Source organism: Luteimonas galliterrae, assembly GCF_023374055.1.
GTDB classification, from domain to species: domain Bacteria; phylum Pseudomonadota; class Gammaproteobacteria; order Xanthomonadales; family Xanthomonadaceae; genus Luteimonas_C; species Luteimonas_C galliterrae.
This window is the reverse complement of record NZ_JAMBEP010000001.1, coordinates 974875-1031975: the sequence shown is the minus strand read 5'-3', so window position 1 is coordinate 1031975 and position 57101 is coordinate 974875. Positions and strand designations below refer to the sequence as shown.

General features: G+C 66.7%; 51 protein-coding genes and 1 tRNA gene (1 of these 52 running past the window's edge). 32 read left to right on the top strand and 20 right to left on the bottom strand.

Translation table 11 applies throughout. The features are described from left to right. The 3 genes from M2650_RS04670 to M2650_RS04660 form a co-directional block, all read left to right on the top strand. Window positions 1-1336, top strand: partial view of an SUMF1/EgtB/PvdO family nonheme iron enzyme gene (locus M2650_RS04670; protein ID WP_249471840.1) — the 3' portion only. The gene continues 578 nt to the left of window position 1, outside the view; only the last 1336 of its 1914 coding nucleotides appear in the window; its start codon lies beyond the left edge, outside the window; the stop codon is at window positions 1334-1336. Between the two features lie 64 nt (window positions 1337-1400). Continuing rightward, window positions 1401-2288, top strand: coding sequence for a M48 family metallopeptidase (locus tag M2650_RS04665; protein WP_249471835.1), 888 nt, complete (start codon window positions 1401-1403; stop codon window positions 2286-2288). Window positions 2289-2307: 19 nt separating this feature from the next. Then, window positions 2308-2778: a nuclear transport factor 2 family protein gene (locus tag M2650_RS04660; RefSeq protein WP_249471833.1), complete on the top strand. Its 471-nt coding sequence runs from the start codon at window positions 2308-2310 to the stop codon at window positions 2776-2778. 68 nt (window positions 2779-2846) lie between these two features. Here the strand turns inward: M2650_RS04660 and phbB (M2650_RS04655) are convergent, their stop codons facing one another. The 4 genes from phbB (M2650_RS04655) to gluQRS form a co-directional block, all read right to left on the bottom strand. Next, window positions 2847-3587 carry an acetoacetyl-CoA reductase gene (phbB, locus tag M2650_RS04655; RefSeq protein ID WP_249471831.1) on the bottom strand — a complete coding sequence of 247 codons (741 nt, stop codon included), beginning with the start codon at window positions 3585-3587 and terminating at the stop codon, window positions 2847-2849. A 232-nt stretch (window positions 3588-3819) separates the two neighbouring features. Beyond that, window positions 3820-4302: a polyhydroxyalkanoate synthesis repressor PhaR gene (phaR, locus tag M2650_RS04650; protein WP_345779835.1), complete on the bottom strand. Its 483-nt coding sequence runs from the start codon at window positions 4300-4302 to the stop codon at window positions 3820-3822. A gap of 118 nt (window positions 4303-4420) precedes the next feature. Continuing rightward, window positions 4421-5161 carry a beta-ketoacyl-ACP reductase gene (phbB, locus tag M2650_RS04645; RefSeq protein ID WP_249471829.1) on the bottom strand — a complete coding sequence of 247 codons (741 nt, stop codon included), beginning with the start codon at window positions 5159-5161 and terminating at the stop codon, window positions 4421-4423. Window positions 5162-5203: 42 nt separating this feature from the next. Continuing rightward, window positions 5204-6115, bottom strand: coding sequence for a tRNA glutamyl-Q(34) synthetase GluQRS (gene gluQRS / locus M2650_RS04640; protein ID WP_249471826.1), 912 nt, complete (start codon window positions 6113-6115; stop codon window positions 5204-5206). Between the two features lie 93 nt (window positions 6116-6208). Between gluQRS and htpX the strand changes: the two genes are divergently transcribed. Next, window positions 6209-7105, top strand: coding sequence for a protease HtpX (gene htpX, locus M2650_RS04635; protein WP_249471823.1), 897 nt, complete (start codon window positions 6209-6211; stop codon window positions 7103-7105). Between the two features lie 149 nt (window positions 7106-7254). On the opposite strand, the gene M2650_RS04630 is transcribed toward htpX, so the two are convergent. Continuing rightward, window positions 7255-9333, bottom strand: a complete 2079-nt coding sequence (locus M2650_RS04630; protein WP_249471821.1) for an EAL domain-containing response regulator — start codon at window positions 9331-9333, stop codon at window positions 7255-7257. Between the two features lie 87 nt (window positions 9334-9420). Next, on the bottom strand, window positions 9421-10425 hold the full coding sequence (epmB, locus tag M2650_RS04625) for an EF-P beta-lysylation protein EpmB (RefSeq protein ID WP_249471819.1): 1005 nt from the start codon (window positions 10423-10425) through the stop codon (window positions 9421-9423). A gap of 114 nt (window positions 10426-10539) precedes the next feature. Between epmB and efp the strand changes: the two genes are divergently transcribed. The 6 genes from efp to folE2 all read left to right on the top strand — a co-directional run bounded on the left by efp (window position 10540) and on the right by folE2 (window position 15996). Further along, window positions 10540-11106, top strand: coding sequence for an elongation factor P (efp, locus tag M2650_RS04620; RefSeq protein ID WP_249471817.1), 567 nt, complete (start codon window positions 10540-10542; stop codon window positions 11104-11106). 136 nt (window positions 11107-11242) lie between these two features. Next, window positions 11243-12583: a TRZ/ATZ family hydrolase gene (locus M2650_RS04615; protein WP_249471810.1), complete on the top strand. Its 1341-nt coding sequence runs from the start codon at window positions 11243-11245 to the stop codon at window positions 12581-12583. Window positions 12584-12738: 155 nt separating this feature from the next. Continuing rightward, window positions 12739-13467 carry a bifunctional 2-polyprenyl-6-hydroxyphenol methylase/3-demethylubiquinol 3-O-methyltransferase UbiG gene (ubiG, locus tag M2650_RS04610; RefSeq protein WP_249471807.1) on the top strand — a complete coding sequence of 243 codons (729 nt, stop codon included), beginning with the start codon at window positions 12739-12741 and terminating at the stop codon, window positions 13465-13467. A 211-nt stretch (window positions 13468-13678) separates the two neighbouring features. After that, complete coding sequence (gene gph, locus M2650_RS04605; RefSeq protein WP_249471804.1) at window positions 13679-14353, top strand: phosphoglycolate phosphatase; 675 nt, start codon at window positions 13679-13681, stop codon at window positions 14351-14353. After that, the gene (locus M2650_RS04600) at window positions 14350-14988 is read left to right on the top strand and encodes a phytoene/squalene synthase family protein (RefSeq protein ID WP_249471801.1); all 639 of its coding nucleotides are present in this window, start codon (window positions 14350-14352) and stop codon (window positions 14986-14988) included. Before gph ends, M2650_RS04600 begins: the two co-directional genes overlap by 4 nt. 75 nt (window positions 14989-15063) lie before the next feature. Then, on the top strand, window positions 15064-15996 hold the full coding sequence (folE2, locus tag M2650_RS04595) for a GTP cyclohydrolase FolE2 (RefSeq protein WP_249471799.1): 933 nt from the start codon (window positions 15064-15066) through the stop codon (window positions 15994-15996). A gap of 161 nt (window positions 15997-16157) precedes the next feature. On the opposite strand, the gene M2650_RS04590 is transcribed toward folE2, so the two are convergent. The 3 genes from M2650_RS04590 to yidD form a co-directional block, all read right to left on the bottom strand. Beyond that, window positions 16158-17054: a M23 family metallopeptidase gene (locus M2650_RS04590; RefSeq protein ID WP_425602500.1), complete on the bottom strand. Its 897-nt coding sequence runs from the start codon at window positions 17052-17054 to the stop codon at window positions 16158-16160. 61 nt (window positions 17055-17115) lie between these two features. Beyond that, entirely contained in the window at window positions 17116-18462 is a 1347-nt protein-coding gene (locus M2650_RS04585) for a dihydroorotase (RefSeq protein ID WP_249471795.1), read from the bottom strand. Between the two features lie 20 nt (window positions 18463-18482). Beyond that, on the bottom strand, window positions 18483-18701 hold the full coding sequence (yidD, locus tag M2650_RS04580; RefSeq protein WP_249471793.1) for a membrane protein insertion efficiency factor YidD: 219 nt from the start codon (window positions 18699-18701) through the stop codon (window positions 18483-18485). A 109-nt stretch (window positions 18702-18810) separates the two neighbouring features. On the opposite strand from yidD, the gene dksA reads away from it, so the two are divergent. Beyond that, entirely contained in the window at window positions 18811-19773 is a 963-nt protein-coding gene (dksA, locus tag M2650_RS04575) for an RNA polymerase-binding protein DksA (RefSeq protein ID WP_249471790.1), read from the top strand. Between the two features lie 161 nt (window positions 19774-19934). On the opposite strand, the gene M2650_RS04570 is transcribed toward dksA, so the two are convergent. From M2650_RS04570 to cysS, 4 genes are all read right to left on the bottom strand, one after another. Beyond that, a complete protein-coding gene (locus M2650_RS04570; protein ID WP_249471787.1) occupies window positions 19935-20576 on the bottom strand; it encodes a CDGSH iron-sulfur domain-containing protein in 642 nt (213 codons plus the stop codon). A 50-nt stretch (window positions 20577-20626) separates the two neighbouring features. Beyond that, window positions 20627-21874, bottom strand: a complete 1248-nt coding sequence (locus M2650_RS04565; protein WP_249471783.1) for an MFS transporter — start codon at window positions 21872-21874, stop codon at window positions 20627-20629. Beyond that, a complete protein-coding gene (locus tag M2650_RS04560; RefSeq protein ID WP_249471781.1) occupies window positions 21871-22308 on the bottom strand; it encodes a SufE family protein in 438 nt (145 codons plus the stop codon). The genes M2650_RS04565 and M2650_RS04560 overlap by 4 nt, the downstream gene beginning before the upstream one ends. 187 nt (window positions 22309-22495) lie before the next feature. Then, window positions 22496-23863: a cysteine--tRNA ligase gene (gene cysS, locus M2650_RS04555; RefSeq protein WP_249471778.1), complete on the bottom strand. Its 1368-nt coding sequence runs from the start codon at window positions 23861-23863 to the stop codon at window positions 22496-22498. 112 nt (window positions 23864-23975) lie between these two features. Here cysS and M2650_RS04550 point away from each other — a divergent pair, with 112 nt between their 5' ends. From M2650_RS04550 to M2650_RS04515, 8 genes are all read left to right on the top strand, one after another. Then, window positions 23976-24434, top strand: a complete 459-nt coding sequence (locus M2650_RS04550; protein ID WP_425602529.1) for a hypothetical protein — start codon at window positions 23976-23978, stop codon at window positions 24432-24434. Between the two features lie 265 nt (window positions 24435-24699). Next, window positions 24700-25704 carry an N-acetylornithine carbamoyltransferase gene (locus tag M2650_RS04545; protein WP_249471775.1) on the top strand — a complete coding sequence of 335 codons (1005 nt, stop codon included), beginning with the start codon at window positions 24700-24702 and terminating at the stop codon, window positions 25702-25704. Between the two features lie 16 nt (window positions 25705-25720). After that, on the top strand, window positions 25721-26917 hold the full coding sequence (locus M2650_RS04540; protein WP_249471772.1) for an argininosuccinate synthase: 1197 nt from the start codon (window positions 25721-25723) through the stop codon (window positions 26915-26917). A gap of 107 nt (window positions 26918-27024) precedes the next feature. Beyond that, window positions 27025-28104, top strand: coding sequence for an acetylornithine deacetylase (locus tag M2650_RS04535; RefSeq protein WP_249471769.1), 1080 nt, complete (start codon window positions 27025-27027; stop codon window positions 28102-28104). A 101-nt stretch (window positions 28105-28205) separates the two neighbouring features. Next, window positions 28206-29525, top strand: coding sequence for an acetylglutamate kinase (locus M2650_RS04530; RefSeq protein WP_249471767.1), 1320 nt, complete (start codon window positions 28206-28208; stop codon window positions 29523-29525). Continuing rightward, the gene (gene argC, locus M2650_RS04525) at window positions 29522-30472 is read left to right on the top strand and encodes an N-acetyl-gamma-glutamyl-phosphate reductase (protein ID WP_249471764.1); all 951 of its coding nucleotides are present in this window, start codon (window positions 29522-29524) and stop codon (window positions 30470-30472) included. Before M2650_RS04530 ends, argC begins: the two co-directional genes overlap by 4 nt. 108 nt (window positions 30473-30580) lie before the next feature. Next, the gene (gene argH / locus M2650_RS04520) at window positions 30581-31891 is read left to right on the top strand and encodes an argininosuccinate lyase (protein WP_249471761.1); all 1311 of its coding nucleotides are present in this window, start codon (window positions 30581-30583) and stop codon (window positions 31889-31891) included. 308 nt (window positions 31892-32199) lie between these two features. Then, window positions 32200-34113: a CocE/NonD family hydrolase gene (locus M2650_RS04515; protein ID WP_249471758.1), complete on the top strand. Its 1914-nt coding sequence runs from the start codon at window positions 32200-32202 to the stop codon at window positions 34111-34113. A gap of 46 nt (window positions 34114-34159) precedes the next feature. Here the strand turns inward: M2650_RS04515 and M2650_RS04510 are convergent, their stop codons facing one another. The 6 genes from M2650_RS04510 to M2650_RS04485 form a co-directional block, all read right to left on the bottom strand. Continuing rightward, window positions 34160-35419, bottom strand: a complete 1260-nt coding sequence (locus tag M2650_RS04510; RefSeq protein ID WP_249471755.1) for a CynX/NimT family MFS transporter — start codon at window positions 35417-35419, stop codon at window positions 34160-34162. Window positions 35420-35508: 89 nt separating this feature from the next. Then, window positions 35509-35955, bottom strand: coding sequence for a poly-beta-1,6-N-acetyl-D-glucosamine biosynthesis protein PgaD (pgaD, locus tag M2650_RS04505; RefSeq protein ID WP_249471752.1), 447 nt, complete (start codon window positions 35953-35955; stop codon window positions 35509-35511). Further along, window positions 35952-37196: a poly-beta-1,6-N-acetyl-D-glucosamine synthase gene (gene pgaC / locus M2650_RS04500; protein ID WP_249471749.1), complete on the bottom strand. Its 1245-nt coding sequence runs from the start codon at window positions 37194-37196 to the stop codon at window positions 35952-35954. Before pgaC ends, pgaD begins: the two co-directional genes overlap by 4 nt. Before the next feature lie 7 nt (window positions 37197-37203). Further along, on the bottom strand, window positions 37204-39078 hold the full coding sequence (pgaB, locus tag M2650_RS04495; RefSeq protein ID WP_249471746.1) for a poly-beta-1,6-N-acetyl-D-glucosamine N-deacetylase PgaB: 1875 nt from the start codon (window positions 39076-39078) through the stop codon (window positions 37204-37206). Window position 39079: 1 nt separating this feature from the next. Continuing rightward, complete coding sequence (gene pgaA / locus M2650_RS04490; RefSeq protein WP_283254701.1) at window positions 39080-41146, bottom strand: poly-beta-1,6 N-acetyl-D-glucosamine export porin PgaA; 2067 nt, start codon at window positions 41144-41146, stop codon at window positions 39080-39082. A 199-nt stretch (window positions 41147-41345) separates the two neighbouring features. After that, window positions 41346-41422, bottom strand: a tRNA-Pro gene (locus M2650_RS04485). A gap of 298 nt (window positions 41423-41720) precedes the next feature. Here M2650_RS04485 and hisS point away from each other — a divergent pair. From hisS to hisIE, 11 genes are all read left to right on the top strand, one after another. After that, on the top strand, window positions 41721-43106 hold the full coding sequence (hisS, locus tag M2650_RS04480) for a histidine--tRNA ligase (protein WP_249471741.1): 1386 nt from the start codon (window positions 41721-41723) through the stop codon (window positions 43104-43106). Next, a complete protein-coding gene (locus tag M2650_RS04475) occupies window positions 43103-45001 on the top strand; it encodes an HAL/PAL/TAL family ammonia-lyase (RefSeq protein ID WP_249471738.1) in 1899 nt (632 codons plus the stop codon). The genes hisS and M2650_RS04475 overlap by 4 nt, the downstream gene beginning before the upstream one ends. A gap of 267 nt (window positions 45002-45268) precedes the next feature. Continuing rightward, window positions 45269-45595 (top strand): YerC/YecD family TrpR-related protein, encoded by a 327-nt coding sequence (locus M2650_RS04470; RefSeq protein WP_249471736.1) that lies wholly within the window; start codon window positions 45269-45271, stop codon window positions 45593-45595. Window positions 45596-45606: 11 nt separating this feature from the next. Continuing rightward, the gene (hisG, locus tag M2650_RS04465) at window positions 45607-46518 is read left to right on the top strand and encodes an ATP phosphoribosyltransferase (RefSeq protein WP_249471733.1); all 912 of its coding nucleotides are present in this window, start codon (window positions 45607-45609) and stop codon (window positions 46516-46518) included. Further along, on the top strand, window positions 46515-47828 hold the full coding sequence (hisD, locus tag M2650_RS04460) for a histidinol dehydrogenase (protein ID WP_249471731.1): 1314 nt from the start codon (window positions 46515-46517) through the stop codon (window positions 47826-47828). The genes hisG and hisD overlap by 4 nt, the downstream gene beginning before the upstream one ends. Next, window positions 47825-48919 carry a histidinol-phosphate transaminase gene (hisC, locus tag M2650_RS04455; RefSeq protein ID WP_249471729.1) on the top strand — a complete coding sequence of 365 codons (1095 nt, stop codon included), beginning with the start codon at window positions 47825-47827 and terminating at the stop codon, window positions 48917-48919. Before hisD ends, hisC begins: the two co-directional genes overlap by 4 nt. Then, a complete protein-coding gene (hisB, locus tag M2650_RS04450; RefSeq protein ID WP_249471727.1) occupies window positions 48916-49989 on the top strand; it encodes a bifunctional histidinol-phosphatase/imidazoleglycerol-phosphate dehydratase HisB in 1074 nt (357 codons plus the stop codon). Before hisC ends, hisB begins: the two co-directional genes overlap by 4 nt. A gap of 28 nt (window positions 49990-50017) precedes the next feature. Further along, window positions 50018-50614, top strand: a complete 597-nt coding sequence (gene hisH / locus M2650_RS04445; RefSeq protein ID WP_249471724.1) for an imidazole glycerol phosphate synthase subunit HisH — start codon at window positions 50018-50020, stop codon at window positions 50612-50614. Beyond that, window positions 50611-51363 carry a 1-(5-phosphoribosyl)-5-[(5-phosphoribosylamino)methylideneamino]imidazole-4-carboxamide isomerase gene (locus M2650_RS04440; RefSeq protein ID WP_249471721.1) on the top strand — a complete coding sequence of 251 codons (753 nt, stop codon included), beginning with the start codon at window positions 50611-50613 and terminating at the stop codon, window positions 51361-51363. The genes hisH and M2650_RS04440 overlap by 4 nt, the downstream gene beginning before the upstream one ends. Beyond that, complete coding sequence (gene hisF, locus M2650_RS04435; protein ID WP_249471718.1) at window positions 51357-52133, top strand: imidazole glycerol phosphate synthase subunit HisF; 777 nt, start codon at window positions 51357-51359, stop codon at window positions 52131-52133. Before M2650_RS04440 ends, hisF begins: the two co-directional genes overlap by 7 nt. Beyond that, the gene (gene hisIE, locus M2650_RS04430; RefSeq protein WP_283254618.1) at window positions 52123-52740 is read left to right on the top strand and encodes a bifunctional phosphoribosyl-AMP cyclohydrolase/phosphoribosyl-ATP diphosphatase HisIE; all 618 of its coding nucleotides are present in this window, start codon (window positions 52123-52125) and stop codon (window positions 52738-52740) included. The genes hisF and hisIE overlap by 11 nt, the downstream gene beginning before the upstream one ends. 137 nt (window positions 52741-52877) lie before the next feature. On the opposite strand, the gene M2650_RS04425 is transcribed toward hisIE, so the two are convergent. Then, a complete protein-coding gene (locus M2650_RS04425) occupies window positions 52878-54686 on the bottom strand; it encodes a sensor domain-containing diguanylate cyclase (protein WP_249471716.1) in 1809 nt (602 codons plus the stop codon). A 186-nt stretch (window positions 54687-54872) separates the two neighbouring features. On the opposite strand from M2650_RS04425, the gene M2650_RS04420 reads away from it, so the two are divergent. Both M2650_RS04420 and M2650_RS04415 read left to right on the top strand, forming a co-directional pair. Continuing rightward, complete coding sequence (locus tag M2650_RS04420) at window positions 54873-56465, top strand: calcineurin-like phosphoesterase C-terminal domain-containing protein (RefSeq protein WP_249471713.1); 1593 nt, start codon at window positions 54873-54875, stop codon at window positions 56463-56465. Further along, on the top strand, window positions 56462-57064 hold the full coding sequence (locus M2650_RS04415) for a YdeI/OmpD-associated family protein (protein ID WP_249471710.1): 603 nt from the start codon (window positions 56462-56464) through the stop codon (window positions 57062-57064). Before M2650_RS04420 ends, M2650_RS04415 begins: the two co-directional genes overlap by 4 nt. Window positions 57065-57101 lie beyond the last annotated feature (37 nt).

Below are 57101 nucleotides of genomic sequence, written 5' to 3'. Positions count from 1 at the left end.
GCTGCAATTGAACGAACAGGGCGAGCGCGATCTGCAGGCCAGCCGCCTGGGCGAGGCCACCGACGGCGCGCTGCGCAAGTTTCGCGCGGTGCTGGCGCTGCGTCCGGAACAACCGCGGGCCATGCAGGGCCTGGCCGCCGTCGAAAGCGGTCTGATCCGCCGCGCCGAAGGCGCCGCCGAGCGCGGAGAGCTCGGTGCTGCACGTTACTGGCTGAAGCAGGCCGCCCGCTTGCGTCCGGACAGCGGCACCAATGCCGATGCCGCGGCGCGCGTCGAGGCTACGCGTTCCCGCTTGGTGGCGCGTTGGCACGACGACGGCATCGCGGCGCTGGACAAACCCGACGGTCTGGCGCTGGCACGAAGCAAACTGGCCGATGTGCTGCGCATCGCCCAGCCTGGCGATACCGCCGCGGCCGACCTGCGCGAACGCATCGAGCTGGCCGCGCATTACGGCCAATTCCGGCCCGGGCAGGCCTTCACCGACGCGTTGCGCGACGGCGCGCGCGGCCCGCAGATGGTGGTGGTGCCTCACGGCGGCTTCCGGATGGGCGCCAAGCAGGAGGAAGAAGGGGCGAGCAAGGCCGAATGGCCATCGCATTACGTGCGCTTCGACCGCGGCTTCGCGATGTCGCGCAGCGAAGTCACGGTGGGCGAATTCCGCCGCTTCATGCAGGCCACCGGCCACAACGCGCGCGCGACGCGGCGCGGGCACTCGATCGTGTACGACGAGCGCAGCGGCAACTTCGTGCGCCGCAGCGGGGTCGACTGGCGCAGCGATTACGTCGGCAATCCGGCCGCCGACGACCTGCCGGTGCTGCACGTCAGCGCGCGCGACGCCGAGGCCTACACCGACTGGCTCACCCACCAGAGCGGCCATCGCTACCGCCTGCCGAGCGAAGCCGAGTTCGAATACGCGATGCGCGCCGGCAACGACGGTCCGTGGCCTTGGGGCGAAGGCCGCGCGCCGCCGGGGTCGGGCAATTTGACCGGCAGCCTGGACCGTTCGCCGTCCGGCCGCACCTGGAGCAATGCGTTCCTAGGCTACGGCGACGGCCATTGGGGGCCGGCGCCGGTCGCCGCGGGCCGGCCCAATCGCTACGGCCTGTACGAGCTGGCCGGCAATGTCAGCGAATGGACCGCCGACTGCTGGCACGAAGGCTATCGACGCGCGCCGGCGGATGGGCGAGCATGGGTCAATCCGGGTTGCCGGACGCGCGTGATCCGCGGCGGCTCCTGGGCCAGTTCGCCGGCGCAGACGCGATCGGCGTGGCGCATGTCGGCGTCGGGCGATATCACCAATGCGCGGCTGGGTTTCCGGGTCGTGCGCGAGCTATAGACTGGCGGTGCGAAGGATGCGTGGGCGGTAGTCGGATCGTCCGCATCGAAGACAGGAGAAGGCCATGCGGATCGATCCATACGGCAACAGCGCTCGGGGCGGCCAACGTCGCGGCGGCATCCGTTGGTGGATATTGCTGCTGTTCGCCGGATACGCGGCTTACTACTGGTTCTCCAACCGCACCACCGATCCGATGACCGGCGAAAAAGTGGTCATCGACCGCAGCCTGTCCGCGGAGGACGAGAAACAGCTCGGCTTGCAGGCCTACCAGGAGATCCTCCAGCAGGAGCGGCCCGTCGATCCCAATTCCGCGGTCGCCAAACAAATCCGCGAAATCGCGCAGCGGCTCGTGGCCAAGGTCGATGTGGTCGAAACCGCGCTCGCGGCTGAGCACGGCCAGCAACCGCAACATTTTTCGCGCACGTTCGAGTGGGAAGTGAACGTGATCCAGTCCGACCAGGCCAACGCGTTCTGCCTGCCCGGTGGCAAAATGGCGGTCTACACCGGTTTGGTGCCGGTGGCGCAGAACGCCGACGCGATGGCGGCGGTGATGGGCCACGAGATCGCGCATGCCTTGCTGCGCCACGGTGCGCAGCGCATGGCGCAGCAGCGGTTGGCGCAACTGGGCCAGGTCGCCGGCGCGGTCAGCGGCATGGATGCGCAGACCCAGCAGATGGTGATGTCGGCCTATGGCTACGGGATGATGCTGCCGTATGCGCGGGCGCACGAAACGCAGGCCGATGAAGTCGGGCTGATGCTGGCCGCCGCAGCCTGCTTCAATCCGCAGGAGGCGATTCCGCTGTGGGAGCGCATGAGCGCGGCCAGCGGCGGACAGGCGCCGCCGGAGTTCGCCTCGACGCATCCCAACCCCGGCACCCGCATCGCCAATCTGCAGGCATTGATGCCCAAGGCGATGGAATACCGGGCGAAGTATTGCGAACAGGCCAAATGACCCGCGTGGAGCCGTTCGCATGCGCGGATTCGCCGTTCCCGTCCTGATCTGCTCGTTCGCGTTGTGGACGTGGTCCGCTGTTTCGGCCGCTACGCCCGCCGACGCGGTCACGACCCAGCAATTCGAGTCGCTGATGAATACCGTGGCGGCCGGCTGGAACGAAGGCGACGCGCGCAAGGCCGCCGACTGCTACACCGAGGACGCGCTCTATACCGAGCCACCCGATCGCCAGGTTTATCGCGGCCGCGAAGCGCTGTACGAATTCTTCCGCGGCGTGAAGCCGGCGCCGCCGACGCGGATGGTCTGGCATCACCTGGCTTTCGATGCGCAGGAGCGGATCGGTTTCGGCGAATACACCTTTCACGGGAATTCGCGCTATCACGGCATCGTGATCGTGAAATTGCGCGGCGGAAAGATCAGCAACTGGCGTGAGTATCAGTACAAGTCGGAAGTGCCGTGGGAAGAATTCACCCGGCACAACGGCTTTTGAATGCCCTTAAGCCGTCATTCCCGCCTTCGCGGGAATGACGGCTAAAAGCCAAAGGCGAGCAAGTACTCTCAGAAACTCATGAATAACCCGCCATTGACGGGAATATTCGCACCAGTGATGAACCCGGCGTCGTCGGCGGTGAGGAAGGTCACCGTGCGAGCGATTTCGTCCGGCCGGCCGAGACGCCCCACCGGCACCTTGTCGACGATGCCGCTGCGGATATCCTCCGGCATCGCCATCACCAGCGCGGTTTCGCAGTAGCCGGGCGACACCGAGTTCACCGTCACGCCCTTGCGTGCCACCTCCCGCGCCAGCGCCATGGTGAAGCCGTGCATGCCGGCCTTGGCGGCGGAGTAGTTGGTCTGGCCGAACTGGCCGGTCTGGCCGTTGACCGAGCTGATGTTGACCACGCGGCCGAAACCGCGCTCGGCCATGCCGTCCACGGCGTGGCGGCACAGGTTGAAAACGCCGTCCAGGTTGACGTTGAGCACCGCATCCCACTGCACGCGATCCATCTTGCGCAGCGTGGTGTCGCGGGTGATGCCGGCGGCGTTGATCAGGATGTCCAGCGAGCCGTGCTCGGCCTTCACCTTCTCGACCAGCGCGCCGCAGGCCTGGAAGTCGGCGACGTCGAGCGCTTCGAAGCGCACGTCGCGGCCTTCCACTTCGCGCAGGAATTCTTCGACGCGCTCGGGGCGCGTGCCCAAATCCGCCGCGATCACGGTACGGCCCGCGTCGGCGAGCGACTTGCAGATTTCTGTGCCCAAACCGCCGATGCCGCCGCTCACTACGGCCACGCGTTTGTTCATGTGTCTTGTTCCCCTATCGATGTTGGCGTCGCTGGTAGAGCGGGACTTGCTCCGCTGCTCGCTGTTCGTAGGAGCGGCTTCAGCCGCGAGTTCTTTTTCTGCCGCATGGCGCTTGGTCGAAAAGCTCGCGGCTGAAGCCGCTCCTACGAAGAACAACAGCGGAGCGAATTCGGCTCTGCAAGGCGAAAAGGAAAATCCGCGCGGCGCGCGGATTCTGAAATCGGAGCGGGGATCACTTCGCCCGCGTTTTGGCCGCGTCCTTATCGGCCGGCCGGGCGATGCCGCCGACCATGCTCTGCTGGAATTCCTTCCACAGTTCCAGGTTGCGCTCGGTCAGCTGGTTCATCATCGCCCACGGCGTCTGCCCGAGCATGCTGCCCATCTGCTGGCGGAACTGGTTCTGCTGCTCCAGGAACATCTGCATCGAGCGTTCCAGGTAGCTGCCCATGAAGCCTTGCAGAGAATCGCCGTAGAAACGGATCAGTTGGCTCAGCAATTGCGTGGACAGCATCGGTTCGCCGTCCTGTTCGTGCTCGGCGATGATCTGCAGCAGCACTTGGCGGGTCAGGTCCTCGCCGGTCTTGGCGTCGCGGACTTCGAATTCCTCACCGTCCACGATCAGCTGGCGCACGTCCTCGATCGTGATGTAGCTGGAGATCTCGGTGTCGTAAAGGCGGCGGTTGGGGTATTTCTTGATGATGCGGTTGGCAGCCATGCGCGGTTCCGGACGAAGCTGGGGGCCGAGCATGGCGCAGTGCAGCAGGCCTTGCAACCTGAATGGGGCGTATGGATTTCAGAGCCCGGTCCCAAGCGGGAACCGGGCAGCCGGGCCGCTACCAGCCCATGTACTGCCCGCCATTGGCGGACAGGTTGGCGCCAGTGATCCAGCTGGCCTCGTCGGGGATGAAGAAGGCCACGGCGTAGGCGATTTCTTCGGGGCTGCCGAGGCGGCCGGTGGGGATCTGCGCCACGATCTTGTTGCGCACTTCCTCGGGCACCGCCATCACCATGTCGGTGCCGATGTAGCCCGGCGAAACGGTGTTGACGGTGATGCCGAAGCGGGCGTTTTCCTGCGCCAGCGAAATAGTGAAGCCATGCATGCCGGCCTTGGCCGCGGCGTAGTTGGCCTGGCCGTACTGGCCCTTCTGGCCGTTGATCGAGCTGATCTGGATCACCCGGCCCCATTTGCGGTCGCGCATGCCTTCGATCACCGGCCGGGTCATGTTGTAGACCGAGTTGAGGTTGGTGTTGATCACCTCGTTCCACTGTTGCGGCGTCATCTTGTGGAAGGTGGTGTCGCGGGTGATGCCGGCGTTGTTGACCAGGATGTCGACCGGGCCGAGCTTGCTTTCCACTTCGCGCACCAGGGCCTCGGCCTCTTCCGGCGAGGATACGTCGCCCTTGGCCAGGGTGATGTCGTAACCCTGATCCTTGAGTTGCTGCTGCCAGGCGCGGGCCTTTTCCTCGTTGCGATAGTTGGTCGCCACCTTGTGCCCCAGATCCGCCAGTCGCTTGACGATGGCCGTGCCGATGCCGCCGGTGCCGCCGGTGACCAGTGCGATGCGGGGGGTCATGCTTTTCTCCATATTGCCGTCGGTGCGCGGCTCGTCCCGATTCTAGTCAGGCTTCGTGTCGCGGTCGTTGTGCAGCGCGGCGAGAGCGAGCCGCGGCGTGTGCGGCAGGCGGGCGGGGTCGAAGCTCCGATGCATGGCCTCGAGCATGGCGGCGACCGATCCGGTGCCTGCCGTGAGCGGCGCCTGTCCCAGCGCCCGCCACACCGCATGCATGGCCGGCAGTGGATCGGCCGGGTCCACCGGCAAAGCGGCCAGCGATTTGGACAGCTTGCGGCCGCCGGCGTCCACCACCAGCGGCAGGTGCGCGTAGCGCGGCGTCGGCAAATCCAATGCCCGTTGCAGCAGGATCTGGCGGGGCGTCGAGTCGAGCAGGTCGGCGCCGCGCACCACATCGGTGATGCCTTGCGCGGCGTCGTCGACGACCACCGCCAGTTGGTAGGCCCACAGCCCGTCCGTCCGGCGCAGCACGAAGTCGCCGACGTCGGCGGCCACGTCCTGATCGAAACGGCCCTGCAAGCTGTCTTCGAACGACACCCGCGTCCCGGCCGGCACGCGGAAGCGGATCGCGGGATCGGGGCGGGGCGAAGCGGCGACGCAGGCGCGGTGTACGCCGCCTTCGTCGGCCAGATCGCTGCGGCTGCAATGGCAGACGAAGGCCGCACCGCTGGCGAGCAACCGATCCAGCGCGGCCTGGTAGTGCGCGCCGCGTTCGCTTTGCTTGAGCGCCGGCGCATCGGACGCCAGGCCGAACGCCTGCAGGGTATGCATCTGCCGTTCAGCCGCGCCGGGCGCTTCGCGCGGCGGGTCGAGGTCTTCGATGCGGATCAGCCATTCGCCGCCGGCGTGGCGCGCGGCCAGCCAACTGCCGAAAGCGGCCAGCAGCGAGCCGAAATGCAGCGGTCCGGTGGGCGAGGGCGCGAAGCGGCCCCGGTAGGTTTGCGCGTCTGGCTGCACGGACGGTTCCGACGTTCGACGGCTTGAATTTAACCGGCTTCAACCACAATTTCGATCCATGCGCGGCCCCCAACGCGCATTTCGGAAATCACGATGTTCAAACGTATCGCATTGTTCCTGGCTACCAACCTCGCGGTGCTGGCGCTGCTCAGCGTCGTCATGTCGATCTTCGGCATCGATCCGGCCACCGGCATCGGCCTGCTGCTGATGGCGGCGCTGTTCGGTTTCGGCGGCTCGCTGATCTCGCTGCTGATGTCCAAGTTCGTCGCCAAGCGCGCCACCGGCGCGCACGTGATCGAGCAGCCGCGCAACGAGGCGGAGCGCTGGCTGGTGGAAACGGTGCGCCGCCAAGCCCAGGCCGCCGGCATCGGCATGCCGGAAGTGGCTATCTACGACGCGCCCGAAATCAACGCCTTCGCCACCGGCGCCAACCGCAACAACGCCCTGGTCGCGGTGTCGACCGGTCTGCTGCGCGCGCTGGACCGCGACGAAGCCGAAGCGGTTCTCGGCCACGAAGTCAGCCACGTCGCCAACGGCGACATGGTGACGATGGCGTTGCTGCAGGGCGTGCTGAACACCTTCGTCATCGTGCTGGCGCGCGTGGTCGGCCGCGCGATCGACGGCTACTTGAGCGGCGGACGCGACAGCGGCGGCGGCATCGGCTATTTCGTCACGGTGTTCGTGCTCGACATGATCTTCGGCCTGTTCGCGAGCATGATCGCGATGTGGTTCTCGCGCCATCGCGAGTTCCGCGCCGACGCCGGCGGTGCCGCGCTGGCCGGCCGCGGCAAGATGATCGCCGCGCTGGAGAAGCTGTCGCTGAACCATGGCGCCAATACGCTGCCCAAGCAGGTGGCGGCGTTCGGCATCAGCGGCGCGATCGGGCACGGCCTGCGCAAGCTGTTGCTGAGCCATCCGCCGCTGGAAGAGCGCATCGCGGCATTGCGCAACGCGCCGGAAGAGGCACTGCGCGCCGGATTGGCCGCGTAGGCAGAAAGGCAAAGCCCGCCGAAAGGCGGGCTTTGTCGCGCTCTGCTCTTCGTAAGAGCGGCTTTAGCCGCGAGTTTTTCCCGTCGCGATCGCCTTGTAAAAAAGAGCTCGCGGCTAAAGCCGCTCCTACGAAAAGCGGGGTAGGGGGTTCACTCGAACTCGTAGTTCATCTCCGGCCCGGCCATCGCCAGGAAGTGGCCCTGCACGTAGTCCACGCCGCCGGAGAACAGGAAGGTCATGCTGGCCGCGTCCTGCACGAACTCGGCGATGCTGCGGATGCCGCGCTCCTGCGCAGCGGCGGCGATCTCGCGGATGCGCGTCTGCTGTTCGGGGCTCTTGGCCAGGTCGAGCATGAAAGCGCGGTCGATCTTCAGGAACGTCGGCTTGAAATGCGACAGCAACTGCATCGAATTCAGCCCCGAACCGAATTGCTCCAGCCCGACGCGCACGCCCAGCCGGTTGGCGGCCTGGAGGAATTCCTGCGCGGCCTTGAGGTGGGTGAACACCTTCGACTCCGGCAATTGCAGGATCAGGCTCTGGCCCGAGGCCTTGTGCGCGATCAGCTTTTCCGCGATCAGTTTCAGCAGGCCGTCGCCGTCCAGCGACGCCTGGGTGATCTTGATCAGCAACTGCACCGGTTTGCCGGCCGCCGCGCGCTCGCCGATCACGCGGATGGCCTTGGCCACCACCCAGCGGTCGATGTCGGCGATCAGGCCGTGCTCTTCGGCGATCGGCAGGAAGGTCTGCGGGAACACCAGCTCGCCGTCGCCGCCATCCAGGCGCAGGTAGGCCTCGTACATCGCGCCCGGTTCGCCCTGCAGGCTGATCACCGGCTGGTAATGCAGCAGGAAACCGTCGTCGGCGATGGCGTCGCGGATGCGCTTCAGCCAGGCGTCGATGCGCTCTTCCTCGGCCCGGTCCACCGCGCCCGGGTCGAAGATCTCGACGCGGTTGCCGCCCACGCCGAGCGAGGACTGCAAACCCTGGCTTGCGCGCGCCAGCACCTGCGGCATGCTGGCGATGCGTTCGCTGATCTGCACGCCGCCGATGCTGGCGGTCATGCTCAGCGAGCGCGCGCCGACTTCGACTACCGCTTTGGCCAGCCCGGCGCGGATATTCTCCGCCAGCCGGGCCGTGTGGGCGTGATCGCTGCCGCGCGACAGCACCGCGAAATTGTGTTCGCCGAAACGCGCGGCTTCGTCGTTCTCGCCGATCAGCGGCTGCAGGCGCTGCGCCAGCGCGGCGGCCAGCGCGTCGCCGGCGTCCAGGCCGATTTCCTGCAGCAATTGCTGGTGGTGGTCCGGTTCGATCAGCAGCAGGCCGTGGTTGGCGCCGTTTTGCGCCGCATCGGCGACCGCGGTTTCCAGCGCATGCAGGAAGGTCTGCCGGTTGAGCAGGCCGGTGACCTGGTCGCGGCGGCGCAGTTCTTCGACTTCGCGCGCCAGCGCCGGGTCGGTTTCCTGCCGGCGGAACACGATCTGCTGGCAGGGTTCGTCTTCGTAAGTGGCCGCGGTGAATTCCATCAGCGCGGGGAAGGTGTTGCCGTCGATGCCACGCGCTTCCAGCTCGTAGCGCGGCGGCGGCGCTTCGCCCCTGCTCAGCGCTTTCAGCAACTGCTTGAAGTTCTCGACGTGGGGCGGGGCGACCAGGTCGAGCAGGGACATGCCTTCGATGTCCTCGAACGACTCGAAGCCGAACATCTCCAGATAAGCGTCGTTGGCGCGGATGTGCATGCCTTCGTGCACGTAGGCGATAGGCTCGCGCGAGGACGCGATCAGCGCATCGCAGCGGCGTTCGGTTTCGCGCACCTGCGCTTCCAGGCGGCGCAGGCCGCGGCGCGCTTCGAGGTCGATGAATTCGCTGCGCACCACATGCCGGATCTGGTCGATCTGCCCGCGCAGCGCGATCTTGCGCGCGCCCAGCGCGATCGCTTCCAGCACGATCTGCTCGTCCACCTTGTCCAGCACCAGGATCAGCGGCAGGTCCTTGCCGCTGGCGTCGATGACGGCCATGGCTTCGGCCGCGCTGACCTGGGTCGCCGATTTGGCCGCCAGCACCAGATCCAGCGGTTGCGAGCCGATCATGGCGGTCAGCTGTTCGGCATTCTCCGGCCGCGACGGGCGCACGGCGAGGCCGCCGTTGCGCAGTCCGCTGACGATGGCCTCGGCGTCTTCGACGCTGTCGTCCACCACCAGCAGACGCACGGTCGTTTCCCTGCCAATCTGCATCCCTCAGCCCCCCACCCGGTCGCGCCTGCGGTCAAAATACATCAAACCCTCGCCGCAATACATTGATGCAGTGGGAAAAAGAAGCGGTCACAGCGCACGCTTGGCGTTGTCGCCGGCCACTTCCCGCACCAGTTTGGGCACCAGATAGCCGGGCAGGGCGGCGACCAGGGCGGCATGCAATGCGCGGGCTCGGCCGTCTTCGACCTCGAAATGCGCGGCGCCGGCCACCCTGTCCAATTGATGCAGGTAGTAAGGCAGCACCCCCGCCACATAGCCACGCTCGCTCAGCGCGGCGAGGGCCTCGGGCGAGTCGTTGACGCCGCGCAGCAGCACGGCCTGGTTGAGCAGGGCGGCGCCCGCATCGCGCAACCGCCTCATGGCTGCGTCGACCGAGGCATCGAATTCGTTGGCGTGATTGGCATGGACCACGACCGCCACCTGCCAGGGCAGCGCGCCCAGCCAGGCGGTCAGAGCCTCGTCGACGCGCTCGGGCAGGACCACCGGGAGACGGGTGTGGATCCTGAGCCGGCGCAGATGGCCGATCCGGGCCAAGTCGCGGGTCAGTTCTTCGAGCTTGGGGGTAGCCAGCGACAGCGGGTCCCCGCCGGACAGGATGACCTCATCGATGCCATCGTCGGCGCGGATCGCGGCCAGCGCCGGCTGCCAGCCGTCGCGGGCGGCGGTTTCGTCGGCGTACGGGAAATGGCGGCGAAAACAGTAGCGGCAATGCACCGCGCAGCTGCCGGTGGCGATCAGCAGGGCGCGGCCGCGGTATTTGCGGATCACGCCCTCGGCGGCGCGCGCGGCGCCGTCGCCGACCGCGTCCAGGCCGAAGCCGGGCACGATCCGGTCCTCGTCGACGATCGGAAGTACTTGCCGCAACAACGGGTCGTGCGGGTCGCCGCGGCGCATGCGGGCCACGAAGCCGCGCGGCACGCGCAGCGGGAATTGCGCGGCGGCTTCATCGGAAATCCGGTCCGCGAACGGGTCCAGGCCCAGCAGCGATAGCAGCTCACGCGGATCGCGCACGGCGTCGCGCCAGAGCTGCTGCCAGCGGGGCGGCTGCAGGGGCAGGGGGGCTGCGGGTATCATTTGCACCTTGGAATCATCGCCGCAAGCCGCCGATATGCGGCCAGGGCCAGCCTCCATTCTATCCGCCGCGGCCGCCGGCCGCTGCGGATTCCCCTTTATCCGCAGGAGTTCCAGATGGCCAGCTATGGCATGAACGACGTCAAGACCGGGCAGAAGATCCTGGTCAACAACGAGCCTTGCATCATCACCGAGACCGAATACGTCAAGCCGGGCAAGGGCCAGGCCTTCACCCGCATCAAATACCGCTTCATCAAGTCCGGCCGCGTGGTCGAGATGACGATGAAGGCCACCGATTCGGTGGAAGCGGCGGACGTGGTCGATACCGACATGCAGTTCCTGTATGCCGACGGCGAGTACTGGCACTTCATGCAGCAGGAAACCTTCGAGCAGGTGCAGGCCGACAAGACCGGCGTCGGCGACGCGGCCAAATGGCTCAAGGGCGAGGAAGCCTGTGTGGTGACGCTGTGGAACGGCACCCCGATCGCGGTGCAGCCGCCGAATTTCGTCGAACTGAAGATCGTCGAGACCGACCCCGGCGTGCGCGGCGACACTTCCGGCGGCGGCGGCAAGCCGGCCACGCTGGAGACCGGCGCGGTGGTGCGCGTGCCGCTGTTCGTGGGGCAAGACGAGACCATCAAGGTCGATACGCGCAGCGGCGAGTACGTTTCGCGCGTGAAATGAGGTTGCTTTAGCCCTCTCCCGCCTGCGGGAGAGGGTTGGGTGAGGGCGCGCGGATTCACTAGGTCGCGTCGTCACGTTCTGGTGCGAAAGTCACTGGCTTCCCGCCTTCGCGGGCATGACGGCTAGAAGCAAACGAATGAATCCAACCCAAGCGCGCCAATCTTGCGACCTGCTGATCGAAGCCGGCTTCGTCGTCCCCGTCGAGCCGCATGGCGTCGTCCTGGAGAATCACGCGGTCGCAGTGAAAGACGGCGTCATCGTCGCGATCCTGCCGACGAACGAAGCGCGCTTGCGGTTCGAAGCAAAAGAAGCCGTCTCGCGCCCCGACGCAGCGCTGATCCCGGGCCTGGTCAATGCCCACGCCCACAACCCGATGACGCTGCTGCGCGGCATCGCCGACGACCTGCCGCTCAAGGTCTGGCTGCAGGAGCACATCTGGCCGGTGGAAGGCGCGGTGATGGGCCCGGATTTCGTCGCCGACGGCGTGACCCTGGCGATCGCCGAAATGCTGCGCGGCGGTACCACTTGCGTCAACGAAAATTACTTCTTCCCGGACGTTCAGGCCGCGACCTACAAGCGCCACGGCTTCCGCGCGCGGGTCGGTCTGCCCGTGATCGATTTCCCCACCGCGTGGGCCGCTTCCGATGACGAATATTTCGACCGCGCCGGCGAAGTCCACGACCAATGGCGCGGCGATGCACTGATCGCCACCGCATTCGCGCCGCATGCGCCGTATACCGTGTCGGACGGGAACTTCGAACGCATCCGCATGCTCGCCGACCAGCTCGACGTGCCGGTGCACCTGCACCTGCACGAGACCGCGCAGGAAGTGGCGCAGTCGCAGCAGAAGCACGGCCAGCGCCCGTTCGCGCGGATGGACCGGCTGGGCCTGGTCAACGACCGCCTGATCGCCGTGCACATGACCCAGCTGACCCCGGCCGAGATCGCGCTGTGCGCCGAGCGCGGCGTGTCGGTGGTGCATTGTCCGGAATCCAATCTCAAGCTCGCTTCGGGTTTCTGCCCGGCGTGCGCGCTCGAACGCGCAGGCGTGAACCTGGCGATCGGCACCGACGGCGCGGCCAGCAACAACGACCTGGACATGTTCGGCGAGACGCGCACTGCGGCGATCCTGGCCAAAGCCGTGGCCGACGATGCGGCCGGTTTCGACGCCTTCAGCGCCCTGCGTGCGGCCACGCTCGGCGGCGCCAAGGCGATGGGCTTCGACCATCTGATCGGCTCGATCGAGCCGGGCAAGCAGGCCGATCTGGCCTGCGTCGACCTGTCGGCGCTGGAGACGCAACCGCTGCATCATGTGGTATCGCAGCTGATCTACGCGACCGGGCGGCACCAGGTCAGCGATGTGTGGATCGCCGGCAAGCCGAAATTGCGCGCGCGCGAATTGGTCGACATGGATGTGCCGAGGATCATCGCCAATGTGAAGCAGTGGCGCGAGCGGATCGCGGCGGTTGGGCGTTGAATTTTCTGTTTGCACCAAACCCCGGTCCCGTCATCCCAGCGAAAGCTGGGACCCATTTTGATTTTGCTTTTTTTCGAGCCTCACATCGTTAAAACCGACATCAACTGCAAAATGGGGCCCAGCTTTCGCTGGGATGACGGACTGAAAGGTTTCGCATGAACAACGCTGGCACCAACAACGACAACTTCAGCCAGGCCGAACTCGACAAATTCGGCGCCCTGGCCAACCGCTGGTGGGACCCGCAAGGCCCGCAGAAGGCGCTGCATGCGCTCAATCCGGCGCGCCTGGGCTATGTCGCCGAACGCGCGCCGCTGCGCGGCGCTGCGGTGCTCGACGTCGGCTGCGGCGGCGGCCTGCTCAGCGAGGCGCTGGCGGGCGAGGGCGCGGCCGTCACCGCGATCGATCTGGCGCCCGAGCTGATCAAGATCGCGAAACTGCATCGCCTGGAATCCAAAGTCGAAGTCGACTATCGGCTGAGCAGCGTCGAAGCGCTCGCCGCCCAGCAGCCCGGCCGCTACGACGCGATCACTTGTATGGAAATGCTCGAACACGTGCCCGATCCGGACTCGGTGCTGGCCGCTTGCGCCACGCTGCTCAAGCCCGGCGGCCGCCTGTTCATATCCACGCTGAACCGCACGCCGGCCGCGTTTGCGCTGGCCATCGTCGGCGCCGAGTACATCGCCGGCGTGCTGCCCAAGGGCACGCACCAATACCGCGATTTCATCAAGCCGTCCGAGCTGGCGGCCTGGCTGCGCGCGGCCGGACTGGAACTGGAAGACGTCAGCGGCCTGATGTACGAGCCGTGGCGCAACGCCGCGCGCGTGATCTCGCGTACGGACATCAACTATCTGGCCTGCGCACGCAAGCCGGAGCGCGCCGAATGAACGCGCATCCGCTGTTCCCCCCTTTGAAAAAGGGGGGCAGGGGGGATTTGCTCTTGATCTTGCTTGATAAAGGCAACATCAAAGGCAAATCGCTTCGCGACTCCCGGCCTTCGCTCGAGCGGAGGCGTTCAATCAGCCGCAAGCCTTCGGCCTGCAAGCGGCTGCTTTCGCCACTCTCAATCCCTCTTTTTCAAAGGGGGAGGAACAGCGCGTGACTTCGAACTTCCCACGATTGGTGCTGTTCGATTTGGACGGCACGCTGCTCGACAGCGCCCCGGACATGCTCGCCACCGTCAACGCGCTGCGCGCGGAACGCGGCGAGCCGGGCATGGCGCTGGAGAACCTGCGACCGCATGTGTCGAAGGGCGCCCGCGCCATGCTCGCCGCGGCCTTTCCGCAGGTGGAGGACGTGCAACGCGAAGCTATGGTCGCGCAATTCCTGGCGCGATACGAAACCGAATTGGCCAAGCACGGCCCTGTGTTCGACGGCATCGAAGCGCTGCTCGGCGCGATCGAGGCCGACGGCGGGCGCTGGGGCGTCGTCACCAACAAGCCCGAATACCTCGCCAAGCAGCTGCTGCCGTTGTTGGGGTGGCAGACGCGCTGCGCGATCCTGATCGGCGGCGACACGCTGCCGCAGCGCAAGCCGCACCCGTTGCCGCTGCTGCATGCGGCGCAGGCGCTCTACGTCGCGGCGGAAGACTGCGTCTACGTCGGCGACGACGAGCGCGACATCGTCGCCGCGCGCGCCGCAGGCATGCCGTCGGTGGTCGCGTTGTGGGGCTATCGCCTGCCCGAAGACGTGCCCGAGCGCTGGGGCGGCGATGCGATGATCGCATCGCCGCGCGATCTGCTCGCTCCGCGCGCATGGCCGCGCAAAACGTGAACGAAGCCACCGCCGCCGCTGCAAGCTTCCTCGCCAAATGGCGCGCGCGCTGGCCGGAATGGGCGGTGGCCGAGGTATTCGTTGCCGCCGGGCAACGCGAAGCCGTCGTGGCCTGGTTCGCGCTGCTGCAGGAACTGACCGATGCGGCTTGGGCAGGCGAGGATCCGACGCCGGGCATCGCCAAACTGGCGTGGTGGCAGGAAGAGCTGCAAGGCTGGTCGCACGGACGCCGCCGCCATCCGCTGGGCGCCTTGCTGCAACGGCTTCAGGTGCCGTGGCAGGCCCTCGCATCGGCATTGCCGGCGTTGCGCGCGACGCGCACGCCGCAGGGCACCGCGTCCGCGCTGGGGGCGTTGCGGCCTTTCGCCGAGGCTGCGGCATCGGTGGAGCAGGTTTTGCTGGCCGCGCCGCACGATCCGGACGGGGCCGCCGGGATCGCGGCTAGCTTGCTTGCGACCCATCCCCACTGGCTCGCGAACGCCGCGGAAGCGTCCGCCTTGGACACGCAATGGCCCGCCCGCAGCGGTCCGCGGGCTCGCCGCATCTTCGCCGCGCTGGCCCGTTCGCGGCTGAAACAAGGCCCCAGGCCGCCGTGGCGCGCCTTGTGGACCGCCTGGCGCGCCGCGCGGCACTGAGCGTTGCGCAGGCGTCGGCTTGCGGGCCGGTACAATGGCCGCATTGTTCGGCTAGACCCCCACGCTGGAACCGCCGTGTCCTCTCCCTCCGTGAACCCCTCGCGTCTTCCCGACGTCGCCGACGATGCCGTCGCGCTGGCCCGTCCGCTGGACTGGGTCGGCATGGACCGTATCGCCCTGCCGCTGCGCGTGCATGGCGCCGACGGCGATACGGTGCAGGTCGCCGCTTCGATCGATGCCGCCGTGAACCTGCACGACGCCGGCGCGCGCGGCATCCACATGTCGCGGCTGTATCTGCGTCTGCAGGATGCGTTCGCCGGCGAAGCCCTGACCCCCGCCGGCCTGCGCCGCGTGTTGCAGGACATGGTGGAATCGCAGCGCGGGCTGTCGACGGCGGCAAGGCTGACGATCCGCTACGATCATCTGCTCAAGCGCCGCGCGCTGGCCAGCGACAACGCCGGCTGGAAGAACTATCCGGTGGAGATCGACGCGGTCCTGCGCGACGGCCATCTGAAATTGGCGGTGGCATTTTCCGCCGATTACTCGAGCACCTGTCCCGCGTCCGCGGCGCTGTCGCGGCAGTTGAATGCCGAGCGCTTCGCCGAGGATTTCGCCAACGCGCGTCCGTTGTCCGCGGGCGTGGTGGGCGAGTGGCTGGCCTCCGAGCGCGGCCTGGCCGCGACGCCGCATGCGCAGCGCAGCCGCGCGCAGGTGAAGGTCGAACTGCGTACGGCTTTCGACGAACTGCCGTTCACGGCGTTGATCGACGCGGTCGAGAATGCGGTGGCGACGCCCGTGCAAACCGCGGTCAAGCGCGAGGACGAGCAGGCGTTCGCCAAGCTGAATGCCGAGAACCTCATGTTCTGCGAGGACGCCGCGCGCCGCGTAGCCGCAGCGCTCGCCGACGACCCGCGCGTGGAGCGTTACGATGTGACCGTGTCGCATTTCGAAAGCCTGCATGCGCACGATGCGGTGGCGCGGGTTTCTGGCGCGGGTACGCGTTCTTAGAAGGTCGGCGCGAACTCAAAAAGCCCGTCATCCCGGCGAAAGCCGGGATCCAGGCCGACGTTGCTAAGAGCTGCGATGCGACTCACAACCCTCGACGTCCTGGATCCCGGCTTTCGCCGGGATGACGAGCTCCGGCAAATTCGCTTTACAGCAATCGATTGCTACGGGTTCGCCCGCTCCAGCACCAGCAGCGGATCGATCCGCACGTCGAACCAGTTCATGCCCCAATGCAAATGCGGCCCGGTGACGCGTCCCGTGGCGCCTACCGCAGCCACCGCTTGGCCTTGTTCGACCCGGTCGCCGACTTTCACGTCGATCCGCGACAGATGCAGGAAATTGCTGCTGACGCCATGGCCATGGTCGATCAGCAGCGTCCCGCCGGTCAGATAAAGATCGGGCGCCGCGAAAGTGACGATGCCCGCCGCCGGGGCCCTCACCGGCGTGCCTGTCGGCGCGGCGATGTCCATGCCCGAATGCGGCGATTTCGGCGTGCCGTTGTAGATGCGCTGGTTGCCGAAGCGGCCGCTGATGCGGCCTTGCAGCGGCCAGACGAAAGCCTGCGCGAAGTCGGCGCGGTCGTCGTCGCGCTGGCGTGCGGCGACCACCAGCGCCTGTTCGCGTTCGATCCGCGCCGCGATGGCCGGCGGCGGATTCACGGTGGCCGGCGGAACGCCCTGGATGTTCTCGATCGGCCAATCGCGCGGCGTCACAACGATGATCGCGCGCTCGCGGCTGCCGTCCGCGCGCAGCACATCGACCGAAACCGGGCCTTTCTCGTCGCGGCCGATGCCGAACACGACGCTGCCGTAGGGCGTGGGCCGCAACTTTCGGCCCGCGTATCGCACCTCGCTGCCGGCCGGCACCTTGCCGATCACTAGCGAGCCTTGCGGCATCGATGCCGGAAATACGATGCGCGCGTCGGCTTGGCTCTTCGTAGGAGCGGCTTCAGCCGCGAGCTTTTTCTCCACGGTCTGGGGACAAGAGCTCGCGGCTGAAGCCGCTCCTACGAAGAGCGTAACCGTCGCAAGCCGCGTGCAGAGAAGTAGGTGCGGATTCATTCGCACGCTTTTAAACCTACGCAAAGCGTGCGAATGAATTCGCGCCTACGAAAACCTGGGTTCAACGATCGAACTCCAGCCGCTTGCCGGCCGGCAAGCCGACCAGCATGCGCCCGTCCCAGGCCAACTGTCCGTTGACCCAGGTCGATGCGATCCGGGTATGGAACGTGGTGCCTTCGAACGGCGACCAGCCGCACTTGGACAGCACGTCCTCGCGTTCGACGGTGAACGGCGTGTCGTCCACCAGCACCAGGTCGGCCCAGTAGCCTTCGCGCAGGAAGCCGCGCTCCTTCACGTCGAACAGCTGCGCCGGCGCATGCGCGAACTTGCGCACCACTTGCGCCGTGGTCAGATCGCCTTCGTAAACGCATTCTAGCGCGGCGTTCAGCGCGTACTGCACCAGCGGCAGGCCGCTGGGCGCGGAGGTATAGGGGCGCGCTTTTTCTTCCAGCGTGTGCGGCGCGTGGTCGGTAGCGAGCACGTCGATCACGTCCTCGGCCAGCGCGCGCACCAGCGCCTCGCGGTCGCCGGCGTCCTTGATCGCCGGATTGCACTTGATCAGATGGCCCAGCCGCGCGTAATCGGCGCGGTCGAAGCGCAGGAAATGCACGCAGGTCTCGGCGGTGATCCGCTTGCGCGAGCCGTCGGCGCGGACCAGCGGACCGCGTTCGAATAGCGCCAACTCGTCGGCGGTGGAAATGTGCAGCACATGCAGCCGCGTGCCGTGCTTTTTCGCCAGCGAAATCGCCAGTTCGGTCGACTTCATGCAGGCCTCGCGGCTGCGGATATCCGGATGGCATTGCGCCGGAATGTCGTCGCCGTATTTCGCCTTGTAGCGGGCGAGTTCGGCGTCGATCATCGGCGTGTCTTCGCAATGGGTGATGATCGGCGTAGGCGTTTCGCGGAAGATGCCGTCCAGCGTGGCCGGATCGTCGACCAGCATGTTGCCGGTCGAGGCGCCCATGAACACTTTCACGCCCGGCGCGGTGAGCGGGTCGAGCGTGCGGATGGCCTCCAGGTTGTCGTTGCTGGCGCCCATGTAGAAGCCGTGGTTGCCCCAGGCGCGGCCCGCGGCGCGGCGGTATTTGTCTTCCAGCGCGGCGGCGTCCAGCGTCGGCGGATTGGTGTTGGGCATGTCCATGAAGCTGGTCAGCCCGCCGGCGACCGCCGCGGCCGATTCGGTGGCGATATCGGCCTTGTATTCCAGGCCCGGCTCGCGGAAATGCACTTGGTCGTCGATCATGCCGGGCAAGAGCCTGCGGCCGGCGGCATCGACGACCGCATCGCCCGGATGCGCCGCCAGGCCTTTGCCGATTTGCGCGATACGGCCTTTTTCGATGCGCAAGTCGCCCTCGAATTCGCGGTCTTCGTTGACCAGGCGGGCGTTGACGATCAGGGTCGAGGGCATGCAGGTATTTTCCGTAAGGTTCAGGCCGGCGGCACCGGATCGTGCCCGCCGGGGTGCAGCGGATGGCAGCGGCCGATCCGGCGCAGCGCCAGCCAGCCGCCTTTGATCGCGCCGAAGCGGCCGATGGCCTCCATGGCGTATTCCGAACAGGTCGGCACGAATCGGCAGCGCGGGCCGAGCAGGGGGCTCAACCAGCGTTTATAGACGCGCAGACAGGCGATGAGGAAACGGTCGACCAAGATACCTGAACATGGTGTGGCGGCGCGCAGGCATGCGCGGTTGCCGCTGTAGGCACAGTAGGCTATAACAGCGCGCTTTCCCGCCTCAAGGGAAGAGGAACATCAGCTCGTGGCAGTAAAGAAACCCGCTAAGAAGCCCGCCAAGGCCGCCAAGAAGACCAGCAAGCCGGCAAGCAAGAAGCCGATCGCCAAAAAGCCCGCCTCCAAGCCGGCCGCCAAGAAGGCGCCCGTGAAGAAGGCTGCGAAAAAGCCCGTCGCCAAGAAACCGGCGCCCAAGAAGGCCGTCGCCGCCAAGAAGCCCGTGGCCAAGAAGGCGGTCGCTGCGAAGAAAACCGCGCCCAAGCCGGTCGCCAAGAAGGCTGCGCCGGCCAAGACCGTGGCCAGCAAGCCGGCGCCGGCCAAGAAGCCCGAGGCCAAGCCGGTCGCGAAGCCCGTACCGGTCGCCAAGCCCGAAGCCGTGGCCGCCGCGCCCAAGCCGGTCGCCGCCAAGAAGCCGGCCGCCAAGCCGGCGCCGACGCCGGAACCCGCCAAGCCCGTCGCGCGGCCCGCCGCCGCTCGTCCGGTGGGCAAGGTCGCGGTTGCCGTCGTCGCCAAGCCTCAGGCCCCGGCGCCGCGCGGCAAGGTGAAAGTGGTGCCCTACAAGACCGATGAGGCCACCGGCCGTCCAATTCTGCCGCAAGGCTATCGTCCCGCTCCGGACGAGGAATACATGAGCGCGCTGCAGCTCGAGTATTTCCGCCAGCGCCTGCTCGATTGGCGCGCGGACCTGGTCGAGGAATCCAAGCAGACCATCGAGAACCTGAAAGACGAAGTGCGCGACGTCGGCGACGAAGCCGAGCGCGCTACCCGCGAAACCGAAAATTCGCTGGAACTGCGCACCCGCGACCGCTACCGCAAGCTGATCGGCAAGATCGACAGCACGCTCAAGCGCCTGGAGGGCGGCGATTACGGCTATTGCGTGGACACCGGCGAGGAAATCGGCCTGGAGCGCCTGGAAGCGCGCCTCACCGCCGAGCGCACGATCGACGCGCAGGAACGTTGGGAACATCTGCAGAAGCAGATGGGGGATTGATCCTTGGTTGAGCTGCGCAAAAAAGCCCCGCACTGCGGGGCTTTTTTGTGTCCATCGTCTGTGCTCTTCGTAGGAGCGGCTTCAGCCGCGAGCTCTTGATACTGCTTTTCGCCCGGAAAGCTCGCGGCTGAAGCCGCTCCTACGAAGAGCAGAACACCGCTTCAGGCGCCATCGGCCTGAAACCCCACCTTGCGATGCGAGCCGTCGCAGAAGGGCTTGTGCTTGGAATGCCCGCAACGGCAGAACCAAGTCTCGGTCACGCGATCGAGCGTATGCCCGGTACCGCTGACCACCTCCAGATTGCCGGTGACTTTCAGCGGGCCGTTCTTCCGCGGTTCGACGCTGAGCGGCCCGTTGCGCGATGCCAACGGTTCGGAGGCCTTCGGCTCCGGCTCGCCGGTCGCGCGGAAACCGCCTTCGATATGGCTGTTGTCGCAAAACGGCTTGTTCTTGGACAAACCACAGCGGCATAGCGTCGCACGCATGCCGTCGTCCCTGCCGGCGATGCGCAGCGGCGCATTGAAAGCCAGCGGGCCGTGCTCGCGGACGCGCACCGTATTCACCACCGGCGCCGGTTCCGGCTCGCCGCCGTCCAGTCGCCGGTACTGGATCGCGCCCGACGGACACAGACGCGCCACCAGCGCGACTTCTTCCGGCGATACCGCATCGGGATGGATCCATTCGCCTTCCACGTTCGGCACGAACACGTCCGGATGGGTCAGCACGCAATGGCGCGAATGGATGCAGCGCTTGCCCTCGAACTCGATGACGACTTTCGCGCCGCGAACGGTTTCGGTGCCCATGGCGTACCTCGGCGAGTGGGGCTTGCCGGAAGTTTACGCCGACAGGGCGGTCACGGCTGGCCGTACAGGTCGCGCAGGTTCAATCGGCGAAGTTTGGGCGCCAGCTTCGCCGTCGCGGCCACCACGCCCAGCGTCATGCATCCGCCGAAGATCACCGACGGCACCAGGCCCAGCAACCGCGCCGCCACGCCCGACTCGAACGCGCCCAGCTCGTTCGACGAGCCGATGAAGATGCCGTTGATCGACGACACGCGTCCGCGCAAGTGATCCGGCGTGGCCAGTTGCAGGATGGTCGAACGCAGCACCACCGATACGCCGTCGCACATGCCGGACATCAGCAGCATCAGCACCGACAGCCACAAATGTCTCGATAGCGCGAAGCCGATGATGCAAAGGCCGAACCCGGCCACCGCGAACAGCAGCAACTTGCCGGCGCCGCGCTGCGGGGGATGGCGCGCCAGCCACAGTCCGACCAATATCGCGCCGGCCGCGGGTGCGGCCCGCAGAATGCCCAGCGCTTCCGGGCCCGCCTGCAGTACGTCGTGGATAAAGGCCGGCAACAGCGCCACCGCGCCGCCGAACAGCACCGAAAACATGTCCAGCGCCTGCGCGCCGAGCACGATCTGCTGGTTGAACACGAAACGCAGCCCTTCGCCGATGCTCTTGAACACCGGTGCGCGTTCGGCGGGCAGGGCGGGCTCGGTGACGCGCAGGCCGATGATGGCCACGGCCGCCGCAGCGGCGAAGGCGGCCGAGACGAGGTACGTGAAGGTCAGCCCTTGCCAGGCGATCAACCCGCCGCCGAGCGCCGGGCCGGCCACCAACCCGGTCTGCATCACCACGCTGCCGACGCCGGCGCCGCGCGCGAACTGTTCGCGCTTGAGCACTCGCGCAAACAGCGCCGTGTAGACCGGCCCGAGAAACGCGCGCACCACGCCGTTGACCGCGATCGCCGCATAGATGGTGAGCGTGCCGAACGACGGCAGCGTACCGCTGGCCACGCCCGCCAGCGTCAGCGTCGTCAACAACAGGCCCAGGCAGGCGAACATGCCCAGCTTGCGCCGCGGCAAATGGTCGACCGCATAACCGGCGAACAATGCGAAACAGAAGTAGGGGACGACTTCGGTCAGGCCGATCAGGCCCAGCGACAGCGCATCGCGGGTGATCTGGTAGATCTGCCAGCCGACCGTGACCGCGACGATCTGGTAGGACAGCATCGCCAGCAGACGGTAGAACAGCAGGCCGGTAAAACCCCGGTTGCGCAACAGCGCGGCGGTTTCTCCGGCCGCCGCGCTCACGAAGCGCGTTGCGCCGTTTCGCGGATGAAGGCGAGCAGCGCCGCCAGACCGTTGCTGCGGGTCGGCGACAGATGCTTGGCCAGGCCGACCGAGGCGATGTAGTCCGGATCGGTGGCCAGGATCTGCGCGGCGGAACGACCGGAGTAGACGCGCAGCGCCAGATAGATCAGTCCCGAGACGATGGCCGAATCGCTGGCCGCGGTGAAGTCCAGCCGCGAGGCGTCGCCCGACGGCACGATCCAGACCATGGATTGGCAGCCGAGCAGCCGGTTTTCCTCGGTTTTGAGCCCATCCGCCATCGGCGGCAGCTTGCGGCCCAGATCGATCAGGTACTGGTAGCGCTCGGACCAGTCGCCGAAGAAGGCGAATTCTTCGGCGATGGCGCTTTGCGCTTCGGCGGGCGTGGATTCGAGGGGGAAAACGGCGTCGTTCACGTGTTGATGGCTCTAGAAGCCGTCATTCCAGCGAAGGCGGGAATCCAGCGACTTTGGATGTGGCGATTATAAGTCCAGTCGGCTGGAGCCAAGGCTTTTCGTAGGAGCGGCTTCAGCCGCGAGCTTTTTCGTCCATCGCACAGGGAAAGAGCTCGCGGCTGAAGCCGCTCCTACGAAGAGCAAAGGCTCAGGCGCGCTTCCAGCGCACACCCTGCGGCGTGTCTTCCAGCAGGATGCCTTCGTTAGCCAACTGGTCGCGGATCGCGTCCGAGCGCGCGAAATCGCGGTTCTTCTTGGCGGCTGCGCGTTCGTCGATCAAGGCCTGGATGCGCGCATCGTCGCCGTCCGAAGCGCCACGCGCGAACCACGCGGCAGGATCCTGCTGCAACAGGCCCAGCGCGAAGCCGGCGCCGAGCAGTTCGGATTTCAGCCTGGCCTTGTCGGCGTCGTCGGCTACTTTGCGCGCTTCGCCGGCGATCCTGGCGATCTCGGCCAGCGCCTGCGGCGTGTTGAGGTCGTCGTCGAGCGCGTCCTCCACGCTTTTGGGGATCGCGGCCTCGGCTTCGACATCAGCCAAGTCACGCAAAGTGCCGTACAAGCGGTCGAGCGTGCGCACCGATTGCTCGATCAACGAATCCGACCAATCCAACGGCTGCCGGTAATGCGCCGAGAGCAGCGCGAGCCGCAGCGCTTCCGGAGGATGCTTGCGTACAAGGTCGTGCACCTTCTCGATGTTGCCCAGCGACTTGGACATCTTGGCGCCGGCCAGGTTGAGCATGCCGTTGTGCAGCCAGTAACGCGCGAAGACCTTGCCACCATGCGCGCATTCGCTCTGCGCGATTTCGTTTTCGTGGTGGGGGAACTGCAGGTCGATGCCGCCCGCATGGATATCGATGGTGTCGCCCAAGTGCGCGGCCGCCATCGCGGAGCATTCGATGTGCCAGCCGGGCCGGCCGCGGCCCCACGGCGAATCCCAGCCGGGGAGGTCGGCCGTGGACGGCTTCCACAGCACGAAATCGCCCGGGTCGCGCTTGTACGGCGCCACGTCCACGCGCGCGCCCGCCAGCATTTCTTCCGGATCTCGCCGCGACAGCTTGCCGTAATCGCCGTAACTGGCCACCGAGAACAGCACGTGGCCTTCCGCGGCATATGCGTTGCCGTTGGCGATCAGCCGTTCGGTCATCGCGATGATTTCGGCGATGTGCGCGGTCGCCTCCGGCTCGAGATCCGGCGGGCGTACGCCGAGTGCGGCCATATCTTCGCGATAAGCCGCGGCGAAGCGGTCGGTGATCGCCGATATCGGAACGCCCTGTTCCTGTGCGGCGGCGTTGATCTTGTCGTCGACGTCGGTGATGTTGCGCGCATAGCGCAGGCCGCCAAAACGGCGTCGCAGCAGGTCCGCCAGCACGCCGAACACCACCGGGCCGCGCGCATTGCCGATATGCACGTAGTTGTAGACCGTCGGCCCGCAGACGTACATCGTCGGGCAGGTCGGGTCCTGCGGCACGAAGGCTTCCAGGCGGCGGGTCAGGGTGTTGTGGAGGTGCAGGCTCATCGAGGTCGCCTTCGGCCGAAGTCTCAATTTTAACGGTCCGGCCCGCATCGCGACAGCATCGATTCAGTCCTGCGGTAGTATCCGGGCCTAGACTGACGCTTCCCGTCGACGCATCCGAGCCGTGCCGCATCGCTTGATCCAATCCGCGCTTTTGATCCTGGCCGTCGCTCTGCCGGGCACGGTGCCGGCCCAGGAAGCGCCGAGCGACGTCACCGTGATCCAGATCGAGAACGTGCGCACCGACTACGCCCGGGTGCTGCGGGTCGAGCCGGTGTACCAGACATTGCGCGCTACGCGCATGGAGCACCACTGCGAAGGCGAGGCCAAGGGCCTGACCCGCATCGTCGGTACGGTGAAGGACGCGCTGACGCCGGGGAAGGCGGAGAAACCCGCCGAACAGGACTGCCGGCTGGTGCCGGTGGAGCGCGAGTTCAAGCGACCGATCGCCTACGATGTGGACTACGTCTACAAGGGCTCCAAATACCGTTCGCGCCTGCCCCGCGATCCCGGCAGCCGCCTGCGGGTCCGCGTTTCGGTGACGCCGTACCTGGTGAGCGGCAGCAGCCCCTGACAGCCGCGCTTGCGGCGCCCGGTGGCGCGTGCGACTATGCGCGCCGATGAAGACGAACCTGCCCACGCTGATCGCGAGCGCTGCCCGGATGGCCTCCGGCATGACCTCGCGCGCGCGCCGACCGGAAACCCGCCATACCGCTGGGTAGCCGGAGCTCGTCGTCATTCGAGTTTCACAGGACAAACCCAGCCTTAGCGCTGGGTTTTTTCGTTTCCGGGCCGCGCAGCCGCCCGGTCCTCCAAAGAAAACCGCAGGATCCGTCGAAATGAAGCATTTCTTGAACACCCAGGACTGGAGCCGCCCCGAGCTCGACGCGCTACTGACGCAGGCCGCGTTGTTCAAGCGCAACAAGCTGGGCGACGAGCTCAAGGGCAAGAGCATCGCGCTGGTATTCTTCAACCCTTCGTTGCGCACGCGCACCAGTTTCGAATTGGGCGCGTTCCAGCTCGGCGGCCATGCGGTGGTGTTGGCGCCGGGCAAGGACGCGTGGCCGATCGAATTCGACCTGGGCACGGTGATGGACGGCGATACCGAGGAACACATCGCCGAAGTGGCCAAGGTGCTCAGCCGTTACGTCGACCTGATCGGCGTGCGCGCCTTCCCGAAGTTCGTCGACTGGTCGCTGGACCGGCAGGACAAGGTACTGCGCGGCTTCGCCGAGCACGCCACGGTGCCGGTGATCAACATGGAAACGATCACCCACCCCTGCCAGGAGCTCGCGCACGCGCTCGCATTGCAGGAGCATTTCGGCACCAGCGACCTGCGCGGCAAGAAGTACGTGCTGACTTGGACCTACCATCCCAAGGCGCTCAACACCGCCGTGGCCAACTCGGCGCTGACCATCGCCACGCGCCTGGGCATGGACGTGACCCTGCTGTGCCCGACGCCGGAATACGTGCTCGACGAGCGCTACATGGGCTGGGCGCAGCAGAACGTCGCCGAAAGCGGCGGATCGTTGCAGGTCAGCCACGACATCGACAGCGCCTACGCCGGCGCCGACATCGTTTACGCCAAAAGTTGGGGCGCGCTGCCTTATTTCGGCAACTGGGAACCGGAAAAACCCATCCGCGACGGCTTCAAGCATTTCATCGTCGACGAACGCAAGATGGCCTTGACCAACAACGGCGTGTTCTCGCACTGCCTGCCGTTGCGCCGCAATGTCAAGGCCACCGATGCGGTGATGGACTCGCCCAACTGCATCGCCATCGACGAGGCCGAGAACCGCCTGCATGTGCAGAAGGCCATCATGGCCGCGCTCGCCTCGCAATAACCCCACGGAAAAGAACATGACCCAGAAAGACATTGTCCTCGCCTTCTCCGGCGGCCTCGACACCAGCTTCTGCGTGCCTTACTTGCAGGAACAAGGCTGGCGCGTGCACACCGTGTTCGCCGATACCGGCGGCGTCGATGCGGAAGAGCGCCAATTCATCGAAGACCGCGCCGCCGAACTCGGCGTCGCCAGCCACGTCACCGTCGACGGCGGCCCTGCGATCTGGGAAGGCTTCGTCAAGCCGTTCGTGTGGGCGGGCGAGGGCTATCAGGGCCAGTATCCGCTGCTGGTTTCCGATCGCTACCTGATCGTCGACGCGGCATTGGCGCGCGCGAACGATCTGGGCACGAAAGCCATCGCCCATGGCTGCACCGGCATGGGCAACGACCAAGTGCGTTTCGACCTGGCGGTGAAGGCCTCGGGCGACTACACGATCGTCGCGCCGATCCGCGAAATCCAGAAGCAGCACACCCAGACCCGCGCCTACGAGCAGCAGTACCTCGAGCAGCGCGGCTTCGGCGTGCGCGCCAAGCAGAAGGCCTACACGATCAACGAGAACCTGCTCGGCCTGACCATGTCCGGCGGCGAGATCGACCGCTGGGACGCCCCGGGCGAAGGCGCCCGCGGCTGGTGCGCGCCGCGCGAGCAGTGGCCGGCGGCGCCGCTGCGGGCGACGCTGCGCTTCGTGCAGGGCGAGGCCGTCGCACTCGACGGCAAGGAGATGCCAGGCGCCCGGATACTGGCCACGCTCAATGCGATGTTCGCTGCGTACGGCGTGGGCCGCGGCCTCTACACCGGCGACACCACCATCGGCCTGAAGGGCCGCATCGTGTACGAAGCGCCAGGTCTGACCGCATTGCTCGCCGCGCATCGCGCGCTCGAGGAAACCGTGCTGACCAAGCAGCAGAACCGCTTCAAGCCCGAAGTGGCCCGCAAATGGGTGGAACTGGTCTACGAAGGCTTCTTCCACGATCCGTTGAAAACCGACCTGGAGGCGTTCCTGGCTTCCTCGCAGGCCACGGTGAACGGCGAAGTGGTGCTGGAGACCCGCGGCGGTCGCGTCGATGCCGTGGCGGTGGAGTCGCCGCACATCCTCAATGCCAGGGGCGCCACCTACGCGCAGTCGGCGGATTGGGGCGTGGAAGAGGCGGAAGGTTTCATCAAGCTGTTCGGGATGAGCAGTACGTTGTGGGCCGAGGTCAACCGGAAATGATGCTCTTCGTAGGAGCGGCTTTAGCCGCGAGCTTTTGATCTTTTCCTGTTGCATGAGAGAAAGAGCTCGCGGCTAAAGCCGCTCCTACGAAAAGCCGGGAGGAAAATATGATCGAGCAGGTCCTCAAACATCTCGAAGCGTTGGTGTCCTACGACACCCGCAACCCGCCGCGCGCCATCGGCACTGGCGGCATCTTCGACTACATCCGCGCGCAGCTGCCGGATTTCCGCGTCGAAGTGAGCGACTACGGCGCGGGCGCGGTGTCGCTGCTGGCCGTGCGCGGGCAGCCGTCGCGCTTGTTCAACGTGCACCTGGATACGGTGCCGGATTCGCCGGCATGGACCGCAGATCCGCTGAAACTGCGCGTGACCGAGGATCGGGCGATAGGCCTCGGCGCCTGCGATATCAAGGGCGCGGCCGCCGGCCTGATCGCCGCAGCGCAGTCGACGAAGGGAGACGCCGCCTTCCTGTTCAGCACCGACGAAGAAGCCAACGACGCCCGCTGCATCGATGCCTTCCTCAAAAGCGGCCACGGCTTCAAGGAAGTCGTTGTGTCCGAGCCGACCCGATGCGAAGCGGTGCTCGCGCACCGCGGCATCGCTTCGGTGCAGATGTCGTTCAAGGGCGAAGCCGGGCACGCCTCGGGCGCGAACGCGATGCAGGCCAGCGCGCTGCACCAGGCGATCCGCTGGGGCGCGGACGCGCTGGCGCTGGTGGAGGCCGAATCGCACCAGCGGTTCGGAGGCCTCACCGGCCTGCGTTTCAATATCGGCCGCATCGAAGGCGGCATCAAGGCCAACATCATCGCCCCCAGTGCGGAGCTGCGTTTCGGCTTCCGTCCGCTGCCGTCCCAGGACATGGACGCGCTGCACGAACGCTTCCGTTCGTTCGCGCCGGAAGGCACCGGTTACGCGCCGACGTTCTGGGGCCCGTCCTTGCCCGGCGGCGACGTGGCCGTCGCCGAAGAACGCCGCCTGGCCGCGCGCGATCTCGCCGACGCGCTGGAACTGCCGATCGGCAACGCCGTCGATTTCTGGACCGAAGCCTCGCTGTTTTCCGCGGCCGGCCTCACCGCGCTGGTCTACGGCCCGGGCGACATCGCCCAGGCCCACACCGCCGACGAATGGGTTTCGCTGCGGCAACTGGAAAACGCCGCCACCGCTTACCGACGACTGATGGAGAAATGACGTGAACCTGCTCGTTTCCGAACTGCACACGGCCGCTACGACCGCCTTCACGGGCGATCGGAGGGCACTTCCGATCCCGCGGCGATGAGTTCCTGCTGACCATGACCGATTTGCGCACCACGATCGTCCGGCTGCTGTCCAACATGGCCAGCGCCAAGGAGATTCAGCAATACCTGAAACGCTTCTCGCAGCTCGACGCCGCGCGCTTCGCCGTGGTCAAGGTCGGCGGCGCGGTGCTGCGCGACGAGCTCGACGCGCTGGTGTCTTCGCTCGCTTTCCTGCAGCAGGTCGGGCTGACTCCGATCGTCGTGCACGGCGCCGGCCCGCAGCTCGATGCGGAAATGCAGGCCGCCGGCATCGAGAAGAAGAGCGTCGACAACCTGCGCTATACCGACGCGCCGGTGCTGGCCGTGGTCCGCCGCGTGCTGCGCCAGGAAAACCTGAAGCTGGTCGAAGCGCTGCAGGCCGAGGGCGTGCGCGCCACGTCGATCCAGTCGGGCGTGTTCGAAGCCGCCTATCTCGACCGCGACAAGTACGACCTGGTCGGGAAAGTGACTCGTGTCGACACGGATGGCATCCACGCCGCGATCAAGGTCGGCTCGATCCCCGTGATCGCCTCGCTCGGCGAGACCATCGACGGCCAGATCGTCAACGTCAACGCCGACTGGGCCGCCAACGAGCTGATCAAGACGCTGCAGCCGTACAAGATCGTGTTCCTCACCGGCACCGGCGGCCTGCTCGACGGGGAGGGCAGGGTGATCGACTCGATCAACCTCAGTTCCGAGTACGAGGAGCTTCTTGCGCAGCCCTGGCTGCATTCGGGCATGCGGGTGAAGATCGAACAGATCCACGACCTGCTGATGGCCTTGCCGCCTTCATCGTCGGTCTCGATCACCAAGCCGGACGAACTGGCCAAGGAATTGTTCACCCACAAGGGCTCCGGCACGCTGGTGCGCCGCGGCGAGAAAGTGATCCGCGCCGAGCGTTGGGACGAGTTGGACCTGCCGCGCCTGCGCAAGCTGATCGAATCCGCGTTCGGACGCGAGCTGGTGCCCGATTATTTCGAGCGCACGCCCCTGCACCGTGCCTACGTCAGCGAGCATTACCGCACCGCGGTGATCCTGACCGAGGAAGGCGGCCTGCCTTATCTCGACAAGTTCGCGGTGCTGGACGACGCGCAGGGCGAAGGCCTGGGCCGGGCGGTCTGGCAGGTGATGCGCGAGGAGACGCCGCGGCTGTTCTGGCGTTCGCGCCACCACAACGCCGTCAACCATTTCTATTACGCCGAGTCCGACGGTTGCTACAAGCAGGAAAGGTGGAAGGTATTCTGGTACGGACTGGCGGGCTTCGACGACATTCGCAAGGCCGTCGAACATTGCGCCGCGCGCGAACCCACATTGATCGAGGCGCCTTCCGCATGAGCGTGCGCAAGTCCATCGGCATCGTCGGCGCGCGCGGCCATACCGGCGCGGAACTGATCCGGCTGATCGCCGGTCATCCGCATTTCGAACTCGCTTTCGTGTCCTCGCGCGAGCTCGACGGCCAGCCGGTATCGGCGCATGTGTCCGAATACCGCGGCGACCTGCGCTATTCCAACTTCGCGCCGCAACAGCTGGCGGAGCATGGCGCGGATGCGTACGTGCTGGCGCTGCCGAACGGCAGGGCGGCCGATTTCGTCGCCGGTATCGCGGCGGGCGGGCAGGACCCGGTCATCGTCGACCTGTCCGCCGACTACCGTTTCGACGACGGCTGGTACTACGGCCTTCCGGAACTCACGCGCGGCCGCTATGCCGGCCAGAAGCGCATCAGCAATCCCGGCTGCTACGCCAGCGCCATGCAGTTCGCGATCGCGCCGATGCTCGACGCGTTGGCCGGGCCGGTGCAGTGCTTCGGCGTATCCGGCTACTCAGGCGCCGGCACCACGCCTTCGGACAAGAACGACGTCGACAAGCTGCGCGACAACCTGATGCCGTATTCGTTGATCGGCCATATCCACGAGCGGGAAGTGACGCGGCAGCTCGGCGTGCCCGTCGAGTTCCTGCCGCATGTCGCACCGCATTTCCGCGGATTGACCATCACCGCCAACTTGCATCTGAAAACGCCGCTTACGTTGGATGGGGCGAAGCAGCGCTACCTGGAGCGCTATGCCGGCGAACCGTTGCTGCGGATCGTCGACTCGGCGCCCTGGGTGAGCCATATAGCCGGGAAGCATGGCGTGGAGGTCGGAGGCTTCACTTTGTCCGAAGACGGCAGACGCCTGGTGGTGGTGGCTACGCTCGACAACCTGCTCAAAGGCGCCGCGACGCAGGCGATGCAGAATCTGAATCTGGTCTTCGGTTTCCCGGAAACCGCGGGCATACCCCTGTAGGAACCCTTGTAGGAGCGGCTTTAGCCGCGAGCTCTTGACCCTCTGCCCAGAAAAGAGCTCGCGGCTAAAGCCGCTCCCACAGAGCGAAAGCGAAATAGGAAATTGCACATGTCCGATCTGCTCTGGCAAAAACCCGGCGTCACGGTCGATGCGGAAATCCAGGCTTTCCTGGCCGGCGACGATGTGATTCTCGACCGCGAATTCTTTCTCCAGGACATCGCCGCCAGCAAGGCGCATGCCGAGGGCCTGCAGCGGATCGGCATCCTGTCCGCGGAAGAACTGGCCGGATTGTTGCGCGAACTCGACGCGTTGGCAGGCGATTTCGGCAGCGGCGCTTTCGTGCTCGATGCGCAGTACGAGGACGGCCATTCGGCGATCGAGGCGCGGCTGATCGAGCGGCTCGGCGATTCCGGCCGCCGCATCCACACCGGGCGCAGCCGCAACGACCAGATCCTGGTCGCGACGCGGCTCTGGTTGAAGGAGAAACTGGCGCGGGCGCTGGCGCTGTGCATCGAGACGGCCGGGATAGCGTTGTCGCGTGCGCAGGCCGAACGCGACGTGCCGCTGCCCGGCTATACGCATTTGCAGCGCGCCGTAGTGTCTTCGCTGGGCGCATGGTGGGCGGGCTGGGCCGAGGCCTTCATCGACAACGCCGCACGCGTTTCGGAAACGCGGACATGGATCGACGCCAATCCGCTCGGCACCGCGGCCGGTTACGGCGTCAACCTGCCGCTGGACCGCGAACATACGACCGCAGCGCTCGGTTTCGCGCGCCTGCAGGTGTCGCCGCTGTATGCGCAACTCTCGCGCGGCAAGTTCGAGATGGCGGCGCTGGAAGCGTTCGGCAGCGCGATGCTCGACTTGCGCCGGCTGGCCTGGGACTTGAGCCTGTTCACCAGCGCCGAATTCGGCTTCGTCGCGCTGCCGGCGCAATACACCACCGGCAGCTCGATCATGCCCCACAAGCGCAATCCGGACGTGATCGAACTGATGCGCGCCAGCTATGCGAGCGTGTCGGCCGCCCGCTGCGAGATCGAACAGCTGCTGTCGCTGCCGTCGGGCTATCACCGCGATCTGCAGGTGAGCAAGGGCGCGCTGTTCCATGGTTTCAGCAAGGGGCTGGGCGCGCTGGCGTTGCTGCCGGACCTGTTGCGCAACCTGGAGTGGCGCACCGAGCGCATGCAGGCAGCGTTGGAGCCGTCGATGTACGCGACCGACCTGGCGGTCGATCTCGCCAGACAGGGCGTGCCGTTTCGCGATGCTTACAAGCAGGCGGCCGATCCTGCGCGGTGGCAGGAAGGCGATCCCGCGCGCAGCCTGGCGGAGCGCGTGTCGCCAGGTGCGGCTGCAGATTTGCGGCTGGATGAGCTTCATCGGCGTTTGGCAACAATAGGTCGACGTCCCCAGCCGTTGCTTTAAGCCGTCATTCCCGCGAAGGCGGGAATCCAGTGACTTGGCTTTAGCCCTCTCCCGTTTACGGGAGAGGCTTGGGTGAGGGCGCGCGGACTTTCAGATAGCTTCTTTGCTATCTGGTGCGGCGTCAAAGTCACTGGATTCCCGCCTTCGCGGGAATGACGGCGAAAAACAACTCCGCCGAAAAAAGAGAGATTGAGCGCGATTTGTTTCACTTCCGGAGCGTTTGGCGCTTATCCCTGCCATTAGTCACGTTCCCCCTCGCGGCAACGGGGAATAAAGTCGCAGATTGGCCACCGGGGAGTCGCTAGCGCATGCTCGTCAACCGTTTCGTCGGACCGCTGTTTGTCGGCCTGCTGATCGCATCTCCCGCCTGGTGCCAGACCTCGCCGATGGCGCCGGACATCACCGGCAAAAAATACGTCGCGCCCAAGTCGACCTACGACTACGACAAGCGCGAGGTCATGGTGCCGATGCGCGATGGCGTAAAGCTACACACCGTCATCGTGGTGCCCAAAGGCGCCAAGAACGCCCCGATCCTGCTGACGCGAACGCCTTACGACGCCAGCGGCCGTTCCAGCCGCATGGATTCGCCGCGGATGATCGACATCCTGCCCGAAGGCGACGAGGTGTTCGTGCAGGGCGGCTACATCCGCCTGTTCCAGGACGTGCGCGGCAAATACGGCTCGGAAGGCGATTACGTGATGACGCGGCCGCTGCGCGGCCCGCTCAACGGCACCAGGGTCGACCACGCCACCGATGCCTGGGACACGATCGAGTGGTTGACCAAGCACGTGAAGGAATCCAATGGCCGGGTCGGCATGATCGGTTCCTCCTACGAAGGCTTCACCGTGGTGATGGCGCTGGTCGATCCGCATCCCGCATTGAAGGTCGCGGCGCCGGAAAGCCCGATGATCGACGGCTGGATGGGCGACGACTGGTTCAACTACGGCGCTTTCCGCCAGGTCAATTTCGACTATTTCACCGGCCAAACCGCAGAGAAAGGCAAAGGCAAGCCTATCGCCGAAGTGGGTTACGACGACTACACCACGTTCCTGCGCGCCGGTTCCGCCGGCGATTACGCCAAGGCCAACGGCATGGAGCAACTGCCGTACTGGCGCAAGCTCACCGAGCACCCCAGTTACGACGCCTACTGGCAGGAACAGGCGCTGGACAAGGTGATGGCGCGCACGCCCCTCAAGGTGCCGACGATGTGGCTGCAAGGCCTCTGGGACCAGGAAGACATGTGGGGCGCGATCCACAGCTATCCGGCGATGGAGTCCAAGGACGCCGGCAACGACCGCAACTACCTGGTCATGGGACCGTGGCGGCATAGTCAAGTGAACGTGGGCGCCGCATCGCTGGGCGCGTTGAAATTCGAAGGCGATACCGCGCTGCAGTTCCGCCGCGATGTGCTCAAGCCGTTCTTCGACCAATACCTGGTCGAAGGCGCGCCGAAAGCCGACACGCCGCCGGTCTTCATCTACGACACCGGCGAGAACCACTGGGACCGCCTGAGTTCTTGGCCGCTGAGCTGCGAGCAGGGCTGCGCCGCGCAGCCCAAGGCGTTGTATCTGCAAGCCGGCGGCAAGCTTTCCTTCGAAGCGCCGGCCGCCGATGGGCCGCAGTACGACGAATACGTGTCCGATCCCGCCAAACCGGTGCCGTTCGTGCCGCGTCCCTCCCGCATGGGCGACCGCGAGACATGGACGACGTGGCTGGTGCAGGACCAGCGTTTCGCCGACGACCGGCCGGACGTGCTCACCTACGTCAGCGAGCCGCTGACCGAGCCCTTGCGTATCGCCGGCGCGCCGCAGGTCAATCTGCTGGCGTCCACCAGCGGCAGCGACAGCGACTGGGTGGTCAAGCTGATCGACGTCTATCCGGACACGATGGCGTCCGCGCCGGCGATGGGCGGCTACGAGCTCGCCGTATCGTTGGCCATCTTCCGCGGCCGCTATCGCGAAAGCTTCGAGCATCCCAAGGCGATCGCGCCGAACCAGCCGCTGCCTTACGCGTTCGGCCTGCCGACGGCGAACCACACTTTCCTGCCCGGGCACCGGGTGATGGTGCAGGTGCAGTCGACGCTGTTCCCGCTGTACGACCGCAATCCGCAGACTTTCGTGCCGAATATCTTTTTCGCCAAGCCGGAGGATTACCGCAAAGCGACGCAGAAGATCTGGTACGGGCCGCAGAAGGGCAGTTTCATCAGCCTGCCGGTGAAATAGCCCTCCGCTTTAGCCCTCTCCCGCAAGCGGGAGAGGGCTAAGCTGGCTACCAAGTGTCTTCGAGCATCCGCGGCCTGCACGCCAGCCATCCGCCGACGATCAGCACGGCCACTGCGACAGCCAGCATCGCGAATGGCCACAGCCATCCGTGCGTCGCCTCATGCAGCACGCCGAACAGCAAAGGGCCGATGCAGCTCACCGCATAACCCAGTCCCTGCATGAACCCGGACATCGCGGCCGAACCGGCCGGCGTGCGCGTACGCAGGTTGATCAGCGTCAGCGACAGCGGGAACGTGCTCGGTCCCAGGCCCAGCAAGGCTACCCAGAGCACCGGCGCCGCCATCGGCGCGAACAGGAGGCCTGCGAAGGCGGCCACGTGGCACGCCGCGCAGGCCAGCACGATCGGGAAGGGATTCTTCACGCGCACCGCGATCGCGGGCATCAGCAGCGCGCTGATCAGGCCCAGGGTCGAGAACAGCGCGACCATCGTGCCGCCGAATCCGGGCGTGGCGCCGGCTTCCACCAGCAGTTTCGGCAGCCAGGTGAACATCGAATACGTGATGAGCGAAGTCATGCCGAACATCAGCGCCATGCCCCACGCGATCGAAGAGCGCCAGGCCCGGCCGCGCGCCGGCGGCGCGGCCAGTTCGGGGGCTTCGTCTTCCGCGGTTACTGCGCGATCGTGGCTGCGCGCCAGCGGCGAATCCTTGCGGCGTTCGATCAGCAGTACGCCGATCCACGGCAGTGCCGCGGCGACCGCGACCAGCGACCAGACGCCTAGCGACATGCGCCAGCCTGCTTCCGCCGCCAGCGGCACCGCGACCAGCGCCGGCAGGATGGTGCCGAACTGCAGCACCGTGATGTACAGCGTGCTCACCGCACCGATGCGGTCCGGGAAATAGCGCTTGACCAGCGGCGGCAACACCACGTTGCCCATGCCCATGCCGGCCAGCGCGACCACCGAGCCGATCAGCAGCACGCCGGTGCCGTCGGCCGCAGAGCGCAGCACCAGTCCCGCCGCTGCGAGCGCCATCGACAGCAACGCCGAACGCTCCAGGCCGATGCGGTGCGCGATGGCGGGCGTGATCACGCCGAAGGTCGCGAACGCGGCGCTGGGCAGCATGCCGAACACGCCGGTCATGGTCGCGCCGAAACCAAACAGCCGACCCAGGTCGTCGAGCAGCGGCGTCAGCGAGGTGACGGCGGTGCGCAGGTTGAACGCCGCCAGCGCGATGCCGAACAGCACCAGCGCGCGGCCGTTCCACGAACGCGATGCCGCGGCGGAGTCGGAGTAGGGGAGGTTCATCGGAATCCTGGTCGGGCGTCGGCATTCTAGCCGGCGTCGACCGTTTCCGCTCCCGGGACGCCGCAACGCTGCGTTGCGGGTCGTGCAGGTCAGGCCAGGATCGAGACGCCCATCGGCGTTGCGGCATCGTCCATCTTCAACAACGCCACTTTGCTCGCCGAAAGCGCCTGGGCGATTTCCTGGCTGCTGCCGAAGGCGAGCGCGATATCGTGCTTGCCGATGTCGGGCTGCGCGCTGCGGCGATCCTTGGCGCGGAAGCGCCAGCGGTTGTACTCCGCCCAGGCGATCAGCACCGTGGCGCTGGCCAGGGCCAGCACCGGCAGCGATACCAGCAGGAAGGGTTCGACCTGGTGTTCGCGCAGGTACAGCTCGAATACCGCCGTGCGCACGCCCAGCAGCCACAGGAACAGCGTGAGCAGCGGCAGCCACATGTACGCATAGGCCAGCCAGAAAGCGAAAGTGACGACGCTGAAGAACCCGCGCTGCAATGCGGGCTGCGAACGCGGCTTATGGATGACACTCGAATCGAATTTCATCGGATCCCCCTATCCGGACTGGTCCAGGTGGCGCGCTTGCGCTTTTTCAACAACGTTTTCGGCACAGCGGTGACGGTGGTGAACAGGCTGAGCATCCAGTACGCGATCGGGTACCAGATCATCCAGTAGTAGTTGCGGCCTACTCGCGTTTCGTAGCGGCGGTCGATGATCAGGCTGGCGGCGAACTGGGTCAGGCAGACCATCGCCAGGATCACGCCGTGCCACGACGGCAGGATGGTGCGCACGTACAGCTGCTCGGGCATAGCCACGAACAGGCCGACCGCCCACAGCACCATGATGAACAGCATGATGTAGGCCCAGGCCACGCTGAGCATGTATTCGAACAGCACCGCCCACATTCGCCGCTTGCGCCAGCTGAGCAGGTCGCGGGTATGGCGCAGCATCACTTCAACGCCGCCCTGCGCCCAGCGCAGCCGCTGCTTCCACAATCCCTTCAGCGTTTCCGGCATCAGGATGAAGCACAACGCGTTCGGCTCGTAGCGGATGTCCCAATGGTCCATCTGCAGGCGCCAGCTGATGTCGATGTCCTCGGTCACCATATCGTCGGCCCAGTAGCCGATCCGGTGCAGGGCGGTGCGCCGGAACGCGCTGATCACCCCCGACACGGTGAACAGGCGTCCGTAAACGCGCTGCGCGCGCTTGATCATGCCGATGATCGACGAGAACTCGCCCACCTGCAGCCGCCCCAGGAGCGTGGAACGGTTGCGGATGCGCGGGTTGCCGGTGACCGCGCCCACGCGCGGCCCGGACAGCAGGTGCGACACCATCCAGTGCGTGGCGTATTCGTCCAGCAGCGCATCGCCGTCGATGCAGACCAGGTATTCGGAGCGCGCCGCCAGCGCGCCCATGCGCAGGGCGTTGGCTTTACCCAGGTTGCGGTTCAGATGGATCACGCGCACCCGGTCGTGCCTGGCGGCGAGGGCGTTCAGCTTTTGCGGGCTGTCGTCGCTGCTGCCGTCGTTGATCGCGATCACCTCGAAATCTGGATAGCGCTGCGCCAGCGCGGCGGCGATGGTTTCGTCGACCTGCTCGCTTTCGTTGAAGCAGGGGATCAGGATCGATACGAACGGCGGATCCTCGATCGGCGGCGGCGCGGTGCGCGGCGGGGACAGCCGCTCGCGGCGGAAGTAGTAGTACAGCCCGCCCGCCATCCAGAAGAACGACATCACGATCGGATAGAAGAAGGCGAACTGGAACAGCACGGAGAGGATGGGGTTCATGGCCGCCTCACTTCGCGATGTACGGGAAATTGCGCGCCGAGACGGCCTCGCGCGCGACTTCCATCGACGGCGAGTCGGCGATGAAGTCGTAGGGATACCAGGCGATGTGGCGCACGCCGGCCGCCTGCAGCTCGCGGCTCTGGCGTTTCAGCACGTCGCCGGCGATCGGCTTGCCGTTGCGCCAGTCGACGGTCTGCAGCTCGAATATCGTCTTGACGAAGCCCGGGTCGTGGCGCCGCACTTCCTCGACCAGTCCCCGCATCCACTGCCGCGGCCGGCGGCTGTTCTCCATCCATGGCATGGCCATCAGCGCGGTGTGGTCGTAAGCGCGGTTGAACGCATCCAGCCGCTGGGCGAACCAGGCTTCGCTGGCCGGATCGAGCACGGTGTTGGCGTACAGGTTGCGCACCGTTTTCAGCTTCGGCCGCCATTTCTCGGCTGCGGCCTTCAGCTCCAGGGTGAAATCGATCAGGGCCCGGGTGCGCGCGGCGGGCGCGTCCGCATGCAGGCCGCGCAGTTCGCCGTCGCGCAGGAAGGCATCGTCGTGAAACAGCAGGCCTTCGAAGTAGCTGTTGACGGCCAAGTCTTCGTAGATGCCGGCGATAAGCTCGCGCGCCTGCGGCCGGGTGAAATCCAGGCGGAAGATTTCGTGGTCCTGCGCGCCGCCGATCGCCAGCGCGCTGCGCTGCGCGGCATCGGGCAGTTCATAGCCGAGCACGGGCAGCCAGGCGTAAACCACCGCTTCCGCGCGCGTGTGCAATTGCCATGCGACGCGGTTGAACAGGTCCGCGCGCATCGGCAGGAAGCGGTTCGGGAAGTACAGCGCGTCGGCCGAACCGTTGCCGTCGGGGTCGGCGAACGCCTGCAGGAACACGTGGCTGGGGCCGATCTGTTTGACCCGTTCGATCAGCAGGTCCAGGTTCCGCGCCTGCTGCGCCGGATCCGGATCGTAGACCGCATCCAGATCGATCTGCAGCGCGCGCACGCTTTCCAGTTCGATGTTGCGGCGCAGATCGTAGGCCAGTTCGGCGACGGTGGGGTTGCCCAGCATCAGCAAGCGCGCCAGGCCGTGCAGGTCGCGGCCTAGCTTGGCGTTGCGGCCCTCCAGGTCGAAGGTGACGCGCATGCCCAACCCGTCGGCGATGTCGTTGGCGGCACGGTTGTAGGCCGCGTAGGGCCAGACGATCGCGCGCGGCTCGCGTCCCAGGTGGTGCGCGAGAGATGCGCTGCTGCGCGCCAGGTCCGCGCTCAGGCGCTCGCGGTAGGCCGCTTCGCTTTCGTAAGCGCCGCGCGCCGGGTCGTAGATGCGGGTGATCACCGCCGGCGTCTGGTTGCCTTGCGGGTTCGATTGCGCGCCGTGATGCAGGTCGTGGGTGTGCGAAGCGATCTCGACCAGCCCGGAGTCCTGCATTTCGCGCAGTTGCGCCCAGGTGACGAAATCGTCGTGGGTGTACGGCCTGGGGCCGAAGTCCACGTTGCGGCCCTGCGGCAGGTCGACCCAGCCGGTGATCACCGCGGCCAGCGCCGGGAAGCGGTAGGCGCGCAGCAGCGGGAACACCTTTGTATACAGGCTGCGCAAGCCGTCGTCGAAAGTCAGCAGGACCGGCTTCTCCGGCAGCGCGGCGCGGCCCTCGGAGGCGTCGATCAGTTGCGACAGGCTGATCGGGTGGTAACCCTGCGCGGACAGCCAATCCAGATGCGCGGCGAAATTCTGCGTGCTGATCGCGTATTCGTCCGCATCGCCTTTCAGGGCGACGTCGTCGCGCACGTCGTGGTAGCTGATCACCAGCAGTTCGTCCGGTTCGGCCGCGATCGCGGCGCCGGTTTGCAGCGCGCACAACAGCGCGAATGCGCGCAACAGCGTTTTCATTCTTCGGAACATGTCATTCCCCCCAGCGGAATTCGGCATCGAAGCCGAGGTGGCGTTCGCGCTGCCCGTCGTAGACCGGCCGCGACCAGCTCACGCCATACACCAGCGTCTTGCCCAGGCCGAAGCGCCATTCGTGCTCGTAACGCAGCGACGGCACCCAGGCGCTGCCGAAGCCTTCCTGCCAGTACTGCCCGGCGCTCGCGGCGAGGCGATGCCGGAAATGGCGGTCGTAGCGGCGCCAGGCCAGACGGTCGGCGCGCAGGCCGATTTCCCAGGAGCGGTCGCGCGACGGGTTGAAGTACGGCGCATCGTCGAGCGTGCCGCGGCTGACGCCTGCGCTGGCCAAGCCGTCGAGCAGGAAATGCGGACGCGTCAGCAAGCGTTGCTCCAGGTCCAGCGATAGCGCGTCGCGGCGGTTGCCGTCGTCGAAGCGGAAACGTTGCGCGGTGCCGGTCAGCCGGGTCAGTTCGCTCGGGTGGTAGTCCAGGCCGAGCGTCGCGGAATCGGCGGCGATGCCGCTTGCGCGCGCCTGCAACGAGGCTTCCGGGTCGGATTCGCGCAGCGCCAGGACGCCATCGAGCGCATCGCTGAAGCGCCAGCCCAGATCGAAGGCGATGCCGGTGCCGTCGACGGCCTGCCCCGGACCTGATCCGGTATCGAAGGCGTGATTGGCTTGCAGGTGCCAGCTCAGCCGGTCGAAGCCGTAGCGCAGACCGACGGCCGCGCGGCGATCGTGCACGGTCGCACCGTCGAATTCCGCGGAGCGGTCCGCACTGCTTGCGGTCAGTCGCCAGCGGTCGTCGTGCAGCGGGCTCGCCACTTCGAAACCGTAGATCGCATCGCGGCTGCCCAGAGGCGACGCGCTGCTGCCATCGCCATCGCCGCGCCCGGCGCCGGCGAATACGCGCCATTGCCAGCCCTGATGCAGGTTCCAGAGCTTGTCGGCCTGCTTGACCGACAGCGCATCGCCGTGCGTGGCGACCAGATCCCGATGGATCGGACGCGCCAAGTCGCTGCGCTGCAACGCCATGAGCGTTTCCACCTGGCCGACGCGGCCCTGGATGCTGAGCGGGTCGAGGGTGGTCGCCATGCGGTGGCGCTCCAGCGCGCGCGTATTCCAGCCGCGACGTTCGTACACGGTGCCCAGCGACGACTGCAGGCCGTCGTTGTTGGGCGCGATCGCGGCCAGCGGTTCCAGCATGGCCTGCGCGCCGGCCAGGTCTTCGCCGTAGGAGCGCGCCATCGCGTAGTTGGTTTCGGCTTCGTAGCGTTTCCAGTTGGCGTAGGGGCGAGGCGAGCCGTCGGCGTAAGGCCAGGGAGGATTGGCGTCGACCAGGGACTCGAACGCGGGCAGGGCCAGGTCGAAGCGCTCGCTTTCCATCAGCGCATAGGCATGCTGTACCTGCAGGTCGATGTTGCCGGGATCCGCTGCCGTGGCGGCTTCGAATGCGGCCGCGGCTTCCTCGGGCCGCTGCAGCGCCATCATCGAATCGCCGACGACGGCCATCGTGTAGCCGGGAACCGCTTGGCCCTGCTGTTCGAGGCGCGCGTATTCGTCGACCACTTCTTGGTGCCTGGCGAGCCGATTCAGCAGGTCCAGGCGGTCCAGGCGCAGACGCAAGGGAAGGGTGGCCGGATCGAGGCCGGCCCGTCCCAGATAGTCGCTGGTCGCGCGGTCGGTCGCGTGCGCCTCGTCCAGCAGATGCTTCTCGTCGGCCACGTAAATCCGGCTCCACGAGGTCATGCGCGCGAGCCGGTCGGCTTCTATTCGCTGCGCTTCCTCGGCGCTGAACAGCGCGGGGCGGGCCCGGTACAGCGTCCAGGCGCGATGACGCGCACCGATTTCCGACAAGGTGTTCACACGCAATACGTACAGCGTGTCGTCGTTGGGGTAAGCCGCCGCGGACCGCTCGATCAGCGCCAATGCGGATAGCCACTGGCGCTGGTCCCGCAGCGCGCGTATTTCGGCCAACGAGCTGCTGAGGTCTGCGTTGCGCGGCGTGTCGGATATGGCCGCTGCAGGGCAGATTGAAGACGCGCACGCTATGAGCAGTGCCAGCGCCAAAGGCGCCGGACGCATGATCGACATTGGTATCCCCCTGTACGCTCAAAGAACGAGCGGCCAACATGTTATGTGATTTACGTCACAGTTTGTTGACTCTTCGCAAGGGGCGTGCCAATAATTTAATCTGGGTAAAATAAGCTACGAAGACAAAAAAGCCCACGCTCGTTGGGTGCGACCAACAACGGTGGGCGATAGGGGGAGTTACGGAGATCAATGGTCGGGGAGACAGGATTCGAACCTGCGACCTCTACGTCCCGAACGTAGCGCTCTACCAGACTGAGCTACACCCCGACAGGTGAGCCGCGCATTGTAGTGATTGGGGCGGGGGCGGGGCAATAGCTGCCGGCGTCCATCGATGCGAAGCGCGCCATTGCGGCTAGCTTTTCCTCCCCCTTTGCGAGGAGGATGCCCGCAGGGCAGGAGAGGGGAGCGCGAGCGCAGCGAAGCGTGCTTTGCTCTCACTGCCACATGGCGCGAAAAGCCGGCCCTCTCCCTGGCCTTCGGCCTGCCCCTCTCCCATAAAGGGAGAGGGAAAAGCGCTGCGCCGCTACACTGTGCGGATTCTTTGCAAGCGTTCCGGAGTCTCCGCTTGATCAAGCCCCGCACCCCGCCCGGCGTCATGGAGCTGCTGCCCCGCGACCAGATCGCGTTCCAGCGCATGCTGGACACGATCCGCCTGACTTTCGAGCGCTTCGGCTTCCTGCCGGTGGAAACCCCGGTGATGGAGCTGTCGGAGGTGCTGCTGACCAAGTCCGGCGGCGAGACCGAGCGGCAGGTTTACTTCGTCCAATCGACCGGCGCCCTGGAAAAGGGCGGCGAAGGCACGCCCGAATTGGCCCTGCGTTTCGACCTGACCGTGCCGCTGGCGCGTTACGTGGCCGAGCACGAACACGAACTCGCGTTCCCGTTCAGGCGCTACCAGATGCAGCGCGTCTATCGCGGCGAGCGCGCCCAGCGCGGGCGTTTCCGCGAGTTCTACCAGTGCGACATCGACGTGATCGGCAAGGATTCGCTGTCGATCCGCCACGACGCCGAAATCCCGGCCGTGATCCAGGCCGTGTTCGAGGCGCTCGCGATCGGCGACTTCACCATCCAGCTCAACCACCGCAAGCTGTTGCGCGGCTATTTCGAAGGCCTAGGCATAGAAGGCGAACATCAGATCGCCGTGCTGCGCGAGATCGACAAGCTCGACAAACGCGGCGAGGAAGCGGTGCGCGCGACGCTGGCCGGCGAGGGCTTCGGCCTGGCCGCCGGTGCGATCGCCAAGCTGATGGCGTTCTCGCAAGTGCGTTCGCGCGGCCACGATGATGCGCTGGCCAAGCTCGCCGCGCTCGGCGCCGGCACCGTTCTGTTCGAAGAAGGGCGCGACGAGCTGCGCGAAGTGCTGCAGCGGCTCAAGGCGATGGGTGTGCCGGAATCGCGCTACGCCATCAACCTGTCGATCGCGCGCGGCCTGGATTACTACACCGGCCTGGTCTACGAGACGACGCTCGATGCGCACCCGCAGATCGGCTCGATCTGCTCGGGCGGCCGTTACGAGAACCTGGCCAGCCATTACACCAAGTCCAAGCTGCCCGGCGTGGGCATCTCGATCGGTTTGACCCGGTTGTTCTGGCAGTTGCGCGAGGCGGGTGTGATCGCCACGGCGGAGAGTTCGGTCGATGTGTTGGTGACCTTGCTCGACGATGAAGGCCTGGATCACGCGCTGTCGCTGTCGCAGCATCTGCGCGCGGCCGGCCTGAACGTCGAAACCCAGCTCGAACCGCGCAAGCTGGCCAAGCAGCTGCAATACGCCGACCGCGCCGGCATCCGCTTCGTGGTGATCCGCGGCGGCGACGAAGCGGCCAAGGGCGTGGTGGCGGTGAAGGATCTGCGCCGCGGCGAGCAATTCGAAGTGGCCGACGCCGACCTGGCGCGCACGCTCCTTGTCGAGCGCGAACAGTGGCGCGCCCTGCCATCGGAGGGCGCGCGATGAGCGCCGCCATCCTGCTGGACGGCTGCTCGCTCACCCGCGAGCACCTGGTCGCGGTCGCGCGCGGCGCGCAGGTGCGGCTGGACGAAGGCGCATTGCGCGCAGTCGCGCGTGCGGCGGATTTCCTCGCCGAACAGGTGCGCCGCGAAGAGCCGATCTACGGCGTGTCGACCGGCTTCGGCAGCAACGCCGACAAGCTGCTGGGCGCGCATCCGCTGCGCGACGAATTGCCGGGCGCGAAACCGTCGGGGCGTTCCTTGCACGAAGAGCTGCAGCGCAATTTGATCGTCACCCATGCCGTCTGCGTCGGCGAGCCGTTCGCCGCCGACGTGGTGCGGGCGATGCTGTGCATCCGCATCAACACGCTGTTGCGCGGGCATTCCGGCATCCGCGTGGAAACCCTGCAGGCGCTGGCGGCGATGCTCAACGCCGGCGTGGTGCCGGTGGTGCCGCAACTGGGCTCGGTGGGCGCCAGCGGCGACCTGGCGCCGTTGTCGCATCTGGCCATCGTGTTGCTGGGCGGCGGCGAAGCCTTCTTCGGCGGCGAGCGCATGCCCGGCGCGCAGGCGCTGCAACGCGCCGGCCTGCGGCCGGTATCGCTGTCGTACAAGGAAGGCCTGGCGCTGAACAACGGCACCGCGCAGATGCTGGCCACCGGCGTGCTGGCGCTGCAGAAGCTCGACGATCTGCTCGACACCGCGGACCTGGCGGCGGCGATGACGATCGACGCTTTCGCCGGCCGGCTCGGCGCATTCGCCGAAGAAGTCCACGCCCTGCGTCCGCATCCCGGACAGGTGGAGACCGCCGACAACCTGCGCTCGCTGCTTGCGGGTTCTACGCTGGCGGACATTCCGTATCACCTGGTGCCGCGCTTCAAACAATGGCTGCCGCAAAGCTGGGACACCCCGGAATCGCAGCGGTTGGGCTTCGATATCGGTTGGGACTGGGTGCCGCTGACCCAACGCCATGGCCGCGAAAAGTTCTACCAACGGTTCAAGCCGTTCCGCGGCGGCAAGAAGCACCAGCCGCAGGACAGCTATTCGCTGCGCTGCATCCCGCAGGTGCACGGCGCCGTGCGCGATGCGATGGCGCAGGCCAAGCGCGTTTTCGATATAGAGCTCAATGCGGTGACCGACAATCCGCTGGTGTTTCCGGATGCGCGCGCCGAGCACGTCGAGCAGCAGGTGATCTCGGCCGGGCATTTCCACGGCATGCCGCTGGCGCTGGCGATGAGCTACGTCAAGGCCGCGATCCCCGTGCTCGCGTCGATCTCCGAGCGCCGGCTCAACAAGCTGGTCGACCCGGCCACCAACGACGGCCTGCCGCCGTTCCTGATCGGCAACGAGGACGGCACCGAATCCGGCTTCATGATCGTGCAGTACACCGCCGCGGCGATCGTCAACGACCTTGCCAGCCGCGCCATGCCAGCGTCGGTATATTCGATCCCCACGTCGGCCAATGCCGAAGACCACGTTTCGATGGGCGCCAACGAAGCGCGCCACGTGCTGGCGATGGCCGACGACTTGGGTAAAGTGCTGGCACTGGAGCTGTACACGGCCGCACAGGCGCTGGACCTGCGGCGCGGCATGATCAATGCGGCGCGCGAATTGGCCGACCGCGCCGATGCGGAAGCCTTCGCCGCGAAAGTGCAGGGCGGACCGCCTGCGGGAGTCGGCGAGCGCGACGGCTTCATAGCGGAAGTCGAATCGCTGCGCGCGGAATTGTCGGCGGCCGAGACTTTTCACCCGGGCGACGCAGTGGCCCGCGCGCATGCGGCGCTACGGTCCGCGATTCCGTTCCTAGAGCGCGATCGGGCGATGGATGGGGAAGTCGCCGCAGCGGTGCGTTTGGTCGCCGACGGCAGTTTGTTGGCGGCGAGTCGAAAAGGGGAGCGATAGGGCGAAAGGCTTGCGTCGCTGCCTTTGCTTTCGTAAGAGCGGCTTTAGCCGCGAGCTGTTGATCCCGACCCGAAAGAGCTCGCGGCTAAAGCCGCTCTTACTGAAAGCGGTTGGCGCTGGCTGCTAACTCGCGTCCGCCTTTTGTGGTGCCCGGATCGGGCCGCCGCTTGGATATGCCGATCGTGGTCGCCCGACGCCTTGGCGGGACGGTGCTTGACCGCGGTCGATCTTCCAGTTAATGTATTAACACGCTAATACATTAATACGATGAAACAACGCCTCGAACCGCTGCCGGAACGCGACGCCGATGCCTCCCTGAAGGCCTTGGCGAAGGCGCTCGCCGCGCTGGAGCGCCCCGACGACGTGCGCGCCTTCCTGGAGGACCTGTGCACGCCGGCGGAGCTGGAGGCCATGGCCGACCGCTGGCGGGTGGTGCCCTTGCTGCTGCAAGGCGTGCCGTACCGAGAAATCCACGACCGCACCCTGGTCAGCGTCACCACCATCGGCCGCGTCGCGCGCACCCTCGAGCGCGGCGCTGGCGGCTACGCGACCGCGGCCAAGCGCCAGCACCCGCGCCTGATCCCTTCCCATTGAGCGTGCCCGCCATGAGCCCTTCCGCCTTGCCGGCGGCGCGCGACCGTTTGCGCGTCGCCATCCAGAAATCAGGCCGCCTCAGCGAGCCGGCCCGCGCGCTGCTGACGTCGTGCGGGCTGAGCTGGCGCGAGAGCCGCGACCGCTTGTTCTGCTACGGCGAATCGCTGCCGGTCGACCTGCTGCTGGTGCGCGACGACGACATCCCGGGCCTGATCGCCGACGGCGTTTGCGACCTGGGCATCGTCGGCCGCAACGTATTGGCCGAGCAACTGCTGCAGCGTAGCAACGGCGGCGCGGACAAGTACCGCGAGTGGCGCGCGCTCGATTTCGGCGCCTGCCGCCTGGATATCGCCGTACCCGATGGTTGGGAGTGGGACGGGCCTGCGCAATTGCGCGGAAAGCGCATCGCCACCAGCTATCCAGCCTTGCTCGGCGCATGGTTGCGCGAGCAGGCGATCGAAGCCGAAGTGGTGCCGCTATCGGGTTCCGTCGAAATCGCGCCGCGACTGGGCCAGGCCGATGCGATCTGCGATCTGGTATCCAGCGGCGCGACGCTCGCCGCCAACCAACTCAAGCCGGTGTTGACTCTGCTGAAGAGCGAAGCGGTGCTGGCCGGTCCGGCGACACCGTTCTCCGACGTGCGCGAAGAGCTCGCCGCGTTGTTGTTGCGCCGGCTCGACGGCGTGCTGCGGCTCAAGGACAGCAAGCTGCTGCTGTTCCAAGCCCAGCGCCACACCGTGCCGGCCCTGCTGAAACTGCTGCCCGATGCCGAGCCGCCGACCATGCTGCAGGTCGACGGCGGCGACACGCTCGCATTGCAAGCGCTCTGCCACGGCGCGATGACGTGGCAGCGGCTCGAAGACCTCAAGCATGCCGGCGCGCGCGGCCTGATGGTGCTGCCGGTCGAGAGGATGCTGGCATGAACGCATGGCCGAACCGCATCGATTGGAGCGCTTTGGACGAAGCGGAGCGTGAACGCCTCTTGCGGCGTCCCGCGCAGGCCGTGTCCGCACAGGTGCAGGCTGACGTTGCGGGTATTCTCGATCAGGTGCGCGCGCATGGCGATGCGGCTCTGCGCGCGCTGAGCCTGCGTTTCGATGGCGTGGCGCCGGAAGATTTCGCCGTCGGCCCCGAGGAATTCGCCGAAGCGGAGTCGGTGGTGCCGCTGGAACTTCGCGTGGCGATGATCGCCGCCGCGCAACGCATCGAAGCCTTCCACGAAGATGGCATGCAGGCGCCTTATGCGGTGGAGACCGCGCCCGGCGTCGTATGCGAGCGCGTGGTGCGCGCGATCGGCCGCGTCGGGCTGTACGTGCCGGCCGGCAGCGCGCCGTTGCCGTCGACGGCGCTGATGCTCGGCGTGCCGGCGCGGCTGGCCGGCTGCCGCGAAGCGTTGCTGTGCACGCCGCCGCGGCGCGACGGCACGGCCGATCCGGCGGTGCTGGTCGCCGCCAAACTCTGCGGCATATCGCGCGTCTACAAGCTCGGCGGCGCGCAGGCGATCGCGGCGATGGCGTTCGGCACCGGCAGCATCGCGCGTTGCGACAAGCTGTTCGGCCCCGGTAACGCTTTCGTCACAGAAGCCAAGCGCCAGGTGTCGATGCGCGCCGACGGCGCCGCGATCGACATGCCGGCGGGGCCGTCGGAGGTACTGGTGATCGCAGACGCGGGCGCCAATGCCGCTTTCGTCGCCGCAGACCTGTTGTCGCAGGCCGAACACGGTCCGGACTCGCAGGTCGTACTGCTGTCGGACGATGCCGCGCTGCTCGACGCGGTCGAAGCGCAACTTCAGGCGCAGTTGCCGCACCTGCCGCGCAACGCGATCGCGCGGCAGGCGCTCGCCGAGTCGCGGCTGATCCGGGTGGACGCGCTCGATACCGCTTTCGACATCAGCAACCGCTATGCGCCGGAACACCTGATCCTCGCGTTGCGCGATCCGCGCGCATGGCTGGATCGGGTACAGGCCGCCGGCTCGGTGTTCCTCGGCGACTGGACGCCCGAAGCGCTGGGCGACTATTGCAGCGGCACCAATCACGTGCTGCCGACCGGCGGCGCGGCGCGCGCGGTTAGCGGGCTCGGCGTGGCCAGTTTCCAGACCACGATCAGCGTGCAGGCTGCGCAGCCGCGCGGGATCGCCGCGATCGGCCCCTGCGCGATCGTGATGGCGGAAGCCGAAGGCCTGGACGCGCACCGCAACGCCGTTGCGATGCGCTTGGCGGAGACCGCGGCATGAACGCGGCAGCCGACGACGTGCTGGCGTTGCTGCGCGACGATTTGCGCGATTTCGCGGGCTACCGCTCCGCGCGCAGCGAAACGGCGGCGGGTGCGGTCTGGCTCAACGCCAACGAAGCGGCGCGAGCGAACGCCGCCGATGCCGACGGCAGCCTGCGCCGTTATCCGCCGCCGCAACCGGAGCCGTTGCGCGCCGCGCTTGCCGGCTTGTACGGCTGCTCGCCGGAGCGCTTGCTGATCGGCCGCGGCAGCGACGAGGCAATCGATTTGCTGGTGCGCGCCTTCTGCCGGCCGGGCCGGGATGCGGTGCTGGTCGCGCCCCCGGTATTCGGCATGTATGCGGTTTGCGCGCGTCTGCAGGACGCGCGCCTGCACGAAGTTCCGCTGTGCGAGCGAGACGGGAATTTCGAAGCCGATCTCGACGAAATCGCGTGCGTAGCGCTGGAGCAGGCCGCGAAACTGGTGTTCCTGTGCTCGCCGGGAAATCCGGCTGGCGGCGTATTGTCCGCTGCGGACGTGCTCGCACTGGCGCAAGGCCTCAGCGGCCATGCGCTGGTGGTGGTCGACGAGGCCTATATCGAGTTCGCGGATGCGCCGTCGCTGGTCGCCAGCGCCGCCTCGCAGGCGAACGTGGTGGTGTTGCGCACTTTGTCGAAAGCGCATGCGCTGGCGGCGGCGCGTATCGGCTGCGCGATCGCCGATGCGCGCGTCGTGGAGGCCTTGCGCCGCTGTCAGGCGCCGTACCCCGTGCCCGGACCGAGTGCCGCGCAGGCACTGGCCGCCTTGACGCCGCCCGCACTGTCGGCCACGGGCGCAGCGGTAGCGGAGGTGCGCAGCGAGCGCGCGCGAGTGGCGGCGGCGTTGGCGCATTGCCCGGACGTGCGTCGGGTGTATCCCTCGCAGGCCAATTTCCTGTTGGCGAGGTTCGCCGATGCGGCCGCGGCTTTCGAACGGTTGCTCGCGGCGGGGATCGTAGTGCGCGACATGCGCGCGATGCCGCAGCTCGGCGACGCTCTGCGGATCACGATCGGCACGCCGGCGCAGAACGACGCTGCGCTGGCGGCCTTGGGCCGGGTGGAGGCCGCCGCATGAGACCGATCCTGTTCGTCGACCGCGACGGCACCCTGATCGAGGAGCCGGCGGATTTCCAGATCGACGCCTACGAAAAACTCCGCTTCGTGGCCGACGCCGTGCCGGCGCTGCTCAAGCTGCGCGACGCCGGTTACGAGTTCGTGATCGTCAGCAACCAGGATGGGCTCGGCACGGCGAGCTATCCGCGCGCGTCGTTCGAAGGCCCGCATGCGCTGATGCTGCAGGTGTTCGAAAGCCAGGGCATCCGCTTCCGCGACGTATTGATCGACGCAAGCCTGCCGCACGAGAACAAGACCACGCGCAAGCCGGGGATCGGCCTGGTGCTTTCCTATCTGAAGGATCGCGGCATCGACTGGACGCGCTCGGCGATGGTCGGCGACCGCGAAACCGACCTGGCGTTCGCCGCCAATCTCGGCATCCGCGGTTTCCAGTTGCGTACGGCGCAGTTCGGCGGCGAATGGGACTGGGCCGGCATCGCGCACGAGCTCGCGGACGCGCCGCGCCGCGCCGCCGTGCAGCGCGACACGCGGGAAACTCGCATCCGGGTGGAAATCGACTTGGATCGCGAAGCGGAACCCGAAGCCGACACCGGCCTGCCGTTCTTCGACCACATGCTCGAACAACTGGGCAAGCACGGCGGTTTCGCATTGCGGGTGCGCGCCGAGGGCGATCTGCGCATCGACGAACACCACACCGTCGAAGACACCGGCCTGGCGCTGGGCCAAGCCCTGCGCGAGGCCTTGGGCGACAAGCGCGGCATAGGCCGTTACGGCTTCACCTTGCCGATGGACGAGACGCTGGCCAGTGCGGCGCTGGATTTCGGAGGCCGTCCTTATTTCGTTTTCGCCGGCGAATTCCGGCGCGAGCGCGTCGGCGACTTGCCGACGGAGCTGGTGCCGCATTTTTTCCGTTCGCTGTGCGATGCCTCCGGCCTCAACCTCAATCTGCAGGTGACGGGCGACAACGACCATCACAAGGTCGAGGCCTGCTTCAAGTCGACGGCGCGGGCTTTGCGCGAGGCGATCAGGCGCGACGGCGTCGCCCTGCCCAGTACGAAAGGCCGGCTGTGAACGAGAATATCGCGAAAGAGGTGCGGCGATGCGCGTAGCGCTGGTCGACGCGGGCGGCGCCAACCTGGGCTCGGTGCGTTACGCCCTGGAAAGGCTCGGCATCGCGCCCGAGATCGTGCGCGACCCGGAAGCCCTTGCGCGAGCCGACCGCATCATCCTGCCTGGCGTCGGCGCGGCGGCGCCCGCGATGGCGGCCTTGCGGGCGCAAGGATTGGATCGAGCCCTGCACGCCGCCACCGCGCCTGTGCTCGGCATCTGTCTGGGCATGCAACTGCTGTACGAAGGTTCCGACGAAAGCGATACCGCTTGCCTCGGTCTTCTTCCCGGGCGCGTGCGCCGCCTACCGGCGACGCCAGGTTTGCGGATCCCGCACATGGGTTGGAATGCCCTGGCCGACGTCGCCGACACGCCGCTGCTGCGCGGCATTGCCAATGGCGACTGCGTCTATTTCGTACATGGGTATGCGGCGCCGGTCGGCGACGACACCGTCGCCAGCGCGCGGCACGGCGATGCTTTCAGCGCCGTCGTGAGCCGGGGCCTGTACTGCGGCGCGCAGTTCCATCCGGAGCGTTCGGCGAACGCGGGCGCGCGATTGCTGGAGAACTTCATCCGATGGGATTCATGAACACCCCGTTTGCGGCCGTTTTCGAGGTGTACCCGGCCATCGACGTGCGCGACGGCCGCGTGGTGCGGCTGGCGCAGGGCGATTACGCGCGCGAAACGCGCTATGGCGACGATCCTTTGGCATTGGCGCAGGCTTACGCCGCCGCGGGCGCGCGCTGGCTGCACCTGGTCGACCTGAATGCGGCGCGCGCCGGCGGCTACACGCTCGCTACGCTGTTGTCGCGCATCAAAGACACTACGGCGCTGTCGGTTCAGACCGGCGGCGGCGTGCGCGGCGAGAGCGATATCGAGCGCCTGCTCGCGAACGGCGCGGACCGGGTCGTGGTCGGTTCGCTGTCGGCGAGCGATCCGAATCGCGTTGCCGCCTGGCTCGGCCGATACGGCAGCGAAAGGCTGACCATCGCCTTGGACGCCCGCTGCGCCGACGACGGACGCTGGTTCCCGGCCACGCACGGCTGGACCCGGCAAGGACGCCGCACGCTCGGCGAACTGGTGCGTTTCTATACGCGTTCGGGCCTGCGCCACCTGTTGTGCACCGACATCGCCCGCGACGGCATGCTGTCGGGACCGAACCTGCAGCTGTATGCGCTGTTGCGGCAGTGGGCGCCGCAGGTCGCGCTGCAGGCGTCCGGCGGCGCATGCGATCTCGCCGATGTCCGCAGCGCGCGCGAAGCGGGTTGCGCCGGCATCGTGCTGGGCAAGGCCTTGCTCGAAGGCCGCATCGGCCTGGCGGAAGCGCTGGCATGCTGAGCCGGCGCATCATCCCGTGCCTGGACGTGCGCGACGGGCGCGTGGTGAAAGGCGTGCGTTTCCGCGACCACGTTGACATGGGCGACATCGTCGCGCTCGCCGCCCGTTATCGGGATGCCGGCGCCGACGAACTGGTGTTCTACGACATCGGCGCGAGTCCGCAGGGGCGCAGCGTCGATGCCGGTTGGGTCGAGCGCGTCGCGCGGGTGCTGGACATTCCGTTCTGCGTGGCCGGCGGCATCGCCGATATCGCTTCGGCCAGGCGCGTACTGCTGGCCGGCGCGGACAAGATCTCGGTCAACACGCCGGCATTGGAACGGCCGGCGCTGATCGCCGAGCTCGCCGACGCCTTCGGCGTGCAATGCGTGGTGGTCGGCATCGACTCGCAGCGCGAAACGGACGGCGAATGGCGCGTGCGCAGCCATACCGGCGACCCCGCGTGCATGCGCGCGCCGGGCCGGCGCACGTTGGATTGGGCGATAGAAGCGCAGCGCCTGGGCGCCGGCGAAATCGTGCTCAACTGCATGTCCAGCGACGGTGTTCGCAACGGCTACGACATCGCGCAACTGAAGGCCTTGCGGGCGGTCTGCGGCGTGCCGCTGGTCGCTTCCGGCGGCGCCGGCGCGCCGGCGCATTTCGCCGAAGCCTTTCGCGAGGCCGACGTGGACGGCGCGCTGGCGGCCAGCGTGTTCCATTCCGGCGACATCGCCATTCCGGCGTTGAAGTCGTTCCTGCGCGGGCAGGGCATCGAGGTGCGCCATGAAGATTGAGGAAATCGAAAAACTGGCCTGGTCGCGCTCGCCCGATGCCCGCGAAGGCGGCTTGTTGCCCGCGATCGTGCAGGATGCAGGCGATCAGCGCGTACTGATGCTCGGTTATATGTCGCGCGAGGCGCTACACGCGACGCTGGAAAGCGGCTGGGTGACGTTCTACAGTCGCAGCAGGGCGCAGTTGTGGACCAAGGGCGAGACTTCGGGCCATCGTCTCGCGTTCGTTTCGGTCGCGGCCGATTGCGACGGCGACACGCTGCTGGTGCAGGCGCGGCCGCTCGGCCCGACTTGCCATCTGGGCCGCGACAGTTGTTTCGCGGATGCGCCCGCCGCGGCTCTCGCGGGGCTCGATGCCGTCATCGCGCAGCGCGAGCGCGATCGGCCTGCGGGCAGCTATACGACGCGCCTGTTCGAACAAGGTGCGTTGCGGGTAGCGCAGAAGGTCGGCGAAGAGGGCGTGGAGACCGCATTGGCCGGCGCAGCGCAGGGCGACGAAAAGCTGCTCGGCGAAGCGGCGGATCTGGTGTACCACTTGCTGGTGCTGCTGCGATTGCGAGGCCTTGGGCTGGCGGAACTGGGCGAAGTGCTTCGTAGCCGTAGCAACTGAGTTAAACGGCGCCCAGCTCTTCGTAGGAGCGGCTTTAGCCGCGAGCTCTTTCCTTCACGATCGCGCGGGCGCGAGTTAGAGCTCGCGGCTAAAGCCGCTCCTACGGAGAGCAGGGAAAGTCCCGCAAACGCGGGAGATCACATCGGCGCCAGCGCCGGATTCGAAGTGCATACCCGGTCGCGGCCTTTGGCCTTGGCCGAATACAGCGCCAGGTCGGCCGCCATCAGCGCCGCGTCGATGCTGCTCGCGACGTCCTTGGTGGGCTGCACGGCATGCACGCCGATGCTCGCCGACATGCGGATCTGATGGCCGCGCACCGCGCACGGCTCCTGTTGCAGTTGCCGGCGCAGCGTTTCGCCGACTGCCGCGGCGGACGCCAGGTCGTGGCCGGGCAGGCCGACGATGAATTCCTCGCCGCCGTAACGCGCCAGCAGCGCCTTGTGCGGCCGAAGTGTGTCGCCGATGACGTGCGCGGCCCAGCGCAGGCAGTCGTCGCCCACGAGATGGCCGTACTGGTCGTTGATGTTCTTGAAATGATCCAGGTCGATCATCAGCAGGGACAGCGACCGGCCGTCTTTGCGGCTGTCCAGCAGCAAGGCCTCGAAGGCCTCGCGGAAATGGGTGCGGTTGTAGAGCCCGGTGAGCCCGTCGCGGCGGCTGGAATCGCGCAAACGGCTATGCGCGTCCTCCAGCTGCGCGAGCGTGCCGCGCAGCTCCTGGGTGCGCTGGGCGACCTTGCGCTCCAGGCGCAGGTTGGCTTCGCCGACGATGCGCTCGTTCTCGCTGCGCAGCGACGAATAGCGGCGGCCGAGCGCGATCGACAGCAGCAGCATTTCCAGGGCCGAGCCTATCTGCACGCCGTATTCGGTGTAGAAGGTCTTCTGCAGGATGCCGAACGCGACCAGCGTGAAACTCGTGGTGCCCAACAGGAACAGCGCCCAGGCCGCGAAGAACAGCCACGCCGAAGCGTAGCCGCGGCGCAGGACGACGATGGTCACGATCGCGATCCAGGCCACCCCGAACAGGACCGCCTTGGTGGCGATCTGGATCGAGATCCGGTAAGGCAACTCCAGCGCCGCGGCCGCAAGCAGGGCGAAGAACGCGATCAGCGCCAGCGTGCCGTTGTTGCCCAGGCGCCATCGCTGCGGCAGCTCGAGGAAGGTGCGTGCGAACTGCAGCATGCCGATCAGCGCCAGGCAGATCGACAGCGGCACCGACTTGTCGGCCAGCCACGGCGAGTTGGGCCATAGGTATTCGAAGCCCAGTCCGTTCAGCGTGAACAGCACCATGCCGAAAGCGGTGATATGGAACAGGTACCAGAAATAGCTCGGGTCGCGCAGCGTCAGCCACAGCACCAGGTTGTAGAAAAACAACGCGGTGAGGATGCCGTAGTAGATGCCGATGGCCAGCTGCGCATCGCGCGAGAGGTCGATGAAGGCGGTGGGCGTATACAGGTCCAGCGGCACCTGCATCGAACTCTGGCTCTGCACGCGCACCAGCAGGTCCACGCGTTCGTCGGCCGGCAGGTCCAGCCAGAAATTGGGGTGCCGGTAGCCGATGCCGCGCGATTCGAAAGGCAGGGCGTCGCCGCCGGCCTGATGGGCGATGCGGCCGTCCGGATAGCGCACGTAGACGTCGATGTAATCGCTCAACGCGTAGCGCTGCACCAGCAGCCAGCGCGGCTCGCGCGCGTTGCGGTTGACGAGGGAAACATGGAACCAGTAGGCGCCGTCCCGGAAGCCGAATTCGTGCCGGCCGTCCGGCAGCGGCGCGAATTCGCCCGCAGCGAGCCTGCGGAAGGCGCTGGCGGTGTCGTCGCTGGCGTTGGTGTCGTGGCGGTATTGCGTGTATTCCGCCAACGATGTCTGGGAAACGCCATCGACCAGTTCGAGCGCCGGTTGGGCTTGCGCCCAGGACCCGTGGCACAGCAGGAAAAGCAGCGCCATCAGCCGGGCCGGCGACCGGCTCCATCTGAAACCCATACCACCCCCTCGCATCCGAATCCTTGGCCAGCCTGCCCATGTCCTCCGCACGCTGCTGTTATCCCTAAGCAACGGCAGCCGCGGGATCGATCCGGCCACGCAAGCGGCTGCAACGGCATAATTTCCCCACCGACTTCCACCGGAACCGCGATGAAAGCGCCGATATTCTGCACTGTGCTGCTGCTTGCCGTCTCCTTGCCGGCTGCGGCGGAAACGCCTTCCTGCGGTGCCGGCGCCGTATTCGAAGACGCCAACGGCAACGGTCGCCGGGAACCGGACGAGGCGGGGTTGGGCGGCATCCAGGTATCGGACGGTGTCGACATCGTTGAAACCGATTCCAGCGGCCGTTACAACGGGCTCGACGGCGGCGGCTCCCGTACCGTGTTTGTCATAAAACCGGCAGGTTTCGTCGCGGCCGTGCGCGCCGATGGATTACCGGACGTTTGGCGCAATCCGCCGTCCGGCGCCGGTTCGCAGCTGAAATACGGCGGCATCCGGCCCGTGCCGGGACTCTGCCGCGACTTCGCGTTGCGGCGCGAAGCGAAGCGCCGCCCCGGCTTGGACGCGTTGTTGTTCGGCGACCCGCAGCCCAAGTCGGCCGCCGATGTGGATTACTACCGCCGCGACATCGTCGCGCCGATCGCCGGCCGGCGCAGCGCGCAGTTGGGCCTGTCGCTGGGCGATATCGTCGACGACGATCTTTCGCTGTATCCGGCGATGAATCGCGTCACCGCGACGCTGCGGATCCCGTGGCTGCACGTGCCGGGCAACCACGACCTGGATTTGGATGCCGCCAGCGACGAAGACTCGCTGCTCACCTTCCGCAACAGCTTCGGCCCGGACACCTTCGCCTGGGAGGAGCCCGAGGCGATCTTCGTGGGCCTGGACGATGTCGTCTACCAGCCGGACCGGAAGCCGGCCTACATCGGCGGCCTGCGCGAGGGACAGTTCGCTTTCCTCGAATCGTATTTGCGCACGGTGGCCAAGGACCGATTGCTCGTGATCGCCGCGCATATCCCGTTTTTCGACGCCGGCAAGCCGGGCAAACCGTCGTTCCGCGTTGCCGATCGCGAGCGCCTGTTCGCGCTTCTGAAGGATTTTCCGCACGTGCTGCTGTTGACCGCGCACAGCCATACGCAGCGGCATGTCTTCCACGATGCGGCCGACGGCTGGCGCGGCGCCGCCCCCTTGCACGAATACAACGTCGGCGCCGCCTGCGGCGCGTTCTGGAGCGGCGCCAAGGACACGGCCGGCATCCCGGATGCGACCATGGCCGACGGCACGCCGAACGGCTATGCGACGCTGCGAGTGGAAAATGCGGGCCGTTACTCCTTGGTCTGGCATCCGGCGCGCGATCCGGACGATGCCGGCATCGGCCTGCATGCGCCCAAAGCCTTGCGCCGCGGCGCGTGGCCGGCCTGGGGCGTCTACGCCAACGTCTACATGGGGCGCGACGACAGCCGCGTGCAGTACCGCATCGACGGAGGCGAATGGAAAGCGATGGACAAGGTCGAAAAACCCGATCCGCGCCTGCTGGCCGAAAATGCGAAAGACGACGCAGCCGAACGTCTGCGCGGTTACGACCGTTCGCCGGAAGCCGAGCCGTCGCCGCACCTGTGGCGCGGGGCGTTGCCGACCGATCTGGCGGCGGGCACGCACGAAATAGAAGTGCGCGCGCCGGATGCGTGGCGCGGCGAGTTGCGGGCGCGCACGCGCTACCGTCTGCAGGAAGCATCGCCATGACGGGCGTGAGCACGTCTCCCTCTGCGCGGTCCATCGAGCAGCCGATCAAGATTTTCAAGAACGCGGCCGCTTGGGAGAAGTGGTTGTTGGCGCATGCCGGCAGTCCCGGGGTTTGGTTGAAGATCGCCAAGAAAGGCGTCGGCGTCGCTTCGGTGACGATCGAAGAGGCGATCGATGTGGCGTTGTGCCACGGCTGGATCGACGGGCTCAGGCGCGGATGCGACGAACGGCATTTCCTGCAGCGTTTCACGCCGCGCCGCAAACAAAGCCTGTGGTCCAAGATCAATGTCGCCAAGGCCGAAAAATTGATCGCCGCCGGGCGCATGGGCGCAGGCGGGCAGCGCGAGATCGATGCGGCGAAGGCGGACGGACGTTGGGCGGTCGCCTACGACTCGGCGCGCAGCATGCCGGTGCCGGACGAGCTCGCAGCCGCGCTGGCCAAGAACAAGAAGGCCAAGGCTTTCTTCGACCAAATCGACAGGACCAATCGCTACGCGTTCTGCTGGCGCGTGCAGACCGCGAAGAAACCGGAAACGCGCGCGGCGCGGGTCGAAAAGTTCGTGGCGATGCTGGCCAAGGGCGAAAAAATCCACGGATAAGCGTCGCTGCGCTTTTCGTAGGAGCGGCTTCAGCCGC

Bases quoted from the DNA above. Each gene is read 5' to 3' on its own strand.
- hisIE (WP_283254618.1), top strand. From the start codon at position 52,123: ATGAAGATTGAGGAAATCGAAAAACTGGCCTGGTCGCGCTCGCCCGAT.
- M2650_RS04420 (WP_249471713.1), top strand. From the start codon at position 54,873: ATGAAAGCGCCGATATTCTGCACTGTGCTGCTGCTTGCCGTCTCCTTG.
- M2650_RS04545 (WP_249471775.1), top strand. From the start codon at position 24,700: ATGAAGCATTTCTTGAACACCCAGGACTGGAGCCGCCCCGAGCTCGAC.
- pgaA (WP_283254701.1), bottom strand. From the start codon at position 41,146: ATGCGTCCGGCGCCTTTGGCGCTGGCACTGCTCATAGCGTGCGCGTCT.
- M2650_RS04530 (WP_249471767.1), top strand. From the start codon at position 28,206: ATGACCGATTTGCGCACCACGATCGTCCGGCTGCTGTCCAACATGGCC.
- M2650_RS04470 (WP_249471736.1), top strand. From the start codon at position 45,269: ATGAAACAACGCCTCGAACCGCTGCCGGAACGCGACGCCGATGCCTCC.
- M2650_RS04630 (WP_249471821.1), bottom strand. From the start codon at position 9,333: ATGCAGATTGGCAGGGAAACGACCGTGCGTCTGCTGGTGGTGGACGAC.
- cysS (WP_249471778.1), bottom strand. From the start codon at position 23,863: ATGAGCCTGCACCTCCACAACACCCTGACCCGCCGCCTGGAAGCCTTC.
- M2650_RS04540 (WP_249471772.1), top strand. From the start codon at position 25,721: ATGACCCAGAAAGACATTGTCCTCGCCTTCTCCGGCGGCCTCGACACC.
- efp (WP_249471817.1), top strand. From the start codon at position 10,540: ATGGCCAGCTATGGCATGAACGACGTCAAGACCGGGCAGAAGATCCTG.
- M2650_RS04440 (WP_249471721.1), top strand. From the start codon at position 50,611: ATGAACACCCCGTTTGCGGCCGTTTTCGAGGTGTACCCGGCCATCGAC.
- M2650_RS04590 (WP_425602500.1), bottom strand. From the start codon at position 17,054: ATGAATCCGCACCTACTTCTCTGCACGCGGCTTGCGACGGTTACGCTC.
- phbB (WP_249471829.1), bottom strand. From the start codon at position 5,161: ATGACCCCCCGCATCGCACTGGTCACCGGCGGCACCGGCGGCATCGGC.
- M2650_RS04475 (WP_249471738.1), top strand. From the start codon at position 43,103: ATGAGCGCCGCCATCCTGCTGGACGGCTGCTCGCTCACCCGCGAGCAC.
- hisH (WP_249471724.1), top strand. From the start codon at position 50,018: ATGCGCGTAGCGCTGGTCGACGCGGGCGGCGCCAACCTGGGCTCGGTG.
- hisB (WP_249471727.1), top strand. From the start codon at position 48,916: ATGAGACCGATCCTGTTCGTCGACCGCGACGGCACCCTGATCGAGGAG.
- phbB (WP_249471831.1), bottom strand. From the start codon at position 3,587: ATGAACAAACGCGTGGCCGTAGTGAGCGGCGGCATCGGCGGTTTGGGC.
- M2650_RS04535 (WP_249471769.1), top strand. From the start codon at position 27,025: ATGATCGAGCAGGTCCTCAAACATCTCGAAGCGTTGGTGTCCTACGAC.
- hisG (WP_249471733.1), top strand. From the start codon at position 45,607: ATGAGCCCTTCCGCCTTGCCGGCGGCGCGCGACCGTTTGCGCGTCGCC.
- argH (WP_249471761.1), top strand. From the start codon at position 30,581: ATGTCCGATCTGCTCTGGCAAAAACCCGGCGTCACGGTCGATGCGGAA.
- htpX (WP_249471823.1), top strand. From the start codon at position 6,209: ATGTTCAAACGTATCGCATTGTTCCTGGCTACCAACCTCGCGGTGCTG.
- M2650_RS04570 (WP_249471787.1), bottom strand. From the start codon at position 20,576: ATGGGCACCGAAACCGTTCGCGGCGCGAAAGTCGTCATCGAGTTCGAG.
- ubiG (WP_249471807.1), top strand. From the start codon at position 12,739: ATGAACAACGCTGGCACCAACAACGACAACTTCAGCCAGGCCGAACTC.
- M2650_RS04660 (WP_249471833.1), top strand. From the start codon at position 2,308: ATGCGCGGATTCGCCGTTCCCGTCCTGATCTGCTCGTTCGCGTTGTGG.
- argC (WP_249471764.1), top strand. From the start codon at position 29,522: ATGAGCGTGCGCAAGTCCATCGGCATCGTCGGCGCGCGCGGCCATACC.
- epmB (WP_249471819.1), bottom strand. From the start codon at position 10,425: ATGATACCCGCAGCCCCCCTGCCCCTGCAGCCGCCCCGCTGGCAGCAG.
- M2650_RS04515 (WP_249471758.1), top strand. From the start codon at position 32,200: ATGCTCGTCAACCGTTTCGTCGGACCGCTGTTTGTCGGCCTGCTGATC.
- M2650_RS04585 (WP_249471795.1), bottom strand. From the start codon at position 18,462: ATGCCCTCGACCCTGATCGTCAACGCCCGCCTGGTCAACGAAGACCGC.
- M2650_RS04665 (WP_249471835.1), top strand. From the start codon at position 1,401: ATGCGGATCGATCCATACGGCAACAGCGCTCGGGGCGGCCAACGTCGC.
- M2650_RS04425 (WP_249471716.1), bottom strand. From the start codon at position 54,686: ATGGCGCTGCTTTTCCTGCTGTGCCACGGGTCCTGGGCGCAAGCCCAA.
- pgaC (WP_249471749.1), bottom strand. From the start codon at position 37,196: ATGAACCCCATCCTCTCCGTGCTGTTCCAGTTCGCCTTCTTCTATCCG.
- M2650_RS04510 (WP_249471755.1), bottom strand. From the start codon at position 35,419: ATGAACCTCCCCTACTCCGACTCCGCCGCGGCATCGCGTTCGTGGAAC.
- pgaB (WP_249471746.1), bottom strand. From the start codon at position 39,078: ATGTTCCGAAGAATGAAAACGCTGTTGCGCGCATTCGCGCTGTTGTGC.
- M2650_RS04615 (WP_249471810.1), top strand. From the start codon at position 11,243: ATGAATCCAACCCAAGCGCGCCAATCTTGCGACCTGCTGATCGAAGCC.
- pgaD (WP_249471752.1), bottom strand. From the start codon at position 35,955: ATGAAATTCGATTCGAGTGTCATCCATAAGCCGCGTTCGCAGCCCGCA.
- M2650_RS04415 (WP_249471710.1), top strand. From the start codon at position 56,462: ATGACGGGCGTGAGCACGTCTCCCTCTGCGCGGTCCATCGAGCAGCCG.
- hisD (WP_249471731.1), top strand. From the start codon at position 46,515: ATGAACGCATGGCCGAACCGCATCGATTGGAGCGCTTTGGACGAAGCG.
- hisF (WP_249471718.1), top strand. From the start codon at position 51,357: ATGCTGAGCCGGCGCATCATCCCGTGCCTGGACGTGCGCGACGGGCGC.
- hisC (WP_249471729.1), top strand. From the start codon at position 47,825: ATGAACGCGGCAGCCGACGACGTGCTGGCGTTGCTGCGCGACGATTTG.
- phaR (WP_345779835.1), bottom strand. From the start codon at position 4,302: ATGGCTGCCAACCGCATCATCAAGAAATACCCCAACCGCCGCCTTTAC.